54 protein-coding genes and 1 other RNA gene (2 of these 55 cut by a window edge) are annotated in these 56,218 nt (G+C 64.1%); 32 read left to right on the top strand and 23 right to left on the bottom strand.

What is annotated here, in order from left to right; all coding sequences use genetic code 11:
• Window positions 1-475, top strand: the end of a protein-coding gene (locus NFG58_RS01005) for a hypothetical protein (protein ID WP_108131835.1). Its footprint begins 779 nt before the window's first position; 475 of the gene's 1,254 nt are visible here — the last part of the coding sequence; its start codon lies beyond the left edge, outside the window; the stop codon is at window positions 473-475.
• Window positions 476-492: 17 nt separating this feature from the next.
• Entirely contained in the window at window positions 493-1,371 is an 879-nt protein-coding gene (locus NFG58_RS01010) for a hypothetical protein (RefSeq protein WP_348827418.1), read from the top strand.
• 9 nt (window positions 1,372-1,380) lie between these two features.
• On the opposite strand, the gene NFG58_RS01015 is transcribed toward NFG58_RS01010, so the two are convergent.
• The 5 genes from NFG58_RS01015 to NFG58_RS01035 form a co-directional block, all read right to left on the bottom strand.
• On the bottom strand, window positions 1,381-2,157 hold the full coding sequence (locus tag NFG58_RS01015; protein WP_348827419.1) for a M15 family metallopeptidase: 777 nt from the start codon (window positions 2,155-2,157) through the stop codon (window positions 1,381-1,383).
• A 7-nt stretch (window positions 2,158-2,164) separates the two neighbouring features.
• A complete protein-coding gene (locus tag NFG58_RS01020) occupies window positions 2,165-3,442 on the bottom strand; it encodes a TRAP transporter large permease (protein ID WP_108131832.1) in 1,278 nt (425 codons plus the stop codon).
• A complete protein-coding gene (locus NFG58_RS01025) occupies window positions 3,439-3,942 on the bottom strand; it encodes a TRAP transporter small permease (protein WP_045993166.1) in 504 nt (167 codons plus the stop codon). Before NFG58_RS01025 ends, NFG58_RS01020 begins: the two co-directional genes overlap by 4 nt.
• A gap of 236 nt (window positions 3,943-4,178) precedes the next feature.
• The gene (gene dctP / locus NFG58_RS01030) at window positions 4,179-5,213 is read right to left on the bottom strand and encodes a TRAP transporter substrate-binding protein DctP (protein ID WP_222568077.1); all 1,035 of its coding nucleotides are present in this window, start codon (window positions 5,211-5,213) and stop codon (window positions 4,179-4,181) included.
• Window positions 5,214-5,330: 117 nt separating this feature from the next.
• A complete protein-coding gene (locus tag NFG58_RS01035; protein WP_222568078.1) occupies window positions 5,331-6,269 on the bottom strand; it encodes a LysR family transcriptional regulator in 939 nt (312 codons plus the stop codon).
• Window positions 6,270-6,406: 137 nt separating this feature from the next.
• Between NFG58_RS01035 and NFG58_RS01040 the strand changes: the two genes are divergently transcribed.
• The gene (locus NFG58_RS01040) at window positions 6,407-7,195 is read left to right on the top strand and encodes a transporter substrate-binding domain-containing protein (protein WP_045993169.1); all 789 of its coding nucleotides are present in this window, start codon (window positions 6,407-6,409) and stop codon (window positions 7,193-7,195) included.
• Window positions 7,196-7,348: 153 nt separating this feature from the next.
• Here the strand turns inward: NFG58_RS01040 and NFG58_RS01045 are convergent, their stop codons facing one another.
• The 9 genes from NFG58_RS01045 to NFG58_RS01085 all read right to left on the bottom strand — a co-directional run bounded on the left by NFG58_RS01045 (window position 7,349) and on the right by NFG58_RS01085 (window position 17,922).
• Window positions 7,349-8,494 carry a metal ABC transporter permease gene (locus NFG58_RS01045; RefSeq protein ID WP_213227384.1) on the bottom strand — a complete coding sequence of 382 codons (1,146 nt, stop codon included), beginning with the start codon at window positions 8,492-8,494 and terminating at the stop codon, window positions 7,349-7,351.
• Window positions 8,491-9,639 carry a metal ABC transporter permease gene (locus tag NFG58_RS01050; RefSeq protein WP_222568080.1) on the bottom strand — a complete coding sequence of 383 codons (1,149 nt, stop codon included), beginning with the start codon at window positions 9,637-9,639 and terminating at the stop codon, window positions 8,491-8,493. Before NFG58_RS01050 ends, NFG58_RS01045 begins: the two co-directional genes overlap by 4 nt.
• Entirely contained in the window at window positions 9,636-10,472 is an 837-nt protein-coding gene (locus NFG58_RS01055) for a metal ABC transporter ATP-binding protein (RefSeq protein WP_108131829.1), read from the bottom strand. Before NFG58_RS01055 ends, NFG58_RS01050 begins: the two co-directional genes overlap by 4 nt.
• Before the next feature lie 55 nt (window positions 10,473-10,527).
• Complete coding sequence (locus NFG58_RS01060) at window positions 10,528-11,535, bottom strand: zinc ABC transporter substrate-binding protein (RefSeq protein WP_348827420.1); 1,008 nt, start codon at window positions 11,533-11,535, stop codon at window positions 10,528-10,530.
• A gap of 272 nt (window positions 11,536-11,807) precedes the next feature.
• Complete coding sequence (mntR, locus tag NFG58_RS01065) at window positions 11,808-12,254, bottom strand: manganese-binding transcriptional regulator MntR (RefSeq protein ID WP_108131827.1); 447 nt, start codon at window positions 12,252-12,254, stop codon at window positions 11,808-11,810.
• Between the two features lie 156 nt (window positions 12,255-12,410).
• Window positions 12,411-14,930: an EAL domain-containing protein gene (locus NFG58_RS01070; protein WP_348827421.1), complete on the bottom strand. Its 2,520-nt coding sequence runs from the start codon at window positions 14,928-14,930 to the stop codon at window positions 12,411-12,413.
• Between the two features lie 461 nt (window positions 14,931-15,391).
• Window positions 15,392-16,807 carry an ATP-binding protein gene (locus NFG58_RS01075; RefSeq protein ID WP_348828109.1) on the bottom strand — a complete coding sequence of 472 codons (1,416 nt, stop codon included), beginning with the start codon at window positions 16,805-16,807 and terminating at the stop codon, window positions 15,392-15,394.
• Window positions 16,807-17,481 (bottom strand): response regulator transcription factor, encoded by a 675-nt coding sequence (locus NFG58_RS01080; RefSeq protein WP_108131824.1) that lies wholly within the window; start codon window positions 17,479-17,481, stop codon window positions 16,807-16,809. The genes NFG58_RS01075 and NFG58_RS01080 overlap by 1 nt, the downstream gene beginning before the upstream one ends.
• Window positions 17,482-17,733: 252 nt before the next feature.
• The gene (locus NFG58_RS01085; RefSeq protein ID WP_108131823.1) at window positions 17,734-17,922 is read right to left on the bottom strand and encodes a DUF3008 family protein; all 189 of its coding nucleotides are present in this window, start codon (window positions 17,920-17,922) and stop codon (window positions 17,734-17,736) included.
• 613 nt (window positions 17,923-18,535) lie between these two features.
• Between NFG58_RS01085 and thpD the strand changes: the two genes are divergently transcribed.
• From thpD to NFG58_RS01125, 8 genes are all read left to right on the top strand, one after another.
• Window positions 18,536-19,462 (top strand): ectoine hydroxylase, encoded by a 927-nt coding sequence (gene thpD / locus NFG58_RS01090; protein ID WP_108131822.1) that lies wholly within the window; start codon window positions 18,536-18,538, stop codon window positions 19,460-19,462.
• A gap of 569 nt (window positions 19,463-20,031) precedes the next feature.
• A complete protein-coding gene (locus NFG58_RS01095) occupies window positions 20,032-21,330 on the top strand; it encodes an integrase arm-type DNA-binding domain-containing protein (RefSeq protein ID WP_348827422.1) in 1,299 nt (432 codons plus the stop codon).
• Entirely contained in the window at window positions 21,327-21,962 is a 636-nt protein-coding gene (locus tag NFG58_RS01100; protein WP_348827423.1) for a hypothetical protein, read from the top strand. Before NFG58_RS01095 ends, NFG58_RS01100 begins: the two co-directional genes overlap by 4 nt.
• Before the next feature lie 92 nt (window positions 21,963-22,054).
• Window positions 22,055-22,240: an AlpA family phage regulatory protein gene (locus NFG58_RS01105; RefSeq protein WP_348827424.1), complete on the top strand. Its 186-nt coding sequence runs from the start codon at window positions 22,055-22,057 to the stop codon at window positions 22,238-22,240.
• Window positions 22,237-22,395, top strand: a complete 159-nt coding sequence (locus tag NFG58_RS01110) for a hypothetical protein (protein ID WP_348827425.1) — start codon at window positions 22,237-22,239, stop codon at window positions 22,393-22,395. The genes NFG58_RS01105 and NFG58_RS01110 overlap by 4 nt, the downstream gene beginning before the upstream one ends.
• Window positions 22,388-22,717: a hypothetical protein gene (locus tag NFG58_RS01115; protein WP_348827426.1), complete on the top strand. Its 330-nt coding sequence runs from the start codon at window positions 22,388-22,390 to the stop codon at window positions 22,715-22,717. Before NFG58_RS01110 ends, NFG58_RS01115 begins: the two co-directional genes overlap by 8 nt.
• Before the next feature lie 85 nt (window positions 22,718-22,802).
• Complete coding sequence (locus NFG58_RS01120; RefSeq protein WP_348827427.1) at window positions 22,803-23,810, top strand: toprim domain-containing protein; 1,008 nt, start codon at window positions 22,803-22,805, stop codon at window positions 23,808-23,810.
• Window positions 23,811-23,979: 169 nt separating this feature from the next.
• Window positions 23,980-25,752: a DUF927 domain-containing protein gene (locus NFG58_RS01125; RefSeq protein WP_348827428.1), complete on the top strand. Its 1,773-nt coding sequence runs from the start codon at window positions 23,980-23,982 to the stop codon at window positions 25,750-25,752.
• Between the two features lie 603 nt (window positions 25,753-26,355).
• On the opposite strand, the gene NFG58_RS01130 is transcribed toward NFG58_RS01125, so the two are convergent.
• The 4 genes from NFG58_RS01130 to smpB all read right to left on the bottom strand — a co-directional run bounded on the left by NFG58_RS01130 (window position 26,356) and on the right by smpB (window position 28,380).
• Window positions 26,356-26,547, bottom strand: coding sequence for a hypothetical protein (locus NFG58_RS01130; RefSeq protein ID WP_348827429.1), 192 nt, complete (start codon window positions 26,545-26,547; stop codon window positions 26,356-26,358).
• 179 nt (window positions 26,548-26,726) lie between these two features.
• Window positions 26,727-27,191 (bottom strand): hypothetical protein, encoded by a 465-nt coding sequence (locus NFG58_RS01135; RefSeq protein ID WP_348827430.1) that lies wholly within the window; start codon window positions 27,189-27,191, stop codon window positions 26,727-26,729.
• A 263-nt stretch (window positions 27,192-27,454) separates the two neighbouring features.
• Window positions 27,455-27,834, bottom strand: a transfer-messenger RNA (tmRNA) gene (ssrA, locus tag NFG58_RS01140).
• A 54-nt stretch (window positions 27,835-27,888) separates the two neighbouring features.
• Entirely contained in the window at window positions 27,889-28,380 is a 492-nt protein-coding gene (gene smpB, locus NFG58_RS01145) for an SsrA-binding protein SmpB (RefSeq protein ID WP_045992293.1), read from the bottom strand.
• Window positions 28,381-28,601: 221 nt separating this feature from the next.
• On the opposite strand from smpB, the gene NFG58_RS01150 reads away from it, so the two are divergent.
• Both NFG58_RS01150 and NFG58_RS01155 read left to right on the top strand, forming a co-directional pair.
• Window positions 28,602-29,036, top strand: coding sequence for a type II toxin-antitoxin system RatA family toxin (locus NFG58_RS01150; RefSeq protein ID WP_045992292.1), 435 nt, complete (start codon window positions 28,602-28,604; stop codon window positions 29,034-29,036).
• Window positions 29,037-29,124: 88 nt separating this feature from the next.
• The gene (locus tag NFG58_RS01155) at window positions 29,125-29,424 is read left to right on the top strand and encodes an RnfH family protein (protein WP_045992291.1); all 300 of its coding nucleotides are present in this window, start codon (window positions 29,125-29,127) and stop codon (window positions 29,422-29,424) included.
• Between the two features lie 164 nt (window positions 29,425-29,588).
• On the opposite strand, the gene NFG58_RS01160 is transcribed toward NFG58_RS01155, so the two are convergent.
• Complete coding sequence (locus tag NFG58_RS01160; RefSeq protein ID WP_045992301.1) at window positions 29,589-30,044, bottom strand: outer membrane protein assembly factor BamE; 456 nt, start codon at window positions 30,042-30,044, stop codon at window positions 29,589-29,591.
• A 72-nt stretch (window positions 30,045-30,116) separates the two neighbouring features.
• Between NFG58_RS01160 and fur the strand changes: the two genes are divergently transcribed.
• Entirely contained in the window at window positions 30,117-30,563 is a 447-nt protein-coding gene (fur, locus tag NFG58_RS01165; RefSeq protein ID WP_045992290.1) for a ferric iron uptake transcriptional regulator, read from the top strand.
• A 228-nt stretch (window positions 30,564-30,791) separates the two neighbouring features.
• On the opposite strand, the gene recN is transcribed toward fur, so the two are convergent.
• Window positions 30,792-32,465, bottom strand: a complete 1,674-nt coding sequence (recN, locus tag NFG58_RS01170) for a DNA repair protein RecN (protein ID WP_213227359.1) — start codon at window positions 32,463-32,465, stop codon at window positions 30,792-30,794.
• A gap of 396 nt (window positions 32,466-32,861) precedes the next feature.
• On the opposite strand from recN, the gene grpE reads away from it, so the two are divergent.
• The 5 genes from grpE to NFG58_RS01195 all read left to right on the top strand — a co-directional run bounded on the left by grpE (window position 32,862) and on the right by NFG58_RS01195 (window position 38,324).
• Window positions 32,862-33,506: a nucleotide exchange factor GrpE gene (gene grpE / locus NFG58_RS01175; RefSeq protein WP_045992288.1), complete on the top strand. Its 645-nt coding sequence runs from the start codon at window positions 32,862-32,864 to the stop codon at window positions 33,504-33,506.
• 159 nt (window positions 33,507-33,665) lie between these two features.
• Window positions 33,666-35,591: a molecular chaperone DnaK gene (dnaK, locus tag NFG58_RS01180; RefSeq protein WP_045992287.1), complete on the top strand. Its 1,926-nt coding sequence runs from the start codon at window positions 33,666-33,668 to the stop codon at window positions 35,589-35,591.
• Window positions 35,592-35,681: 90 nt separating this feature from the next.
• Window positions 35,682-36,818, top strand: a complete 1,137-nt coding sequence (gene dnaJ, locus NFG58_RS01185; RefSeq protein WP_045992286.1) for a molecular chaperone DnaJ — start codon at window positions 35,682-35,684, stop codon at window positions 36,816-36,818.
• 213 nt (window positions 36,819-37,031) lie between these two features.
• A complete protein-coding gene (locus tag NFG58_RS01190) occupies window positions 37,032-37,946 on the top strand; it encodes a DMT family transporter (protein ID WP_348827431.1) in 915 nt (304 codons plus the stop codon).
• A gap of 105 nt (window positions 37,947-38,051) precedes the next feature.
• A complete protein-coding gene (locus tag NFG58_RS01195) occupies window positions 38,052-38,324 on the top strand; it encodes a DUF2218 domain-containing protein (protein ID WP_045992284.1) in 273 nt (90 codons plus the stop codon).
• 22 nt (window positions 38,325-38,346) lie between these two features.
• On the opposite strand, the gene corA is transcribed toward NFG58_RS01195, so the two are convergent.
• On the bottom strand, window positions 38,347-39,312 hold the full coding sequence (gene corA / locus NFG58_RS01200) for a magnesium/cobalt transporter CorA (RefSeq protein WP_222569905.1): 966 nt from the start codon (window positions 39,310-39,312) through the stop codon (window positions 38,347-38,349).
• Window positions 39,313-39,494: 182 nt separating this feature from the next.
• On the opposite strand from corA, the gene NFG58_RS01205 reads away from it, so the two are divergent.
• The 3 genes from NFG58_RS01205 (at window position 39,495) to NFG58_RS01215 (ending at window position 41,914) form a co-directional block, all read left to right on the top strand.
• Window positions 39,495-40,025, top strand: a complete 531-nt coding sequence (locus tag NFG58_RS01205; protein WP_124805081.1) for a MarR family transcriptional regulator — start codon at window positions 39,495-39,497, stop codon at window positions 40,023-40,025.
• Window positions 40,015-40,950, top strand: coding sequence for a DMT family transporter (locus NFG58_RS01210; protein ID WP_348828110.1), 936 nt, complete (start codon window positions 40,015-40,017; stop codon window positions 40,948-40,950). Before NFG58_RS01205 ends, NFG58_RS01210 begins: the two co-directional genes overlap by 11 nt.
• Before the next feature lie 142 nt (window positions 40,951-41,092).
• Window positions 41,093-41,914 carry a class I SAM-dependent methyltransferase gene (locus NFG58_RS01215; protein ID WP_108450016.1) on the top strand — a complete coding sequence of 274 codons (822 nt, stop codon included), beginning with the start codon at window positions 41,093-41,095 and terminating at the stop codon, window positions 41,912-41,914.
• Here NFG58_RS01215 and NFG58_RS01220 read toward each other — a convergent pair whose 3' ends face one another.
• Complete coding sequence (locus NFG58_RS01220; RefSeq protein ID WP_348827432.1) at window positions 41,915-43,000, bottom strand: esterase-like activity of phytase family protein; 1,086 nt, start codon at window positions 42,998-43,000, stop codon at window positions 41,915-41,917.
• Window positions 43,001-43,152: 152 nt separating this feature from the next.
• On the opposite strand from NFG58_RS01220, the gene dapB reads away from it, so the two are divergent.
• The 4 genes from dapB (at window position 43,153) to greA (ending at window position 49,248) form a co-directional block, all read left to right on the top strand.
• Window positions 43,153-43,971 carry a 4-hydroxy-tetrahydrodipicolinate reductase gene (gene dapB, locus NFG58_RS01225; protein WP_348827433.1) on the top strand — a complete coding sequence of 273 codons (819 nt, stop codon included), beginning with the start codon at window positions 43,153-43,155 and terminating at the stop codon, window positions 43,969-43,971.
• Between the two features lie 376 nt (window positions 43,972-44,347).
• On the top strand, window positions 44,348-45,493 hold the full coding sequence (gene carA / locus NFG58_RS01230; protein ID WP_348827434.1) for a glutamine-hydrolyzing carbamoyl-phosphate synthase small subunit: 1,146 nt from the start codon (window positions 44,348-44,350) through the stop codon (window positions 45,491-45,493).
• A gap of 51 nt (window positions 45,494-45,544) precedes the next feature.
• The gene (gene carB / locus NFG58_RS01235; RefSeq protein ID WP_108131793.1) at window positions 45,545-48,775 is read left to right on the top strand and encodes a carbamoyl-phosphate synthase large subunit; all 3,231 of its coding nucleotides are present in this window, start codon (window positions 45,545-45,547) and stop codon (window positions 48,773-48,775) included.
• A complete protein-coding gene (gene greA / locus NFG58_RS01240; RefSeq protein WP_108131792.1) occupies window positions 48,772-49,248 on the top strand; it encodes a transcription elongation factor GreA in 477 nt (158 codons plus the stop codon). Before carB ends, greA begins: the two co-directional genes overlap by 4 nt.
• A gap of 113 nt (window positions 49,249-49,361) precedes the next feature.
• Here the strand turns inward: greA and yhbY are convergent, their stop codons facing one another.
• Window positions 49,362-49,688: a ribosome assembly RNA-binding protein YhbY gene (gene yhbY, locus NFG58_RS01245; RefSeq protein WP_045992299.1), complete on the bottom strand. Its 327-nt coding sequence runs from the start codon at window positions 49,686-49,688 to the stop codon at window positions 49,362-49,364.
• Window positions 49,689-49,970: 282 nt separating this feature from the next.
• Between yhbY and rlmE the strand changes: the two genes are divergently transcribed.
• The 6 genes from rlmE to secG all read left to right on the top strand — a co-directional run.
• A complete protein-coding gene (rlmE, locus tag NFG58_RS01250) occupies window positions 49,971-50,639 on the top strand; it encodes a 23S rRNA (uridine(2552)-2'-O)-methyltransferase RlmE (protein ID WP_045992275.1) in 669 nt (222 codons plus the stop codon).
• A 303-nt stretch (window positions 50,640-50,942) separates the two neighbouring features.
• Complete coding sequence (gene ftsH, locus NFG58_RS01255; protein WP_348827435.1) at window positions 50,943-52,934, top strand: ATP-dependent zinc metalloprotease FtsH; 1,992 nt, start codon at window positions 50,943-50,945, stop codon at window positions 52,932-52,934.
• A 181-nt stretch (window positions 52,935-53,115) separates the two neighbouring features.
• Window positions 53,116-53,910: a dihydropteroate synthase gene (gene folP, locus NFG58_RS01260; protein ID WP_108131904.1), complete on the top strand. Its 795-nt coding sequence runs from the start codon at window positions 53,116-53,118 to the stop codon at window positions 53,908-53,910.
• A complete protein-coding gene (glmM, locus tag NFG58_RS01265; protein ID WP_348827436.1) occupies window positions 53,903-55,252 on the top strand; it encodes a phosphoglucosamine mutase in 1,350 nt (449 codons plus the stop codon). The genes folP and glmM overlap by 8 nt, the downstream gene beginning before the upstream one ends.
• A gap of 182 nt (window positions 55,253-55,434) precedes the next feature.
• Window positions 55,435-56,181 (top strand): triose-phosphate isomerase, encoded by a 747-nt coding sequence (tpiA, locus tag NFG58_RS01270; RefSeq protein WP_045992271.1) that lies wholly within the window; start codon window positions 55,435-55,437, stop codon window positions 56,179-56,181.
• Window positions 56,182-56,185: 4 nt separating this feature from the next.
• On the top strand, window positions 56,186-56,218 hold the 5' portion of the coding sequence (gene secG, locus NFG58_RS01275) for a preprotein translocase subunit SecG (protein ID WP_045992270.1). Its footprint extends 402 nt past the window's final position; only the first 33 of its 435 coding nucleotides appear in the window; the start codon lies at window positions 56,186-56,188; its stop codon lies off the right edge, out of view.

Here is a 56,218-nt window from a genome sequence, read left to right on the forward strand (position 1 = left end):
CAGCGAGGTGCCGGAGCTGTTCAACCACGCAAGCCCACTGCACGCCGCCGCCGCCCCGGCGCTGGATCACCATCGCGACGCCGAGGTGCTCACGGGGCTGCTGCACCAGTTGCCGGTGGCGGTCCACCGGCCGGAGCAGGCCGAGGTGGCAGGCCCTGCCATGGTCGAGGCGCAGAGCATGGTGGAGGCCCGCCAGCAGGCGCTCAAGCAGGACGTCGAGCGCTTCTACCTGGACGTGGTCGATCAGCAGGCGCCCGCCGCTGGCGCCTCGTCGGGCACCAGCGCTCTGGCGTACCTGAGCGAGAGCGAGCTCGAGTGGGACCCGGAGATCTGGCTGTTTCAGGTCATCGCCGAGTACCAGGGTCTGCCCCGTGAGGAGCAGCGTGCCTTTCGGTTGATTCCCGACGAGAGCCCGGCCGGGCCCTTCAACGACGTCCAGTTGATCCATGACGTCAGCCTGGCGTTGGTGGTCTAGGCGTGGCGGAAGGGGCATTGAAGCCGACCGACTACGCGGTGCTTTCGCGTATCGCCCGGGAGCTAAAGGCTGCCCGGATGGTGGAACGCAAGCGCTCGCTGAAGGCGATCGTGGCGATCGAGGCGTTCTGCGACGCGCAGGACATCAGGCTCGATGACTATCGCCGGGGGGCTACGCTGCGCTTTGACCGGCGCCTGCTGGGGGCCATCGACACGACGCTTCAGGAGCTGGGGCATAGGCCCATCGACGCCACCACTCGTGGGCGCTCCACCCGAGAGCAGGCCGTGCACGGCTTCGACGAGGACAAGGCCAACCGCGCAGCACCCCGCCAGGCCAGGGTGCTGGTCAGCGCCCCGGCCTCGACAACGCCGGCATGGCTGGCCACCACCCCGCGAGAGATTCGCGACCTAGACTGGCGCGACCTCACCCTGGCCGCCTTCGACGCCCTGGTGCAGGTAGAAAACCTGGACAGCTTCTATGAGCTGGATGGCACCCTGGGGGCGCTGGGCGAGGTCGTCGCCCCGCTGGTGGTCTATCGTGGCGACACCCTCTATCGCCAGGGGTTTGATGCCCTGGCGGCGGCCTGGGGCGAGTGTTTCCACGACCAGCGCCCGCATCTGTATCTCGGGGACTTCGACGCCGCCGGCATCGCCATCGCCCTGGCGAGCGGCGCCAGCCACCTGCTGCTGCCGTCGCTCGCGACCCTCAATCACAAGGCCAGCGGGCTGCACCAGCCCGCCGAGCAGATGCCTCACCAGGTGGCGCTCAGGCGCCATCGCGAGCGACTGGCCGCCGCGCATCCCCTGCGCGACTACCTCGCGCTGATCCTCGATCAGCAGCGCGGCCTGCGCCAGCAGTGGTTCGCTGGCCCACTTGAGGCCGTGGCGCTGCGCTGAGTCATTTCCCTAAAGCTGGCGCCGCCAGCGATTCTCGATGGTGTCGAGTTCCGCCGGGCCGTACAGCGCCTTGGGGTGGCCGCCGTAGTGCGCCCATAGCTGGTCGCCGAAGTCGAAGTGCCACCATTCGCTGGGCAGGTTGGTGAAGCCCTGGGCGGCCATGGTGTGGTAGAGCAGGCGACGATTGTCGCGGACCTCGCGTTCGGTCGCGTCGGGGGCCTCCTTGGCTTCGTAGAAGGCCGTGTGGGAGGCCGGTATCGCCTCGTCGAACAGCGTACCCATGGGCAGCGGCAGGCCGTCTTCGTCGCACAGGGTCACGTCGACCGCGCCACCGCTCAAGTGCGGGCTGGGGCCGGTCGGGCTGGTGCTCGGCTCTGCGACGAACTCCCGGGTGCGCTCGAGCAGTTCATCCTCGCCGATGTCGGGGTGATTGCCGCGAATCGCCTCCATCAAGGTCTCGAACAGGTACTGCTGGACCCGCCAGGGACGCCAGCCGTCGAGCACGATCAAACCGACGCCCTGGGGCAGCGAGCGGGCCGCGGCAAGCACCCGGCGGTAGACGCCTTCGCGCACGTAGCACTCGTTGATCGCCCCGGGGATGCCGAGGCGGGCGTAGGCCGGAAATACCTTCACCGGCGCCGGTGCCAGGCTCATCGGCACCAGCGGCTCGTCGAGCCCCTGGATGGCAATCTGGCGTAGCTGCGACCAGGCTGGTTCCGACGCGAGGGGGATCGGTGTGTGGCGCGGATCGCGGCAGGCATCACGAGAAGAGCGATCTTGGGTCATGGTTGCCTCATCCCAGGGTGGTCGGGAGCCACAGGGTCAGTGACGGCACCAGGATCAGTGCCACCAGGACCAGCAGGGCGATGACCACGAAGGGCCAGATGGTGCGAAACAGCGCGGTGATCTCCAGCCGGCTGACGGCGGCGGCGACAAAGACGCAGGCGCCCATGGGCGGCGTGATCAGCGCGATGGTGATATTGAGGGTGATGATGATGCCGAGATGGACCGGATCGATACCCGCCATCATCGCCACCGGGGCAAAGATCGGCGTCAGCAGCATCAGTGCCGAGACCTCCTCCATGAACATCCCGGTGATGAAGGTGATCAGGCTCAGCAGCAACAGGATGACTACCGGGTTGTCGACGTAGGGGGTCAGCAGTTCGACGAACTGATTCGGCACCTGGGCGTAGGACAACAGCCAGCTCACCGTGCTGGAAGCGGCCATGATCACGAAGATCGCCGCTGTCAGGCGGGTGGTGTCCACGCAGGCCCGCCATAGCCCGGCCAGGCTCAGGTTGCCGGCAAGCACGCCGTAGAGCGCCACATAGGCGACGGTCAGCGCGCCCGACTCGGTCGGCGTGACCAGGCCCATGACGATGCCGGCGACAATCAGGAAGGGCGCCATCAGCGCGGGCAGCGCCCCCAGGGCGGCGATGCCCAGCTGGCGTGCCCCGGGCCAACCGTCGCCCCTGGGCAGGCCCTTGCGCCTGGCGTAGACGGCGTTCATGCCCATGAAGGCGGCGCCCAGCAGCAGCCCGGGGATGACGCCTGCCAGAAACAGGTCACCCACCGAGGTATTGGTCAGCGAGGCGTACAGAATCATGAAGATGCTGGGCGGGATGATCGGCCCGATCAGCGAGCTGCCGGCGGTGAGGCCGGCGGCAAAGGCGGTGGAGTAGCCTTCCTTGCGCATGGCCGGTACCAGCAGCGAGCCCAGCGCCGAGGTGTCGGCGACCGCCGAGCCGTTGACGCCGGCGAAGAACACGCTGGAGACCACATTGACGTGGCCCATGCCGCCACGCAGGTGGCCCACCAGCAGACGCGCCAGGGCCATCAGTCGGTCGGTCAGTTTCGAGGCGTTCATCAGGTTGCCGGCGAGGATGAACAGCGGGATGGCCATCAGCGAGAAGGCGTCGATGCCGCCGAAGAACTGCTGGGGCATCATGCGCGGGATCATCGACAGGTCGACGAAGGCAAAACCGACCACCGCGGTGGCCAGCAGCGAGATGAACAGTGGCAGGCCGAGCAGCACGTGGACGATAAACACCGCCAGCATGGCGAGGGTCATGAGTGCGGCTCCTCGGTGTCCAGGGTGGGCAGCGGGTGGGGCCCGTGGCACAGCGCCATCAGCGCCAGCAGGGCGAAGCCGATAGGCACGGACATCACCGGTACCGCGCGGCTGATGCCAAGCCCCTGGCTCTGGAAGATGGCCACCGACTGGGCGTACTGGAAGCTGAACCAGGCACCGCCGATGGCCAGCACCAGGGTCAACAGCCACTGGTACCAGGACAGCAGCCTGCTGGCCAGGCGCGGAATCAGCCGCTCGATCAGGGCGACACGCATATGGCCGCCCTCGATCCAGACGCTGCCAAGCGCCAGCATCACCGCGCCGATGATCAGGTAGCGGGCCAGCTCATCGGTCCAGATCGGCGCGCCGCCGGCCAGGTAGCGCGCGAGCACGCCGTAGAGCATGGCGAGCAAGTCGATCACCAGCAGAGCGCTGGCGACCCATAGCGATAGTCGCCGCAGGGCCATCAGCGGCGGAGAGTGGGCAAGTGACCAGGACATGGGCAAAGGCTTCCACGGCAGGGGTGAAGATCGGCGGAGCGCCCTCGGGCAGCATCCAATCGAGGATTATCCGGAGATCGAGGCTTTCCAGCGACCGGGCTTTAGTTAAAAGTCCCAGTGTAGAGGGGCTCAAGGCAGCCGCGCTCTGGGCAGCGCCTGGTTGACGGGTATGGCCACCAGGCGCTTGCTTGGGCTGTCTGGCTCAGGCCCGTCAGGGCCTGAGCACGGCCTAGCGGTTATTCGCTGCTGAGCTCGACGCCAGCGTCATCCAGGGCCATGTCGATGTAGCGCTGCTCGATGTTCTGGTCCTTGAGCCACTCCAGATAGGCCGGCTGGCCCTGCTGGCGGAAGGCCTCGAGCTGCTCGGCGCTGGGACGGATGACCTCCATGCCCTGCTCCTCGAGGTAGGCGATGCGCTCGTCGACCTTGGCCTGATTGTGCTCACGGGCCAGCTGGTTGGCCTCGGCCACCGCCTCGCGGAAGGCCGCCTGGGTCTCTTCATCCCAGCCGTTGATCATGCTGGCGTTGCCCACCAGGAACTGGTCGGAGTACTGGATGTTGGCCAGCGTCAGGTAGTCCTGCACCTCGTACAGGCTGCCCAGGATGATGTACATCGGCGGGTTCATCTGGCCGTCGGCGACGCCGGTTTTCAGCGCCATGTAGACCTCGGTCCAGGGGATCGGGGTGCCGGAGGCGCCAAAGGCTTCGTACAGGGCCACCTGACTCGGGTCCATGGCGCGGAAGCGCAGGCCCTCGAAGTCGGCCGGCTCGGCGATCGGTGTCTTGTCGTTGGTGAAGGCAAGGAAGCCGCCTTCCTCGACCACCGCCAGCAGCTCAAGCCCGGCGCGGCCCTCGAGATCGTCCTTCACCGCCTGCCAGTAGGCGCCTTCGTCGAAGAAGGTGCGGGCGTCATCGAAATCCTTGAACAGGAAGGGGATGGCGCTGACGAACACCTCGGGGACGATGGGCGACATGCCGGCGAAGGAGGCGATGTTCAGGCTCGGCGAGGCCATGGTCTGCTCCATGCGCTCCTGCTCTTCACCCAGCATGCTGTTGGGGTAGAGCTTGAGCTCGAGCTCACCGCCGGTCTTTTCTTCCACCAGTTCCTTGAGGTTGGTGGCGAAGACGTGGACGGCGTTCTTGTCCGGATCGGGGGCGCCGTTGTAGCTCAGGTTGACGGTGGTGGCGGCCAGCGCCGAAGCGGCCGACAGGCTCAGCGCCGCGGCGGTGGACAGGGCGGCGACCAGGGGAAGGGGACGAAACAGGCTCATGGGACTCTCCGGTGTTGTCGTGTTGTTGTAAAACGGCATCGTTGCAAGTCGATATCGAGACTAGGCGTTGTCGCGTTGACTAATCAAACCCTATGGCGTTGATCTTCAGGCAACGCCTCAGTAGCGGCAAGCTGCCGTGACGCGGGGGGCGTCATCCTGAAAGAAGCGCATGCCTCGTCTGAGATGGGACAGGCACGCCTCGGCGGCCACCGAGAGCGGGCGATCCTGGCGGCTGACGATCTGGGCGCGGGCACCATTGAGCACCGGATGGGCCAGCGGCAACACCCGGATCAGCCCCTGCTCGATATCGTCGGCAACGGTCAGTTCCGGCATGAAGGTGACACCGATCCCGGAGCGCACGAAGTTCTTCAGCACCGCCACCGAATTGGTGTGCAGCCGTGAGGTCAGATGCAGGCGTTCCTGGTGGGCCACCTGGTCGACCATCTGGCGCATGCCGAAGGGGTTGTCCATCAGCGCCAGCGGCCAGTCGCTGATTTCGTAGAGGGTCAGCGGCGTCTGGCGCCGCGTCAGCGGGTGGTCGGCGGGTACGATCAGGTCCAGCGGGTGGCGGCGCTCGACATGGCAATGCAGCGTCGGGTCCACCGGTGGGGCATACAGCAGCGCCAGGTCCACCTCGCGATCGCGGATCAGGGCCATGGCCTCGTTGACGCCGGCCATCACCACCACGATGTCGATGCCCGGGTGGGCGGTCATGAAGGTCTGCAGCGGGGCGTTGATCAGATCGGCGATGAAGCCTTCGCCCACCGCCAGACGGACTTCCCCGCTGTTCAGGCTCTGCAGGGCGTTGAGGCGTGACAGGGTGGCGCTCTCGGCGTCGCACTGGGCACGATGGTGGTCGACCAGCAGGCGTCCGGCTTCGGTCAGCGAGACGCCGTCGGGGTGGCGGGTCAGCAGGGGCGTCGCCAGTTCTTCTTCCTGGCGGCGGATCAGTCGGCTGATGGCCGAGACGTCCACATTGAGGTGGACGGCGGCGCCACGCAGCGACCCACGGCGCTGCACTTCACACAGATAGGCCAGGGCACGGCCGTTGAGCATCGGAATTCCTTGGTCGTGGTGGGGCGGTGTCTGTCATTGTCCTGCAAGTGGCTTGGCGGCGCAGGCGGAGAGTGGCAGACTCATCAGGCCCAAAAGGCATAGATCAATAACCATAACGCAAAAAAGGAATCTCACGGATGCGATCGTTTTCCCGCCCCCTGCTGCTTGGCGCCCTGATCGGGCTTTCCGCCCTTGCTTCCACCACCGTTCAGGCGGATGAGCCACTCAAGCTGGGGGTGGATATCCCGTTCGAGCCCTTCGAGTATCGTCTTCCCGATGGCACCCTTGCCGGTTTCGAGGTGGAACTCGGGGAAGAGGTGTGCCGGCGCATCCAGCGTCAGTGCGAGTGGGTCGAGCAGAGCTGGGATGGCATCATCCCGGGGCTGATGGCGCGCAAGTACGACGCCATCATGTCATCGATGGCGATCACCGAGGAGCGCAGACAGCAGGTGCTGTTCTCCGAACCCTACTATTCCAACCCCAGCGTGTGGGTGACCCTGCGTGACCAGCAGATCGACCCCGACGATCGCGACAGCCTCGAAGGCCTGACGGTGGGCGTGCAGCGCGGCACCATCCGCGACCGCTTCATCACCGACACCTATGGCGACATCATGGAGGTTCGTCGCTACGCCACCGCCGAGGACCTGGCGCTGGACGTCAAGACCGGACGCCTGGACAGCGCCTTCATGTACTACCCGCTGGCGCTGGCCAATCTGCAGGTGGACGAGGCCGACAGCGAGGTGGTGGTCAGCTCCGAGTTGATCCGTGAGCCCAAGTCGTACTTCGGCCATGGTGTGGCGGTGGCCTTCCGTCCCCGCGACAAGGAGCTCGCCGAGCAGTTCAACCAGGCCCTGGCCGAGATCAAGGAAGACGGCACCTACGACGAGCTGATGCACAAGTACGTGGACTACGACATCAAGATCTGAGGATGGTCTGGCCTGGCCGGACCCTCGCCAGGCCCAGTAAGCGATTTTGCTACCGGTAGTTGGAACACGAAAAGGGCGGCCATTGGCCGCCCTTTTTGTTGCGCTAGCTGGGCTTATGTCGCTGCCAGAGGCGTATCCGGGTCCGCGCGGTGCTCAGGCCCCGGTTTCGGCCTTGGCGCCGGGCTCGAGTATCTCCCGGGCCAGGTTGCGTCCGGCCTGGGTCAGGTGCAGACGCTCGCCCTCCTGGACGACCAGATGGCGCTGGCGCGAGCGCTCCACCACCCGCTCGGCACGGGCGGGGTCCCACATCAGGTGATCACGCAGCGCCATGGTGACGTTTTCTACCGCCTTCTCCGGGCCGTCCTCGTGGTGATAGAGGTGCACCATCAGGGTACGGCTCTCGTTCAGCTCGCGCTGGCGGCGACGTTCGAGCCATTGAGCGAAGACGCCGTAGCGCGGGCCGAGGAGGAAGGCCAGGGCGAGGAAGACGCCGGTCATCACCGCCATCATTCCGCCGATGGAGACGTCCCAGGCCACCGCCAGGTAGTAGCCCGAGACGCTGGAGGCGGCGGCGATCAGCGAGGCGTAGACGAAGATCTTCCACAGCCGGTCGGTGAGCAGGTAGGCCGCCGAGGGCGGCACGATGACAAAGGCCACGAACAGCACCGCCCCCACAGCGTCGAAGGCGGCCACCGCGGTGCCGCTGGTCAACAGCAGCAGCACATAGAACAGCGCGGTAGGAGCGAAGCCCAGCGCCTTGGCCAGGGCGCTGTCGAAGGTGGCGAGCTTCAGCTCCTTGTAGAAGGCCGCCACGAAGGCCAGGTTCAGCGCCGTCATGGCCCCCATGGAGACCAGCGCCCGGGGCACCTCGACACCGCCGATAGGCAGGGTGTCGAGCCACACGAAGCCGATCTCGCCGAGCAGCACGGTGTGGGCATCGATGTGCACGTCGCTGGCGTAGAGGTTGATCAGCAGGACCCCGAGGGAAAACAGCACCGGGAACACCAGACCGATGGCGGCGTCCTTCTTGACCTTCTGCGTCGACACCAGCAGCTCGGTAAGAAACACCGTGAAGATGCCGGTGAGCGCCGCACCGATGATCTGCAGCGGGCCGCTGGCCTGGTGGGTCAGCAACCACACCACCACGATGCCGAAGACGATGGAATGTCCGATGGCGTCGGACAGCATGCTGGTGCCGCGCAGTACCAGAAAGGTCCCGACCAGGCTGGAGGCGATGCCGACGAGGGCGCCGACCAGCATGATCATCAGCGGAATATTGTTGAACAGCGATGCCATCATGCGCGGCCTCCCCGGCCAAGGTCATCGAGAATGCGCTCGGCCTCGCGACAGCCTTCCGGCGTCAGTACCCAGCGCTTGTGGTCACCGGGTTCGTGGGACGGCGGCGTCTGCTGGGTGATCAGGCCACGGGCGGTCAAGCGCTCCAGCGCGCGCCGGCTGTCGGTGCCCAGGTAGGCGTCCACCATGCGTTTCTCGGAGCGATACTGGCGATCGGCGTGGTGGCTGGCGAGCTGGTAGAGGGTGGTGAGCACCCGCTGGTGACGTAGCTGGCGCCGATCACGCTGAAGCTTGAGGATTTCCCACACAAAGCCCCGGCGAGGCGCAAACAGCAGCGATACCAGCACCACGCTGGACAGGCTCAGGATGATCAGCGGCCCGGTGGCGAGCCCCGGGCCGAGGGCACTGATCAAGGCGCCGGTGACGCCACCGACGATACCGAACAGCGCCGACAGCATGACCATGGTCTCCAGCTTGTTGGCCCACTGACGCGCCGCCACCGCCGGGGCGATGACCATGGCAGCCATCAGCACCACGCCGACCATCTGCAGGCCGACCACCACGGCCAGGGCGATCATCACCGTCATCAAGGCCTCGAGCAGTGTGACCGGCAGGCCCTGGGTGGCAGCGAATTCGGCGTCGAAGGACACCAGCTTGAATTCCTTCCACAGCCCGCCGACCAGCACCAGCGCCACGCCGCTGACGCCGGCCATGATCCACAGGTCGCTGCGCAGGGTGGCGGCGGCCTGGCCGAACAGGAAGGCGTCGAGCCCCCCCTGGGATGCGTTGCCGGTGCCCTGGATATAGGTCAACAGCACCACCCCTATGGCGAAGAACACGCTGAGCGAGATGCCAAGGGCGGCGTCGGTCTTGAGCCGGCTCATGCGGGTCAGCAGCAGCATCACCAGCGCCGCCAAGGAGCCTGTGAACAGCGCGCCGGCAAGGATGCTGCCCATCTCGCGGCCCCCGGCGATGATGAAGCCCAGGCAGACACCGGGTAGCGCCGCGTGGGACAGGGTATCGCCGAGCAGGCTCTGCTTGCGCAGCACCGCGAAACAGCCGAGCACGCCGCTGACCAGACCCAGCATCGCCGCGCCCATCACCACGTTCTGCAGGGTGTAGTCGCCGAGCAGGGCGTTCAGGCTCATCTCGGCACCTCTTCACGACTTTCCTGCGTGCGCGTCTCGGGTCGCTGGCCGGCGAGCTCGCGCTCGGCGGGAATGACGCCGGTGACATCGTCGAGCAGGGCGATCTGGCCGCCGTAGGCGCGGCGCAGGTTGTCGGCGGTATAGACGTCGTTGACCGGCCCCTGGGCGATCACTCGCACGTTGAGCATCAGCATCCAGTCGAAGTAGCTGCGCACCGTCTGCAGGTCGTGGTGGACCACGATCACCGTCTTGCCCTGGTCCCGCAGCCTGCGCAGGATGTCGACGATGGCGCGTTCGGTGGTGGCGTCGACGCCTGCCATGGGCTCATCGAGGAAGTAGACGTCGGCCTTCTGGACCAGCGCCCGGGCCAGGAACACCCGCTGCTGCTGGCCGCCGGACAACTGGCTGATCTGGCGATCGGCAAAGCCGTCCATGCCGACCATCTCCAGCGCCTGCATGGCCTCGTGTCGCTCGCGGCGGCCGGGCCGCCTGAGCCAGCCCAGCCGGCCGTAGAGGCCCATGCCGACCACGTCCTGTGCGGTGGTGGGAAAGTCCCAGTCCACCGTGGAGCGCTGGGGCACGTAGCCGACCCGCCGCCGCGCCTGGCGGTAGGGGCGCCCATGCAGGGTGACGTGGCCGGCGACGCTGGGCACCAGGCCGAGGATGCTCTTGATCAAGGTGCTCTTGCCGGCGCCGTTGGGGCCGACGATGGCGGCCATGACACCGGGCGGTACGTCGAAATCGATGTCCCACAGCACCGGCTTGCCATGGTAGCTGACCGTCAGGTCCTCCACGTGGAGGGCCAGGTCGGGTTCGTGGAGCTGCTCGCTCATGGTGTGGCTCCTGTCGACCTCGCGGTGGCGTTCAAGCGCTGCGGGGTGGTGGTGTTCACTGGTCGGCGTCCTGGCTGGCGGAGGCGATCTGCGCCGCGAGGGCCTCAGGCAAGGGAGCGGGCTGACCGCCCAGGGCGCTGACGATATGCTCGGTGTTGCTCTTGAGCATGCCGATGTAGGTGCCCTCCAGGGTGCCCTTGGCGCCCATGGCGTCGGAATAGAGCTGCCCGCCGATCTCGACCCGGTGGTCCTGATCGGCGGCGGCGTCGATCACCGCCTGGACGGTGCGCGGATTGATGGTGCTCTCGACGAACATGGCGGGAACGCCACGCTCGACCACCAGCTCGGCCATGCGGCGAATATCGGCCACGCCGGTCTCGGTGGCGGTGGATAGCCCCTGGATGCCGGCCACCTCGATGCCGTAGGCGCGTCCGTAGTAGCCGAAGGCGTCGTGGGCGGTCACCAGGATGCGCTGCTCGGCCGGGACGCTGTCGATGCTGGCCTGAATCCAGTCATCGAGTTCGGCCAGTGACGCCTGGTAGGCCTCGGCGCGCTGCTGCATGGCCTCGGCACAGTGCGGACGTTGCTCTCCCAGCAGTTCCGCGATGACCGGAACGTTCCGGGCCCAGAGTCCTGCATCCATCCACAGGTGGGGGTCGACGCCATAGGCGTCCTGGGTGTGGATAAGTTGGTCGTCGCCGACGGCCTGCTCACTTACCGCAGCGGTGGGCTTGATCCGGGAGAATCGATCGAACACCTTGCCGAGCTGGCCCTCCAGTGAAAAGCCGCTGTAGAGGATCAGCTCGGCCTGATCGAGATCGTGCACGTCGCGGGCGCTGGCCTGGTACAGGTGGGGATCGATCCCCGGCCCCATCATGGTGTTGACCGCGACACAGTCGCCGCCCACCTGCTCGACCAGGTCACCGAGCATGCCGACGGTGACGACCACATCCAGCGGTGCCTGCGTCTTCACGGCGTCGGATTGGGCGTGAACCTGGGTGGTGGTCAGAGCGGCCAGCGAGGCCAGGGTCAGCAGGGCCGAAGCCGGGGCTGAACGACGCATGAACAGGGCTCCTCGGGGCAAGGACGACGCGCAAGCAGCACCGAAGTGCCATTTGGCTATCATTTATAGACGTGGCTAAGTTTTGGCGCCTAAGGCCCCTCGCGTCAAGCGTGAAGCGCTAATCGAGGTGATCGAGTCAGGCTATTCGCGCGTTGGAGCGCACCAACAGGCCCTGTTGCCTGGAGGTGGCCGGGGCTGGCTGAGGGCTGGCAGAGGGCTGGCATAGTGTTGGCAGAGCGGCGCACGAAGCCTGATGGGCTCCGGCGATGGCGTCAGCCTTTCAGAAAGCGTTCGAAGGCGGCTAGGGTCTCGGCGCTGACATGGTGCTCGATGCCTTCGGCGTCGACCCGCGCGGTTTCGGGATTGATGCCCAGCTTGATCAGGAAGGCTTCGACGATCTGGTGTCGTTCGCGGCTGGCATCGGCCAGGGCCTTGCCCTTGTCGGTCAGGAAGATGCCGCGATAGGGGCGCTTGATGATCAGGCCCTCGTCATCGAGACGCTTGAGCATCTTGGCGACGGTGGGCTGGGCGACGCCCAGGCGGCGGGCGATATCGGTCTGGCGCGCTTCACCGCCGTCGGTGATCAGATCCGAGATCAGCTCGACGTAGTCTTCGATCAGTTCGGTGCGGCGGGCGTCCCGTGCCTTGCGAAACCCCTCGACGTGGCTTTCCGGGGAAATCAGCGATGCGCGTTCGTCGTGGTTGAGGGGGTCGTTCATGGGGGATGGAGTCGCCTCGGGTCAGGGTGTCCATCTTGCCAATTGGTGGCAGTAATGCAAGTTCAGCAAAGGTGATACCTCACGCAGAGGCGTTCCGCGGGAAGGGGGGTAGCGGAGTTGCGACCTTCCTGCATACGCCCATGTCAGGGCAAAACCTCAGCCCTGAAGCAGTGGTATCGCCGATCCATCCACCGGCAGTCGGCGGCGCGACGACAGGGCCAGGAATTGATGGAGGGGAAGGGGCTTCGAGTACAGATAACCCTGGAATGAACGACAGCCCAGCTCCAGCAGCCGCTTTTGCTGCTCCACGGTTTCGACGCCCTCGGCGATGACGCCGAGTTGCAGGGTCTGGGCGAGGGCGATGATGGTCTGGGCGATGGGAGCCGCAGTGGGGTCATCGGTCAGATCGCGGACGAAGGCCACATCGATCTTCAGGCTGTCCAGCGGGAGGCGCTTGAGGTAGGCCAGAGAAGAATATCCGGTACCGAAGTCATCGATGGCGAAGCGCACCCCGAGGGTGCGCAGGTGGGTCAGGGTATCGATGACCGGATAGGCCTCACCCAACATCAAGGACTCGGTGAGCTCCAGGGTCAGCTGGCTTGCAGGCGCCCCGGTATCCGTCAGGGCCCTCTCCACGCCGGTGACGAAGTCGGCGCGCTGGAATTCCCGGGCGCTGACGTTGACCGACAGGGTCCAGGCGCTTCTGTGGGGGTCGTGTTGCCAGTCGGCCAGCAGCTCACAGGTCTTGCGCAGCACCCAGTTGCCCAGTTCGATGATCTGGCCGGTGTCCTCGGCCAGGCTGATGAAGGCATTCGGCGAGACCAGCCCCAGCTCCGGATGCTCCCAGCGCAGCAGTACCTCTGCGCCGGTAATCGTGCCCTGGTGATCGACCTGAGGCTGCAGGTACTGGCGCAATTGCTCGCCGACCACCGCGTCCTTGAGCTGTCGCTCGAGCCTGAGTCGAGCATTCAGGCGCTCGACCATGCTGGCTTCAAAGGCGCAAGGACGCTGGGCGGCCTCGCTCTTGCTCTCGAGCAGGGCCAGGCCAGCGCGCTTCAGCAGTTCGCTGACGCCGAGGTCACCGCCACGAAACAAGAGGTAGCCGCCGCTGACGCGGCAGCTGTGGCGCTCGCCGGCCAGCGAATAGTCGCCGTTCAAGGATTCCAGTACGCTGCGCGCCTTTTCCCTGGCCTGCCCCATGGCATTCTCCGGGGAGACCGAGAGACCGTCGTAGAGCAGCGCAAATTCATTGCTGCTCAGCCGCGCCAGATCGTTGGCTTGCCTGGCCCAGGGCCTTAGACGGGCCGCCAGCGCCTTGAGCAGGCGATCTCCGGTGGCCTGACCGAGGGCATCATTGATGCCCTTGAAGTTGTCGATATCCACCAGCAGCAACATGATGTGCCGGCCACTGATGTCGCTGGCCAGTTGCAGGGCGTGGATGCGTTCCTGCAGCGAACTGCGATTGGGCAAGGTGGTCAGACCGTCGTGATAGGCCTGGTAACGGATATGCTGCTGGGCGTCATGGTGGGCGGAGGTATCGCTGAGGGTGGCGACAAAATGCCCGCTACCGTCTTCATCGGCGCGTACACGATTGATGCTCAGGCGCGCAGGGAAGCGGCGATCTTGGCGGTGTCGGACCTCGACATCGCCGATCCAGGCGCCATTTTCTCGCAGCGAGCGCAGTACTTGGCTGCGATGCTGATCGAGCCGCAGCAGGGTGTTGAGCTTGAGCATCGAGTGGCCCTGGAGGTCGGTATGGGGCACACCGGTCAGGGTCTCGAAGGCGTGGTTGCACATGATCATGCGGGCACGCTGATCCAGCAGTACGACGCCATCGTGCATCGATTCGATGACATCCACCAACTGGCGGCGTGAGACCTGCATGCGCATGGCGCTGTCCTGTAGCCGCCTGTCGACAAGCACCGTGACCAGGGTGGTCAGCGCAAAAAGAAATGCCAGCACGGCGACGGCGGTGGCCAGTAGCGAGCCGTGATGGGCCATTGGTGTTGTCGCCTGCCAGCCTGGGTCCGGCAGAAAGTACACCGCCATCATGGCCGAATAGTGCATGCTGCAGATGGCCAGGGCGGCAAACACCGCGGCCAGAAGGCTGCCCAGGCGAATGCCCTGCACGCGGGGCAAATGTCTGGACGCATGGAAGCTGTAGATGCTGGCGATACCAAAGGGCAGCGAGATCACCAGTGACAGCAGCAAGGGAATGGGAGCGAAGCGCATGCTGGCAGGCGCCTCCATGGCTGCCATGCCGGTGTAGTGCATGGTGGCGATACCTAGCCCCAGCAGGCATCCCGCGATGATCTTGCGCGTGGTGGACAGTCCCCTGCGAGCCATCGCCGCCACGGCGATCAGGCCGGCGACCACCGCCGGCAGCAATGAAGCCAGGGTCAGCCACAGACCATGATGGGCGGGAAAGGGCTGACGATAGGCGAGCATGCCGGTGAAGTGCATGCTCCAGATGCCGAGCCCCATCATGGTGCCACCGGCCAGCCACCAGGCCCTGCGTCGATGTTGCCATCGCGCAGAGTGAACGCGTTCGCCGACGGCCATGGCCGAATACACCGATACCAGTGCTACCAGACACGACAGGACGACGAGCCAGGGCGTGTGTGCTCCCTGTATGGCCTGGGCGACCTGCGGGTAGGTAATAAAGATGGGCGGCATGGGTCGGGGTGGGTCCCTTGTAGTAAGGCCTTAAGACAACCTCTTCATTGATTAGCATGACCTGGCGCGTAGAGCAAAGGCTCCTGCCGGGCTGAGTGGTCGCCACGCCAGCATGATGGATCCGCGTTTGAGTATAGAATTGTCGGTCAATGCTTGCGTGATACAGGGCGCTATATTGTTGTCCTGGCGGTGAAAAAAGTGTAAATGCCGGCGTCTGGCTCAGAGAAGAAAATCATAGTAGGCAGGCGTTGTCAGGCGCTGAGACAGCGCTGATAAAGTGCCGTTGTCTTTAGTCGAGTCGACCTTGGTTGCCGATTCGGGCAAAGCTTTACGTGGCCCCCTGTTACATCAGGCAAGCATTCTGGTATTTCCGTGCCTCTTCACGATGAGCTTTGGAGCAAATGGGCGGACAGCTGTGACGTTTTCCTCCGGGTGGGCCGGTGACGGCCAGTGAAAGCGCTTCACCTCGCGGCGCTGGCGTGCTGACGCCAGCGGAGCGTGGCGTTCAACCCTCCAGACTCACGGTTGTTCAGGCTGACTTCGACCTCTTGCTGATGAGCCAGTGCAAGCACGATGGAAAGGCCCAGACCGCTACCGGTGATGGTGGCGTCGCTGGCGCGATGGAAGCGCTCGGCGACACGCTCCATGTGCGTATCGGGAATGCCTGGGCCGCTATCGAGGATGCTTAGGCGAACACCCTGGGGCTCTGCCTGGAGGATGGCTTCGATGGTGCCACCGTCGGGTGTGTAGCGCAGCGCGTTGTCCAGCAGATTGCGGATCATGATGCCGAGCTCCGTGGCATTGCCCATGACCGTGGTCGGGTCGACGTCTTCCAGGCGGAGTTGCTGGCCACGGGCGTCGGCCAGCGGCCAGAGCTCGGCCGCGAGGTCCAGCAGCAGGGAGCGCAGGTCTACGCTTTCCGGTGCAGCGGCGGTGTGGCGATCGACCCGTGCGAGTACCAGAAGCTGCTCTACCACGCGCTGGAGTCGTTCGACACCCTGACGAGCCTTGGGCAGGGCGTCGCCTTCGCCCGCCAGGGCGTTGTCCAGGTGGATCTTGAGGGCCGCCAGCGGAGTGCGCAGCTCGTGGGCGGCATCGGCGGTAAAACGTCTTTCCTTTTCCAGGGTCGCCTTGAGTCGCCCGATAAAGTCATTGAGCGACCCTCTGAGGCCAGCCAGTTCCGTCGGTACGTCCAGTTCTATGCGGCTGAGGTCGGCGGAGTCGCGATGCTCCACCTGCTGCGATAGTCGCTCGATGGGGCGCAGGCCGCGACGGATACGGCGCAGCACCAGCAACAGGCACAGCGGCATAAGTAGTAGCATGGGCCAGAGGTGATTGAGCGTAATGCGCTCGATGATGTCGAGAAAGAAGTCCCGCTCGATACCGATCTGTAGCCACAGACCACGACTCGGGTCATGCAGGGCAAAGACCCGCCAGCGAGACTCTCCCAGCGATCGCCACTCGAAACCCTGCTCACCAGGTGGCGGCATCTGGGGCTGGCGATCGACGTCTTGCCATCCAGGGCCAATCACCACCGGCTGGCCGGTCTCGGTCCACAGTCCGAAGCCCATCTTGCGCTCTTCGTGGTGATAGGTCTGGCCGGGTGCGACTGGCAGGTCATCGGACGTGCCGCTGTCGGTGTACAGGTGGGCGCTGGCCTTGCGCTGGTCCATCCATCGGGCCAGGCGTTGATAGTCGTCTGCCTCGGGTGCCTCGGGGAGCATGCTCATCAGCCCCCTGCCGGTGAAGGCGAGCTGGGCATCGAGGATCTCCTCCAGCTCGTTTTGCGAGATCAGCCAGGCGGCCACCACCGACAATAGCGCCACCATGGCCAAGGATAGGGCCAGGGTGCGGAAAAGATAGCGATGGATCGACATCACGGGGTGATGGCCAGGAAGTCGGTATTGAGGCGATAGCCGATGCCGCGCACCGTGGTGATCATCTCCTTGTGCAGCTTCTTGCGAAGATGATGAACGTGAACTTCCAGCGCGTTGGACTCGAGTTCTTCGCCCCAGCCGTAGAGCAGGCTCTCCAGGCGGGGACGCGACAGTACCTGGCCGGGATGACGGGCGAGCTCGATCAGCAGGGCGAACTCGCGACGACTCAGGGCGATACCGCGTCCCTCCCAGTCGACACAATGGCGAGCCTCATCGATGCACAGCGTGCCGACGTCGATGGTGGAACTGGCGCGACCGGCCGCTCGTCGAATCACCACGCGCAGGCGCGCCAGCAGTTCCTGGAGGTCGAAGGGCTTCAGTACATAGTCGTCTGCCCCGGCGTCCAAGCCCTGGATACGTTCTTCCACGGCGTCACGGGCGGTCAGGATCAGGACCGGCAGGGCAGTTTGCTGGCGCAGGCGTCTCAGGATCTCCAGTCCATCGCAGTCGGGCAGTCCAAGGTCGAGGATCACCACCGAGAACGCCTCCAGGGCCAGAGCCTCGAGAGCCGGCTTGCCGCAGGTGAACCAGTCGACTGCATAGCCCTCTCGTTCAAGTGCGACCTTGATACCGTCCCCCAACAGAGGGTCATCCTCCACCAGTAGTGCCCGCATGGCGTCTTCTCCGTCGATCTACCCAACTGTCTCTCAGGCAGTATGGGGCGCAAAACCTTAATCTACGCTTAAGCATCGACGGGAGCCTTGATCCGACGCTGTTCTCTGGCTAGGCGCTGTCCGAAAAGTCGACGAGCGAAGGTTAGACAAGGCAAAAATCGGTGAGAAAGCGCAGTTTACGGGGTGTAAATGAGCATTGTGATCCGATTTTTAACGCCGTATTACCGAGCGCAGGCACTTTTCAGACAAGCCCTAGGACTGCGAATCGTGCCTGGGCTTGCCGGTACGCTCGGTCGACGCCATCTTTTCCAGTTCGTCTTCGCTCATCGAGTCGTACATCGACCGGGCGGCACCGTCGAGTTCGCTCACCTTCTGTTCTCCGCGCTTGGCAGCGAGGGCCGCTCCTGCCGCCATCTGCTGGGCTTTCGATTTCGCTGGCATGGTTACCTCCTTGAAGGGAAAGAAGATTGTCGTACCGGCGTAAATAGTTTGCTGCCTGGCAGGCTCTACAGATCCAACGACGAAAAGCCAGACTCCGCCAGGTTCGACCCGGATCAGTCCCAGCATAATCACTTGCCATGAACGTCTTCAACGCCAGTTGCCTGAATACCGAAACGTATCCAGAGGCGAGTGGGCGAAATCACATGGAAGGAAGAGCGACGTTCGCCAGGGAGTGTGTCGGCCTGTGTTCTTTCGTGGAGGTATCCTTTCGCTGGAGGTTTTTGCGCTTTTGCCTGGGCATAGCGGTGCTACCTTGGCCGCCGCCGAATCTGACCGTCGAGATTCGAAGTAATGTGAAGAAGTGAAGTCACACGGCGTTACAACTCTTTTCAATAATAAGTACGAAACAGCGTCCTGCTCTGGCAGCGTCTGATGGCGACGTAAAGGATTACCTTGATGACTTTCGAATTGACGTTGTTCAGACGCTATTGCAACAGCTTTGACATATAGCGCCCATCGAGTCTTGTCCGCGACGGTTCATTGGTGACTCGGCCAGGCATAGAGTCTTCGTCTTTCGTTCAGCGATTCTGCCATGACAAGGGAGCAAGCCACCATGCGAGATACACAGGATCTTTTTCCGACACGCCTGGAGCGCAAGCTGGGCATGTTCGAGCGCATCGACCCGGTCGTTCATTGCGATGAACAGCAGCGAGCGAATGGCCCCCTCAGCGAAGAAGAGCTTGATGAGTTTGATAGAAAAGGCTTTCTCTCTTTCGAGAACTTCTTCGACAAGGAAGAGATGGATGCCTTTATCCAGGAATTGCGGGAGTACGAAGAGGACGAAGACCTCAAATTGTCCGAAGGGACGGTGCTGGAGCCCGGAAAACAGGAGATCCGGTCAATCTTCGGCATACATCAGGTCTCGGATCGTTTCAGCCGTCTGACACGGGACCCGAGGCTATTAGCCATGGTGCAGCAGATACTCGGTAGCGACGTCTACATTCATCAGTCTCGTATCAACTACAAGCCCGGCTTCAAGGGAAAGGGGTTTGACTGGCACTCGGACTTCGAGACCTGGCATAGCGAAGACGGCATGCCTCGGATGCGGTCACTGAGCTGCTCGATCATCCTGACGGATAACGGTGAATTCAATGGCCCCTTGATGCTGATACCAGGGTCCCACAAGCAGTTCGTTCCTTGTGTCGGGCGCACCCCGGAGGACAACTACAAGGAGTCATTGAAGAGCCAGGACATCGGTGTTCCTGATGCCGCCAGCCTGAAGAAACTGATGCTGGAGAACGATATAGAGGCGCCGAAAGGCGATTCTGGCTCATTGGTGATGTTCGAGTGCAATACGCTGCACGGCTCCAATATCAATATGTCCTGCTGGCCGAGGAGCAATCTGTTCTTCGTCTATAACAGTGTCGAGAATACCCTCCACGATCCCTACTGCGGCAACAAGCCTCGCCCCGAGTTCCTGGCCACGCGCAAGGACTACAGCCCGCTCAAACCTGTCGAAGGAAAGCGTCAGGAAGAGTGAGAGCCGACGCCACCTACCTCTCCGCCATGACCGGCACTGTCACTCGCTTACCTGGCCATCGTCGCTGGGACTCGAGAACTTCCAGCAGCAAACGCCACCTTGATACACAAGGTGGCGTTTTCGTCGGTGTTGGTGGAGGCGGCTGGGATCGAACCCCGGGGTCTGTAGAGAGCGCCGACCTCGCCCTTGGCTCTGCTTTTCAGGGGGGGGCTCCCTGAAACGAAAAATGCCACCTTTGGGAAGGTGGCATCTTTCTGGTGTTGGTCGAGGCGGTGGAATCGAACCCCGGGGTCTGTGGAGAGCGCCGACCTCGCCCTTGGCTCTGCTTTTCAGGGGGTGCGCCCTGAAACGAAAAAGACCACCCTTTAACAGGTGGTCTTCTTCTGGTGTTGGTGGAGGCGGCGTCCACCTTCCTCCCGTATCAAGCTATACCGTGCTGACGCTATAACTTGCTGATTCCCCGAGTCTGTGCGCCTTGCCCCGTCTTTTTCTGTATCACCCTATGTCATTCGATGCTATTTTTTATGGCTAATAGGTTGGCTAATGAGATGTTCTGCAAGGGGGGCACGATGCCGAGGGTTGCCAAGGAACTGACCGCCGCTGAAGTCAGGCGCATTGACCGTCCAGGATTCCATGCTGTGGGGGGCGTGCCTGGCCTGCTACTGCAAGTTACCGCTGGCGGAGGGCGTTCGTGGGTGCTGCGTGTGCTGGTGGGGAACCGCCGCCGTGGCTTTGGTTTGGGCAGCTTCCCATATGTCTCCTTGGCAGATGCCCGCAACAAGGCACGTGCGCTGCGCGACAAGCTGGCGGAAGGTATCGATCCCGTAGCCGAGCGAAAGGCCTCTAGGGCTGCCCATATAGCTGCACAGGCCAAGCGCCTGACCTTCCGTGAAGCTGCCGAGCAATTCCACCAAGACAAGGCAGCGGAATTCCGAAGCGTGAAGCACAAGAACGATTGGCTTTCGTCCTTGGAGCGTTACGCATTCCCCCTCCTTGGTGACGTGGCCGTTGCTGACGTGGAACTGGCCCACGTGCTGAAGGCGTTGGAACCGATATGGGAAACCCGCACCGAAACCGCGACCCGTGTGCGCCAGCGCCTTGAAAGCGTGCTGGCGTGGGCGACCGTGCGCGGATACCGCCAGGGCGACAACCCGGCCCGCTGGCGGGGGAACCTTGATGCCGTGCTGGCCAAGCCTGCCAAGGTGAAGGGCAAGCGCCACTTCCCGGCCCTACCCTGGCAGCGTGTCCCGGAATTCATGGCAGACCTTCGCACCCGTGAAGGCATGGGCGCCAGGGCGCTGGAGTTCGCCATTCTGACCGCCGCGCGTTCCGGGGAAGTCAGGGGCGCCACCTGGGATGAAATCGACCTGACCGCCAAGGTGTGGACGATTTCTGCCAGCCGCATGAAGGCAGGGAAGCCACACCGTATCCCGCTGCCCGCTGATGCTGTGGCCCTGCTGGAATCCCTGCCCCGCATGGAAGGCCAGCCGCTGGTGTTTCCGGCCCCGCGTGGCGGGAAAATCAGCGACGTGACCATATTGGCCACTGTGAAGCGGATGCATGCCAGCAAGCTGAAGGCGGAAGGTAAAGAGGGGGCGGGCTATACCGATCCCACTGATGGCCGCGTGGTGGTGCCACATGGTTTCCGTTCTGCCTTCAAGGACTGGGCGCGTAGCCGCTCGACTTTTCCCGATGAAGTCAGCGAACTGGCGCTGGCCCACGTGAACAGTGATGCCACCCGCGCCGCCTATGCACGCGATGAACTGATGCCCCAGCGAACCAGGCTGATGACGGTGTGGGTGGACTACTGCGCAGAACCGGCCAAGGCTGGCAGCGTCACTCCAATTCGCCAGGAGGCTGACGCATGAGCCACGCTCAAGGGTGGGAGAAGTTGAGGCGCCGGCTATTAGAGACGGACTTGGAGGTGTTCAGTCCACCGCTGCTTGGTGAGCAAGAGGATTCGCAGGTTTTTCAGGAAGCCAAGAGTATCGCAGGGGAACCCGCCGCGCGCCTGCTCAGTGCGCTCGTCCGCTTGTTCCTTGAGAGCCGAAAACGTGAGCCCTATTACCTGAACCTGGCCGCATCCTACTGTTACTCGAATCATATTCCACCGATCCCTACCCTTTGGCGCTTGCAGTGCGAGGCATCAGTACGCCGGGAGAGAGGAGAATCAATGTCAAGCCGGCGTGTTCAGATTAAGAAGGAGATAGCAAAGCGCGGCATCTTCAGCCTGATGGGGAATTTGATATACGCAGGACAGACGCTAGAAAGGGCTGCCTATCAGGCAGCCGAAGCCTATCAGTACCTCTATCCTGAACTGCCTGCCTGCAAAGCCTCGAGCTTGCAACAAGGTTATTTAAAGGATGTTCGAAGGCCGGGTATAGAGAAGCAGTTTTTTCGGGAGTGGGACAAAGCTGGTTTCAAGAACTCCCCGGTCTGGCAGCAAGTGATGGAGCTGATCCCAGAGGCTGCCGATGACCTGAAGGGTGAGCGGCGCTAGGGGGAAAAACTACTTTCCGATTTTTCCCGTCCCTTCCTGAAGCTGCTCCGTCACGATTCGCCTTGTACCCAAAAGCCACAAGGTGAATCGCTATGACCGCACCAACCTTCCTGACAGTTCGCCAGGTAGCCGAACGCCACGCCGTGTCCGTTCCGACCGTCTGGCGTTGGGCACGTGAGCGTGCCGACTTCCCGAAGCCTCAGCGCCTTGGCCCCGCCGCCACCCGCTGGCGCCTTGCCGACCTGGAAGCTTGGGAAAAGCGGGGGGCTGCCTCATGAACCTTTCCGCCCTCACTATTGCGTTCGCTGCCGTGGCCCGCTGGATCATTGTGGCACGCACGCGTCGTCACGCCATTCACTTCGACACCCTCTGTCAGCATCTGGCCTGCTGGCTGTTCACCCTGTCTGCTAAGGGAGGTGCTGCCCGTGACTAAGCATACTTCACGATTCAAAAACCCGCTTTGTCCCCGCGCCTTTCGCTTGATGCTGGCGTTGTTGAATGCCCCGCGCTCGCGTGAAGAATGCGACCGCCTGGCACCAGCCAGCAACTCACCACACTACATCGGCATCCTCAAAAAACGACTGAATCTGGAGCTACCCTGCGAACGCGTGCCATTCATAACCAGAGATGGCACCAAAAGCTGGTATGGCCGCTACCACGCCACACCGGCTGACAAGGCCAAGATGCGCGAGTATCTGGCCAACGTGAAAGCCGCGAACGATGCGCAAGAAAAAGCCCCGAAAGGCCGGGGCTGAAGCATTCTGATGGATGGGCAGTGCATGGCCATTGTAGAGCGCCTAAGCGCCATCGGCCAGCCTGCCCTGTTGGTAAGGATTCGACATGCAGGCACCTACGATGGACGCACTAAACGCCGACTTCAACGATACCCGCCGCTTCCTGGCTGCTCTTGAATCAGGCGCCAGCTTCAACATCCAGGCCTTCGATGGTTCTCCCCGCAAGCATCGCACCATCGAGGCCGCCCTGGCCGATGCCCTGGTCCGACATGGGGTGACGCTGGTGCCCAGAGCGTCAGGCCGGTTCGAGCGGTTCGCCACACCGGACAAACCGGACAGGCGAAACGGCTGGTATCGCATCCACTCACCCCAGGCGGCTAGCTACGGCATTTTCCACCTGGACCTGGCCGAGACCGTGACCCTAGACGGTCCCAGCGATCCCGAGGCGGCGGCAACTGCCCGGCTAGATGCCATGCGGGAGCGTGACCGCTGCGACCGTGAACGCCGAGCGCAAGAGGCCACGACAGCAGCTCAAGCCAAACGATGGTGGGCGCAAGCCGGCCCCGCCGATCCTGGCCACCCTTACCTAGCTCGCAAGCAGCTACCGCCCCACGGGCTACGGCAGCGCGGCAACATGCTGCTGATGGCGCTGTTCTTCGATGGCGAGCTGGTCAACTTGGAGCGCATCTATCCCGATGGCGGCAAGCGACCCTTGTCCGGCGGTCGCGTCAAGGGCGTGGCCAGCCTGATAGGCCGCCTAGCTGGCGCTGGGCGCGTACTGGTGGCCGAGGGCTGGTCAACGGCTACCGCCTTGCATGAGGCCATGGGTGCCCCGGTCGTGGTCGCCCGCAATGCCGATAACCTCACCCCCGTTGCCCGGCGGTTGCGTCAGCGGCTGCCGGCAGAGGTGGCCATCACCATCTGCGGCGACGATGACTGCCACCTTGAGCGTCGCGGCGAGCCCAACAAGGGCCGGGTAGCCGCCCGCCATGCCGCTTTGGCCATCGACGCCAAGCTGCTGATGCCAAGGTTCTGCGACGACTGCGAGACGTGTACCGACTTTGCCGACGTGCGCCAGTGCCGGCAGCAGGGAGGTGGTCATCATGACAACTGATTGCACCGCTTCCGACACCCCGGGGATGTTCAGCGAATTGGTGGCCACCGCGTCTGACCCCACCCCTACCCCTATGGACGTGTCCCACCTGTCCCATGTGTCCCGGCCCAGTAGTGACGCGGCTTCCAGCCGGGACACCTCCGGGACACCTGACGTGTCCACGTGTCCCATGGGCCATGAAGTGGACCCCGAGGAGGAGGGCGACGGTAAGCCGGAGAAAGCCAAGGAGCCGCGGCGTCCGAGCTTTTCCGTCTACCTGACGGCAACCCAGTTCGGGCCGCCAGGCCTGTACCACCACGGGCAGCGCCAGCCTAAGGGCGACAGTGATCCCGAGCCGTTCGACGTGTGGGTATGCAGCCCCATCGAGTGCCTGGCCGCGACGCATGACGAGCGCGGCGACAATCACGGGCTGCTGCTGCGCTTCAAACCACCCTATGGGCCGTGGCGTGAATGGGCGATGCCCTTGGAGCTGCTGAGCGGCAGTGGCGAGGAAATGCGACGAGAGCTGATGAGGATGGGCGTTCGGATTAGCCCTGACGGTTTCAAGCTGCTGCACCGCTGGGCGTCCCAATGCCTGCCGGATGAGCGCGTGATAGCGGCCACCCGTGTCGGTTGGCACCAACTGGAGGAGGGGCGAGCATTCGTCATGCCGCGCCGGACCCTCGCTCAAGGTACGCAGGCTAACCGCATCACCTTCCAGAGTGAGCACGCAGGTCAGAACGACTACGCCACCGCCGGTACCCTGGCGAGCTGGCGCCAGCATGTCGGCAGCCTATGCAGCGGCAACCCGCTACTGGTGCTGGCCGTGTCCACTGCCCTGGCCGGGCCGCTGCTGTACCTGACCCACCGGCAAACCGCTGGCATCCATCTGGTGGGCGATAGCAGCAACGGCAAGACTACGGCGCTGGAGGTCGCGGCGAGCGTGTGGGGCGGTCCCGACTTCAAGCGCACCTGGAGGGCCACCGGCAACGGGCTGGAGGGCGTCGCGGCGGCCCTGAGCGACACAGTGCTGATTCTGGACGAGATAGGCGAGGCCGATGCTCAACAGATAGGCGGCACGGTCTACGCCTTGGGGAATGGCACCGGCAAGGCTCGCGCCAGCCGCAACGGCGCCGCCCGACGCCCGCACCGCTGGCGTATCGCGGTCCTGAGCAGCGGCGAGCGCACTCTCGCCGCCCACATGAGCGAGGCCGGCAAGCGCCCCAAGGCCGGGCAGGCGGTCCGGCTGCTGGACATACCGGCCAAGCGCCGGCATGGCGCCTTCGACCATCTGCACCACCTGACCGATGGCCGGGCCTTCGCGGACCACCTGAAAAGTGAGGTGGCACGCCACCATGGCCACCTTGGTCCCGCGTTCATCGAGCGGCTGGTACGGGAGGAACGCGACCTGGGCGGCGAGGTGGACCGCTTCGCCCGGCTACCCGGCTTCGCCACGTCCCACCCGTTGCAAGGCCGGGCCGCCAAGGCGCTGGCGCTGATAGGGCTGGCGGGCGAGCTAGCGGTCGAGTATGGACTCATGGACTGGCAGCAGGGAGAGGCGATGAGCGCCGCTATTGAGGCATTCCAGGCATGGGCCGCCGGCCAAGGGGGCATCCGCAGCGAGCATGAGCAAATCCTGACCAACGTGGACGGCTTCATCGAGCGGCACGGCGATGCCCGATTCAGCGGTGTGGAGGCCGACCCGACCCATTCCCCAACGGTCCACAATCGCGCCGGATGGTGGCGCGATGATGCCCAGGGCCGGACCTATCTGTTCAATGGCGAGGGTCTGACCGAAGCGCTGGGTGGCTTCGACCTGAAGCGTGGCACTGAAGCCTTGGAGGCCGCCGGCTGGATTGTCGAGCGGGAGGATAATGCCCGATCCGTGCGCATTAGGATCAACGGCAGCCGCCGCCGGCTGTATGCGATCCGCCCCGCCGAGAGCGAGGAGATACCGGCATGAGCCTGGACGATGTTTACCGCGCCTTCGCTGGTGGGACACGTGGGCAGGCGACATGTCCCGCACCTGTCCCAGCGCCAACCCGCATGGTTGAGCCGTTGGGACAGGTGGGACACATGGGACACCAAAAAACGGAGGGACAGCAGGACAAGGCCGAGCTACCGAATGAGGTCGAGACGCTGCTGACCGCTCTATCGGATGCGGGCTGTGACCTTGGCCCCGAGCTGGCGCACCGGCTACGGGAGCGGCTGTCGCCCTTGAGCCGGCAGGTACGGGCGGAGCTGGTCGCGATGATAGACGACGCCTTCGAGGCGGCACCGAACCTAGCCTCCGCCCGGCAACACACCCATCGGATGTTAAGCACAGCTGAGGCCTGGGAGCGCGTAAGCAGGCACCGCAAACCTCTACCCCCCAATGTCACGAGGCTGATGCCAATGTCGACGACAATGCCATGCGCCGAGCTGCACTCATCAACGCCGGGTCAGAGATAGTAAGTAGTTGGCGAGTAATAACGAGTAGTCAGGCTCAAGCTCCTCCATTTAGCAATAGCTAGTACTTGGCGAAGAGTTGACACCATTGATGCAGATGAACAGCGCGTTCTGAGTCCTAGACAAGATACTGGAGCAAAAGGATTAAGCCGATGATGACCAGCGGGGCCAGGCTCAGGCACAGCCCGAACCAGGCCCCGCGCCGCTCCTGAGTTTCATTCATGCCGGTGGCGAGCATCCAGGGGGCCAGGTCGGTGGTCTTGCGCTTTTGAAACCTGGCTTCACGGTGTGGTTTGCGTGTGGGAGGCATGGGGCTCTCCTGTCTGCGGTTTGCCACTTAACATACGACGGAATACTGATGGCTGCCTGATTCTTCCTGAAGTCGGCCTTGGCCGCCCCCAGCTACAATGAGGTTGGCGGAGCAACTGCTGCTCGGGCAGGCATTGGCCGTGGTGATACTCTCGGGCTCGCGCTGCTCGGTTGCGCGGTCTAGCCGTCCGGCGCCAACATCAGATGCTCCCGCTCCGCAATCTTCTGCGCCTCGTTGGGCGGCATCCCGCCCGCCTCTAGTAGGTCGTTCTCCCTCCACATCCGGTTCTGCTGCACCACGGCGAACTCCTTGCCGATCCCCAAACGTTGAAGCTCCCGCCACATCTCCTCGTGATACATCTGCCAGGCCGTCACGATCCGCTCGTGCAGTATCCAGTTGTGCATGTCCGCGATTTCCTCGCTGGCCAGAATTCGCTCGGCTTCCGCCTTGATCCTCGCCGCGTCCTCGGGCGTCAGATTGTCGCTCATGTCGGGTTCCTCGCTGGTGATGGTGTCAACATCGGCCGCATCGACGGTGGCCAGGTCGTCCAGGCCCTCGAAGCCGGCCGCCCTCGGATCATAGTAGACCGCCGAATACCCCGCTTTCAGGTAGGGCTTGACCACCTCGCCCAGGTCGCCAGTCATGGCCTTGGCGTAGCCGGCGACGGTGATCCCTCGGGTGAAGGGTCTTTGAGGGGCAGGGACCTGCTGCAAGCCCGGAACCGAACCCGCGTTCCTAGCTGGGAATCGAAAAGCACCGGCCAGGGCGTAGCCGTTTCGTGGGGGCGTGAAGGGCTGCCACCTGCTTACAGGGCAGAACAGGCGCCAGCTACCACTTCAGGGGATGGCTAATAGGTTGGCCAATAAACGAAAAAAGCACCCGTAGGTGCTTGATTCGCTTGCTTGATTGGTGGAGGCGGCGGGAATCGAACCCGCGTCCGCCGACACTCGCCCATTGGCTCTACATGCTTAGTTCCGTCATTTGATTTAACGCCTCGGGCTCCGACGGGCAGGATCCCGAAACGCGATTCCTCCAAAGTTTAGCGATTGACGAGAGGACAGCGCCAACCGCGATCTCACCTATCTTGGCTCGTAGCCCATTGGCAACGGATGAGCACGTCGCCGCCGGGTAGGACTAGAAGCTAGCAGTTTTTACGCTGCCAGCGCGCCCTGAGCGTAGTTTTCGTCGTTTGCGACTATTTAATCGTGATGTTGGATTTACGAGATACATCACGCTCTCGGCATGCACCTCAGGGGTTGTCATCGGCGTCGAAACCATGTCGCCCCCGTAACGCCCCGCCAGTGTACCAAAGATCCGGCGGTCTGTACTACATCTGACGGCTCAGGCGCGGTTTTGTTCCCGCATGACGCGGCCCTTCTGACGCTGCCAGTCGCGATCCTTCTCGGTGGCGCGCTTGTCGTGGAGCTTCTTGCCCGTCACCAGCGCCAGCTCACACTTCACCCGGCTGCCTTTCCAGTACAGCTTCAGCGGCACACAGGTGTGCCCCTTGTCCTGGGTGCGCGAGAAGATCTTGGCGATCTCCTTGCGGTGAAGCAGCAGCTTGCGCGTGCGCGTGGGGTCCGCCACCTCGTGGGTGCTGGTGGTGTTGAGCGGCATGATATGGCTGCCGAGCAACCAGGCCTCGCCGTTCTTCACCAGAATGTAGGTGTCGGTGAGCTGGGCCTTGCCGGCACGCAGGCTCTTGACCTCCCATCCCGCCAGCACCAGCCCGGCCTCGAAGGACTCGTCGATATGGTATTCGAAGCGCGCCTTCTTGTTCTGGGCGATGGTGTTGTTGCCGGGACCCTTGTCCTTTCCCTTCTTGCTGGCCATGGAACCTCTTGATGTCTGAATCGGTCGTGGAAGCGGTTTCGTAACCGATGCGGCCCGATATGTAGCCTTCCGGGTCGACGCCAGGCGGTTGCCACGGCGGCGCTGCCCGTCGGTCCCCCTTTCGGCTGTCTCCAGTTCTGCCGGGGAAGCGTGCTACCATTTGAGGCCGAAATAACCGCTCATGATACGCCCTGGGCTTCTGGAAGTCAGCGGAGAGGTCAATGCCAACCGTCAATCGGTCCGCCATGGTGCGGCACACCCCCAAGCAGATGTTCGATCTGGTCAACGATTTCGAGCGCTATCCGGAGTTTCTGCCGGGCTGTCGTCGCGCGCGGCTGCTGGAGAAGGACGAATCGCACCTGATCGGCGAAATGACCCTGGGGCGGGCCGGCATCGAGCAGACCATCGTCACCCGAAATGACCTGCACGAGCCTGACCGTATCGAGCTGTCGCTGGTAAAGGGGCCGTTCAAGCGACTGGACGGGCGCTGGAAATTCATCACCATGGGCGAGAACGTGTGCAAGGTCAGCCTGGAGATGGACTTCGAGTTCTCCAGCCGGCTGCTCGGCATGGCCTTTGGCAAGGTCTTCCAGCAGATCGCGGGCCAGCAGGTGGATGCCTTCACGCGGCGTGCCGATGAGCTCTATGGCCGCTGACAGCGCAAGACCCTCGGCTCCTCGAGTCGAGCCGGCACCTGCCGATCACTCGGCGGGGCCAGATATAAAGGAAGACGCAAGCGACGAGGTGCTTCGCGTGGAAGTGGCCTTTGCCTTGCCGCATAAGCAACGTCTTGTCGCGCTGCGCGTCGCCAAGGGCACGACCGCCAGCGAAGCGCTGGCGTTGGCCGACCTGCCGTCGCTGTTTCCCGAACTGCCTGTGGAAACCTTCAGCGAGGCCAGTCTCGGTATCTTCGGCAAGGCGTTGAAAGAACCCTCACGGCAGATACTGCGTGACGGTGATCGCGTAGAGGTCTATCGACCGTTGAAGATCGATCCCAAGGCGGCGAGGGCAGAGAGGGCGGCTCGTAGCCGCTCTTCCTCCTAGCGACCCTGGGCGGCCGGGGCAGGTGCGTCGCCGTCTGAGCGAAGGCGCTGCGCATGGAAGCACCTAGGTGTAGAACCAACCAGGCGTAGAACCAACCAGGCGTAGAACCAACCAGGGTGGCCGTTGTGGCCACCCTGATGCGTGTTCTCGCTGGCGCCAACGGCTTACTCGCGCTCGGGATCCACCGTGCGGTTGTAGATCGGCTCGATATTGGCTTCGCCCTCGGGGTTATCGTCGCCGCCGCCGCTGGTGGGGCCTACGCCGTAGCTATGCTTGCCTGCAACGTCCGGGTTCATGCTGAAGTCGCCTTCCCGGTCGATATTGACCAGGTTATTGCCGGCGAAGGTCAGGGTGACGCGTCTTTGCATCACGTCGCCGTAAGCTTCGTCGAGACGGTAGACGTAGTCCCACTGGTCGGCGCTGAACGGGGCCTCCAGCAGCGGCGAGCCCATGAGGTTGATGACCTCCTGTCGGGACATGCCGGGGCGCAGCTGTTCGACCATGCTGTTGGTCACCAGGTTGCCCTGTGCCAGGTCGCGCTTGTACACGCTGAAGTAGGTGCAGCCGCTGGTCAGCGCCAGGGCCAGTGAAAGGGTGACAATTCCGGTCAACTTTTGCATTTGCGCCTGTTCTTCACTATCGTGGGGTCGGTCGATCATACCCGACCCTACCTGATACTGCGAAGAGCAACCATGGCCGACAAGAACCATGAATTGCGCAAGGCTGGACTGAAAGTCACTCTGCCGCGCGTAAAGATCCTGCAGATCCTCGAATCTGCCACCGATCAGCACCACCTCAGCGCCGAGGACGTGTACAAGACGCTTCTCGAAGCCGGTGAAGATGTGGGCCTGGCGACGGTGTATCGCGTGCTGACTCAGTTCGAGTCGGCGGGCCTGGTGATCCGACACAATTTCGACGGTGGCCATGCGGTCTTCGAGCTCTCCCAGGAAGAGCATCACGACCATATGGTGTGCCTGGAAAGCGGTGAGATCATCGAGTTCTTCGACGAGACCATCGAGCGTCGGCAGCAGGAGATCGCCGAGGAGCACGGCTTCGAACTCGTCGATCACGCGCTGGTCCTCTACGTCAGACCCAAGGGTTCCAAGGCGACGCGTCAGGAAGGCATCGCCAAGAAGTAACGGATCCCTCTGCGCGTAGCGCTGAGCAAGAGCCTCTGCCCCCGGGCGGAGGCTTTCTCGTGTCTGGAAGATGTGATCAGCGCTGTGCGGTCAGTGGGTACACAAAAGCGCCACGTCCCCGTCAATTGGGGGCGTGGCGCTTGCGTTGTCGGCTCGCTGTAAAATGCTGCTTTTTCTTGGGTACTGCTCTTCAGTATCGCTTTTCGCTACTGTCTGGGTTCGCCAGACCTAGTGGTGCGCCCGCTGGCTTGCGTCGAGCATCTCGCGGGCATGCGCCAGGGTCTGGTCCGAGAGTTTGACGCCGCCGAGCATGCGCGCCAGCTCGCCGACCCGCCCGGCTTCGTCGAGGTGTGCCATGCGGGTGCGGGTGGAATCCTTGCGCGCCTTCTTCTCGATGTGCAGATGGTGGTGGGCCTGGGCGGCGACCTGGGGCAAGTGGGTCACCGTCAGTACCTGGCCGCCCTGGCCCAGTCGCTTGAGCAGCTGGCCGACGATCTCGGCGGTGGCACCGGATACCCCGACATCGACCTCGTCAAACACCAGGCTGGGGATGGTGGAGTGCTGGGCGGCGATCACCTGAATGGCCAGGCTGATACGCGACAGCTCGCCACCGGAGGCTACCTTGGCCAGCGGGCGTGGCGGCTGGCCGGGGTTGGCGGCGATCAGAAAGCGCACCCGGTCCATGCCCTCTGGGGCGGCGGCATCGCGCCGACTGACGTCGACCTCGAAGCGGGCCTTGCCCATGGCCAGAAACGCCAGTTGCTGCTGGACTTCCTTGCCGAAGCGCTTGGCGGCCTTTTGGCGAGCGGCGCTGACGGTCTCTGCCAGGGCACGCCATTCTGCCTTGAGGGCGTCGGCCTTCTCGGTCAGCGCCTCGAGGTCCTCGTCACCGCCCTCCAGCCCCTGAAGTTCTGCCGTCAGGCGCTGGTGCAGGGCGACGATCTCGTCGGGCAGTACATGGTGCTTGCGAGCGATGCGGTGAGCCTCGCCCAGGCGCTGCTCTACCCAGGCCAGGCGCTCCGGGTCCAGCTCCACGTCGGCGACCACCTGATGCAGTTCGCGACCGGCTTCCTCGAGCTGAATGCTGGCGTCACCGAGCAAGGCGATGGCGTTGGCCAGGGCTCCCTTGTCGCTGCCGGGCAGGGCGGCCAGGCGCTGGCTGGCCTGGTGGAGCAGGGGCAGGGCGCCGCCTTCCTCGCCATCGCAGCAGTCGAGGGCGAACTGGGTCTCCGCCAGGCGCGATTCGGCGTGGGCCAGCAGCTCCTGTTCACGTTCGAGCTGCTCGAGCTCGTCTTCGCCCAGGCCGAGTTGGTCGAGTTCTTCCACCTGATAGCGCAACAGCTGGCGACGGGCGCGGATTTCATCGCCGTCGTCGGCCAGCCGTTTCAGTTGTCGCCGGGTGGACTGCCACTCCCGATAGAGCTCGGCCAGTCGGCTCACCGATTCACGGTGGCCGGCCAGGTCGTCGAGCAGGCGCAGGTGGGTGTCCTCGGCCAGCAGGGCCTGGTGGGCGTGCTGGCCGTGGATCTCGATCAGGGTCTCGCCCAGCGACTTGAGGTCGGCGATGGTGGCCGGCTGGCCGTTGATCCAGGCCTTGGAGCGACCGCTTTTAGTGACCACGCGACGCAGCAGGCAGTCGTCATCGGGCAGTTCTCGGTTGGCAAGCCAGGCCCGGGCGTTGGGCAGATTGGCAATGTCGAAGCGCGCGCTCAGGTCGGCTCTGGACTGGCCGTGGCGCACGCTGCCGGCGTCAGCGCGTTCGCCCAGGCACAGGCCCAGGGCGCCAAGCAGGATCGACTTGCCGGCGCCGGTCTCGCCGGTGATGGCAGTCATGCCGCCCTCGAGCTCGAGTTCGAGGTGGTCGACGATGGCGAAGTCCTGGATCGAGAGTTCGGTCAGCATGCGTGCCTCCTGGTGGCGTCACCGAGCGGTGCGACGGTCAGTGCAAGGGTGGCGGTCGTACAGGGCGATGGGTGCGGCAATCGCTCGCGCAATAGCTAGAGCATCGATATGGCGCAACGGATGGGCTTGTCATTACTGTTTATCCATCCATGTAGTGTCTGTTTATACAGTAGTCCAGGCGCGCCCTCAATGCATCCTTGCGCAGCAGCTTCAGTGGTTGCGGGTCAGCGCTGCGGCAAATCCTGGGCCTGCCGGGGAAAGTCTGATCAGGATCTGCGTCTTTCCCCTTGAGATTGTTGTGGCCAACCCCATATACCTCTGCAACCTCTGGTCCCCGGACCAGCCACTGTACAGGCGGTGCTACCGCAATTGTTGGACTTCTTCAGGAGGCTGCACATGGCCAAAGATCCCCAGACCCCGTTGGATGACGAACTCGCTCGCCAGGAGCAGGAAGGCGAGCCGGAGCAGGCGGTCGATGCTGCCGAGGCCGTCGAGGGCGAACTCGAGGACATCGTCGATCAGGCTGAGGATGAGGCACAGGCCGAGGCCGTGGAAGGCGGTGACAACCCCGAGGCCGAGGTGCTGGCGGCCCGCGTCGAGGAGCTCGAGCAGAGCGTGACCGAGGCCAAGGACCAGGCCCTGCGTGCCGCCGCCGAGGCGCAGAACGTGCGCAGGCGGGCGGAAGCCGAGGCCGAGAAGGCGCGCAAGTTTGCGCTGGAGAAGTTCATCAAGGACCTGCTTCCGGTGGTCGACAGCCTGGAAAAGGCGCTTGAGGCCATGGGTGAGGACGCCTCCGAGGTGCATCGCGAGGGTGTCTCCATGACCCTGAAGATGCAGCTCGACGTACTGGCCAAGTTCGGCGTCGAGATCGTCGAGCCCCAGGGCGAGCCGTTCGACCCGCAGTACCACGAGGCCATGGCCATGGTGCCGAACCCCGAGGTCGACCCCAACACCGTCATCGACGTGATGCAGAAGGGCTACGTGCTCAACGGACGCCTGGTGCGCCCGGCGATGGTGGTAGTGAGCCAGGCGGCCGGCTGAAACATCCGGCCCACGGGGCCTGACCGATACGGGTTGTCGACAGGAGTTGAACATGGGGCCTTGAAATCGGCGGAGACGCCCCCCAGATAGTCGGCAACCCCGCGGCGAACGCCGCAAGCCAAACTTCAGTTACGCAAGACACGAATTCGAGGATTTCCTATGGGACGCATCATCGGCATTGACCTTGGTACCACCAACTCCTGTCTGGCCGTGCTCGACGGCGACAGCGCCAAGGTAATCGAGAACGCAGAAGGCGCACGTACCACCCCGTCCATCATCGCCTACACCGATGATGGCGAGACCCTGGTGGGTCAGGCGGCCAAGCGTCAGGCGGTGACCAACCCGGAAAACACCCTGTACGCGATCAAGCGCCTGATCGGCCGTCGCTTCAAGGACGACGTCGTCCAGAAGGACATCAAGATGGTGCCCTACACCATCACCGAAGCCGACAACGGCGACGCCTGGGTCGAGGTCAAGGGCAAGAAGCTGGCACCGCCCCAGGTCAGCGCGGAAGTGCTGAAGAAGATGAAGAAGACCGCCGAGGACTACCTGGGCGAAGAAGTGACCGAGGCGGTCATCACCGTGCCGGCCTACTTCAACGACAGCCAGCGTCAGGCCACCAAGGACGCGGGTCGCATCGCCGGTCTCGAGGTCAAGCGCATCATCAACGAGCCGACCGCGGCTGCCCTTGCCTATGGCATGGACAAGTCACGCGGTGACAAGACTATCGCGGTCTATGACCTGGGTGGCGGTACCTTCGATATCTCCATCATCGAAGTGGCCGACGTCGACGGCGAGACGCAGTTCGAGGTGCTGGCCACCAACGGCGACACCTTCCTGGGTGGTGAGGACTTCGACCTCAAGCTGATCAACTACCTGGTCGACCAGTTCAAGGCCGACAGCGGTATCGACCTGTCCGGCGACAACCTGGCCATGCAGCGCCTGAAGGAAGCCGCCGAGAAGGCCAAGATCGAGCTGTCCAGCGCCCAGCAGACCGACGTCAACCTGCCTTACATCACCGCCGACAACACCGGTCCCAAGCACCTCAACGTCAAGGTGACCCGGGCCAAGCTGGAGTCGCTGGTGGAAGAGCTGGTGAGCCGTTCGCTGGCGCCGTGCAAGACCGCACTGTCCGACGCCGGCCTGTCCGCCTCCGAGATCGACGACGTCATCCTGGTCGGTGGCCAGACCCGTATGCCGATGGTTCAGGCCAAGGTCGCCGAGTTCTTCGGCAAGGACGCCCGCAAGGACGTCAACCCGGACGAAGCCGTGGCCGTGGGTGCTGCGATCCAGGGCGGCGTGCTCGGCGGTGACGTCAAGGACGTGCTGCTGCTGGACGTGACTCCGCTGACACTGGGTATCGAGACCCTGGGTGGCGTGATGACGCCGCTGATCGAGAAGAACACCACCATCCCGACCAAGAAGACCCAGGTGTTCTCCACCGCGGACGACAACCAGACCGCCGTGACCATTCACGTGCTGCAGGGTGAGCGCAAGCAGTCCAGCGGCAACAAGTCGCTCGGTCGCTTCGACCTGTCGGACATTCCGCCGGCGCCGCGCGGTGTGCCGCAGATCGAGGTCGCCTTCGACCTGGACGCCAACGGTATCCTCAACGTGTCCGCCAAGGACAAGGCCACCGGCAAGGAACAGTCCATCGTCATCAAGGCCTCCAGCGGCCTGTCCGACGACGAGATCGAGCAGATGGTCCGCGACGCCGAGGCCCACGCCGACGAGGACAAGAAGTTCGAGGAACTGGTGGCGCTGCGCAACCAGGCTGACGGCATGATCCACGCTTCTCGCAAGACCCTTGAGGAAGCCGGCGACAAGGCCTCCGAAGACGAGAAGCAGGCCATCGAGAGCGCCATCAAGGAGCTCGAGGAAGCGCTGCAGGGCGACGACAAGGATGCCATCCAGGCCAAGCTCGACGCCCTGACCGAGGCCTCCGGCAACCTGGCGCAGAAGATGTACGCCGAGCAGGCGGACGCTGGCCAGCAGGCGGGTGACGCCGACGCTGGCGCCAAGAAGGAAGATGACGTGGTCGACGCCGAGTATGAAGAAGTCAACGACGACCAGAAAAAGCAGTAACCACGACATCTGAACCTCGGATGACGCCAACGCGGGAGCCGGACTCCCGCGTTGGTGTTGCTGAGCGTCGCGACGGAGGCGGACAGACCCATGTCCAAGAGAGACTACTACGAGGTACTAGGTGTCGAGCGCGGTGCCGATCAGAAGGACATCAAGAAGGCCTATCGGCGCCTGGCACAGAAGTACCACCCGGACCGTAACCCGGACGATGACACCTCGGCGGAAAAATTCCGTGAAGTGTCCGAGGCCTACGAGGTCCTGACCGACAGCGAGAAGCGTGCGGCCTACGACCAGTTTGGCCATGCCGGCGTCGACGGCCAGGGCGGTGGTGGCTTTGGCGGCGCCGGGGCTGGCGGCTTCAGTGACATCTTCGGTGATGTCTTCGGTGACATCTTCGGCGGTGGCGGCGGACGTCGTAACCCCAATGCGCCCCAGCGGGGCAGCGACCTGCGCTACAACCTCGAGCTTGACCTCGAGAGCGCGGTGGCCGGCACCAGTGTCGACATCCGTGTGCCGCGTCACATCGAATGTGAGCGCTGCGACGGCGAAGGTGCCGAGCCGGGTTCCACCAAGGAAACCTGCCCGACCTGTCACGGACACGGTCAGGTTCGCATGCAGCAGGGCTTCTTTGCCGTGCAGCAGACCTGCCCGACCTGTCACGGTAGCGGCCAGCACATCAAGGTGCCGTGCCACGCCTGTCATGGCGAAGGTCGCGTGCGCGAGACCCGCACCCTGTCGGTGAAGATTCCGGCCGGCGTCGATTCTGGCGATCGAATTCGTCTCAATGGCGAGGGCGAAGCCGGTATCAACGGCGGTCCGCCCGGGGACCTGTACGTGCAGGTCGCGATCAAGCCGCACCATATCTTCGAGCGCGAAGGGCGTCACCTGCAGTGTGAGGTACCGATCAACTTCGTCGACGCAGCCCTCGGCGGTGAGCTCGAAGTGCCGACGCTGGATGGTCGGGTGAAGCTGAAGATTCCGGCGGAAACCCAGACCGGCAAGCTGTTCCGACTGCGCGGCAAGGGTGTCAAGCCGGTACGCGGCGGCCCCGCCGGCGATCTGTTGTGCCGGGTGGTGGTGGAAACCCCGGTCAAGCTCAGCGAGGAACAGAAGGATCTGCTGCGCAAGTTCCAGGACAGCCTGGGTGGCAGCAACGCCCAGCACTCGCCGAAGAAGTCGAGCTTCTTCGACGGGGTGAAGAAGTTCTTCGAAGATATGAAGCTGTAAGTCGCGTAGCCTCGGGCCAGGCGTGATCCTGCGCCGACCAGGGCTTAGTGACGATGATCGACCCCCGACGCCTGGCGCCGGGGGTCGGTTTTTTGTGTCGGCTGCACATGGGCCGTCAGCGGGGCGTCACGCTCGGGCGCTTCTGATGGGCAGCTTGATTGGGTGGGGCAGAGCTTGTGGACGGCGCGGCTCTTCTGAACAGGGACGATGATCATGAGTGATAGGGATAGGCCCCTGGCGGGCATCGTGCTGCGCATCGCCTCCGGGGTGCTGTTCGCCGCCATGCTGGTGTGCGTGAAGTGGGTGAGCGACGAGGTGCCGCTGGGCCAGGTGGTGTTCTATCGCTCGGCCTTTGCGCTGTTGCCGATCGTGCTGTTTCTGGCCTGGCGTCGGGAGTTTCCGGCAGGGCTGGCGACCCGGCGCCCCTTGGGCCATCTGCTGCGCTCGAGCCTCGGCGCCGCCTCGATGTTTGCCACCTTTGCGGCCCTGGCGCGCCTGCCCGTAGCCGAGGCCACCTTGCTGGCCCAATTGGCGCCGGTACTGATGGCGATCGGCGGCGTGGTGCTGCTGGGCGAGCGCTTTACCCCACCGCGAGCGCTGGCACTGTTGCTCGCCGTGGGCGGGGTGGCGGTGCTGGTGGTGCCGGATATCGGTAACGCCGACAAGGCCGGCCAATTGTCGGGCTACGCGCTCGGTGTGCTGGGGGCGTCGTTGACCGCCGCAGCGCTGGTCACGGTGCGGCGCATCTCGCGCACAGAGGGGGCCGGTGCCATCGCCTTCTACTTCGTGCTGGCCTGCACCCTGGCGGGGCTGGCGACCCTGCCGCTGGGCTGGGTAGCACTGCCGACCCAGACGCTGACGCTGCTGATCCTGGCCGGGTTGCTGGGGGGCGCGGCGCACATCTGCATGACCTTGGCGCTGCGCTTCGCCGAGGTGTCGAGGCTTGCCCCCTTCGAGTACATCGCCCTGGTGTGGCCGGTGCTGGCCGATCTCTGGCTGTTTGGCCAGCCGTTGTCGAGCGGCTTTCTGCTGGCGCTGCCGCTGTTGCTCGGCGGTGCCGCCCTGGCCGCCATGGAAGGCCGTCGCCTGGGGTGGCCGCGCCGGCGCTCGCCGCCCGAGAACGGCTAGACATGCGTGGGTACGATGAACAGCAACACGCCGTTGCCTGACGCCGAGATGACATGGGGGATATGATTCTGCGATATATTCGTATTCTCAGAAACGGTGGAAAGCATGGTGGAATCCCGAGCCTTCGTCGAGACCGCATCAGGGCAACGCTTGATCAATCGCCTGTGCAAGCACTGGGCCCACAAGCTCGAGGTGGATGCCGAGAGCGGTCACGTGGTGTTCCCCGGCGGCGAGTGCTGGATGAAGGCGTCCGACTCGCAGCTCAGCGTCGATCTCCAGGCCGAGGACGCCGAGCGGCTGGAGCGCCTCAAGGACGTGGTGGCCAGCCACCTGGAGCGGATGGCGGGCAAGGAGCCGCTCAGCGTCGTCTGGCAGTGAGTTTGGCTGGACGCGATTGGCGCTATAGCCAGCCGGTGCGACGGAAGCGTCGGTAGAGCGCGCCGCAGCACAGCACCATCATCCCCAGCGCCAGCGGATAGCCCAGTCGCCAGTCCAGCTCCGGCATATGGGTGAAGTTCATCCCCCAGATGCCGGCGAGGATGGTCGCTACCGCGAAGATCGCCGCCCAGGAGGCTAGGCGCTTGTGCACCTCGCTCTCGTCGATCGCCACCATCGACAGGTTGACCTGGATGGCGGTAATGATGGTTTCGCGAATGGTATCGATGGCCGCCTCGATTCGATGCAGGTGGTCGTAGACATCGCGGAAGTAGTCCTGGGTCTCGTAGCACAGCGTCGGGACGCGTCCACCGAACAGGTGGGAGCTGGCTTCGGCCAGTGGGGTCACCGCGTGCTTGACGCACATGGTGCGGCGCTTGAGCTGATACAGCCGCTCAAGGCTGGCGCGGGCGCTGCCACGGACGAAGATCTGGTCCTCGATACTTTCCAGTTCGGCCTCGAGTTCTTCGAGCACCGGGAAGTAGCGGTCCACTACGACATCCATCAGCGCATAGAGCACGAAGGCCGGCCCCTGCTTGAGCAGTTCGGGCTCGCGCTCGCAGCGGGCGCGCACGTCGGTGAATCCACGCCCGGAGTGCTGACGTACCGACAGTACATAGCCGGGACCGGCAAAGATGGCCAGCTGGCCATGCTGCACCTCGCCCTGATTGACGCTGATCACTTGGGTGACGACGAACAGAGCGTCGCCGTATTCCTCCACCTTGGGGCGCTGTTCGCCGACCAGGGCATCCTCCACGGCCAGTTCATGCAGCGCGAAGATGTCCTGAAAGGTGGAGAGCTCCTCGGCGTCCGGGTCGTGCAGCGCCACCCAGACAAAGCAGTTCGAGCGCGAGCGGTAGTCATCGATCTCGCCTCTGTCGATGTTGCAAAGACGCCGTCCTTCTTCATACGCCACGCAGTTGACGATCATCGTTGTCCCCTTGCGGTTGTTATCGTGGTTCTGAGGAAAAGGTAGACGCTACGTCGCGGTTGCCGACTGCATGTTGCGCCCAGGCGACCATCGCTGTTCGGCGTTGTGGGCATGAGGGGCTTGGCATTTTGCGTCGGAATAACTATCTTCAAGTGAAGATACTTTTCTTGGAGATAAGTGATATGCAGGTTCCGTCCACCGGGCCTAACGATGCCATCGATCGACTGATGGCGGAGTGGTGCAGGGTTCTCCCGGATCGCGACCCTGGCGACATGGGCATCTTTACCCGGCTGTATCGCGTGCTGAAGCATGTCGACCGTCGGGTTCAGGCGGTATTCCGGCAGCACGGCTTGAAGGAAGGCGAGTTTGACCTGCTGGCGACCCTCTACCGGCGCGACGTGCACGAGGGGCTGACACCGAACGCCCTGTGCGAGGCGGTGGTGCTGAGTTCAGGGGCCATGACCCACCGCCTCGATCGGCTCGCCAGTCGTGGCCTGGTGGAGCGTGTTGCCAACCCTGAAGATCGTCGCAGTGTCCTGATTCGTCTCAGTGAGTCGGGAAAAGCCATGATGCCGGCGCTGCTGGACGCCTACCTGGCTGAACTCGCTTCGATGCGCGCCACCCTGGCAGATGATGAAGCGGCAGGCCTGGCAGCTGGTCTTCGCCAGTTGCTGTTGGCGCTGGAAGGGGAGGTCAGCCGTGATGACGACTGAATGCCGGGTGTCCAGCGATAGCAGTGTGTGGTGGGCCCACGCCGGGATGCTGGTGTGGGCGACGCTGGTGGGGCTGTCCTTTCCGGCGGTGGGGATGTTGAGTGAAGGGCTTCCGCCACTGTCGCTGACCGCACTGCGCTTCGTGATTGCCGCTCTGGCGGTGTTGCCGCTGGTGTGGGGTGCGCCTGGTCTCCGGCCGAGTCTGGCCGGGCTCGGGCTCTATGGGTTGATGGGTCTCTGTCTGGCGAGCTTCTTCGGCACCATGTTCTGGGCGGCGCACCTGACCACGGCGCTGTCCATGGCCACGCTGTTCGTCAGCGTGCCGCTGCTGGCCTACGGCCTGGGCCGGCTGGTGGGGGTCGAGCATCGAGCCCTGGCGCTGCTGGCCCTGCTGGTACTTGGCGCCGTCGGCGCGGTGGGGCTGGCCTGGGCCGAGGCCGGTGGCTCCTTTGCCCGCATGCAATTCGGCGTGGGCGAAACCGCCTTCTTCGCTGGCTGCATCGCCTCGGCGATGTATCCGGTGTTGTCCAAGTTGGGGTTGGCGAAGGGCTGGCTATCCGAGCACGCGGGGGTGCGTACCCTGTGGAGCCTGGTGATGGGGGCACTGCTGATCGGGTTTTCGGGTCTGGTCTTCGGGGATCCGGCCGCGCTGGGCCGTATGACGCTGTTCGATCTGGCGGTGGTGGCCTATCTCGGGCTCTTCTCCAGCGGAATGACCTTCTGGCTGCAGCAGCGGGCGACCGCCATCCTGACCCCGGCGGCGGTTACCGCCTACGGCTATCTGGTGCCCTTTGTGTCGATGCTGTTGCTGTTTGCCCAGGCGCCTGAACGCCTTGCACTCGAATGGCTGCCGGGCAGTCTGCTGGTCGTGCTGGCCATCGCGCTCCTGCTGCGGCGGGACGTCAAGCTGCGCAGCCAGGCGTGAGCAGGCGAGTTTTACTCAGACATCTTTGCATCATTGGGCAAAGAGGTGGGCGGTGTACGGATTTAGCCTAGTGCGGTGTGGTGGTGGTTATATGAAGCTGTAAAGGTGGGGCAAAGGCGCATCAATGCCAAGGAGCCCCCCCATGCCGTCAGCCAGCCCCCTTCTCGGCGCACAAGCCGTTTCCCCTTGTCAGCAGCCTGGCGACCGCGGCCTTGCCAACGACGTCTTCTCCGAGGCGCTGAGCGAGCGCTACGACCAGCTGGCCCGCGACGAGCGATACGGCACCTTCACCGGTTCCGTTCTTCACTATCTCAATCTGGAGGAAGATCTGGTCGGCAAGCGTCTTCTTGATGTGGGCTGTGGCAACGGAGCGCTGGCGGCCGAGCTCAAAAGCAAGGGTGCGCAAGAGGTGCTGGGTATCGACATCAGCCCCTCCCAGGTCGCGCTGGCCAGCCGGCGCCACCAGGCACCGGGCCTCGGCTTTCGGGTCGAGGACGCCTATCGCAAGCTTGTTCTGCCGGAGGCGCCCTTCGATACCCTGGTCAGTGTCTTCGCCTTTCACTTCATCCAGCACCAGGCCATGCTCACCCGTGCCTGCCGAAACCTGTTCGAGGCGCTCAAGCCCGGCGGTCTGCTGGTGTGGCTCGATATCACTCACGACTATGTGCTTGACCCGGCGCGCATGGATCGCCTCGAGGCGTTGACCAGCTATCGCTACGACCCGGGTGTGGCGCCGGGTGAGCGGCCCCGGCCCTGGAGCCTGGTGCCTGGTCAGGTGCGCGCCGGTGACGACGTCTTGCCGGTGGACCACGTGGCGATCCCTGGTCGCACCGTGGTCACAACGCTGCAGTCGGTCGGCTTCTCTCAGGTCAGGCGCGAGCCGCTGCGCTTCACCGATGCTGAGTCGGCCTGGCTGTGGGGCCCCGACGGCTTCAATCACCACCTGTTGGTGGCCCGCCGCTGATCAGCGGGCAGTGACATCACCGGCTGTTGGCACGGGTAGATCCAGTGTCGAGAGAGCGCGCGCCTTATCGGGCAGTCGAAAGCAGCCGAGCAGGTTGCGCTGCAGGGCGCTGAAGTTGTCGTCGCTGACCATCAGAAATTCGCCACCGGGCAATTGCGCTAGCCCCTCCATATTGTCGACGCGCCAGCCTTCTCCGGCGGACAGGCTGGCCAGGCGTGTCACCCGTACCTGCGGCGGTGGCAGCAGCTCCACCAGGCTTAAGCTGATGGTCAGCGGACGTGGCGGGGAAAAGGCGCGTTCCAGCGCCAGCAGCCGCGGTGGCGAATTGGTGACGGTGTCGCCCAGTGCCAGCAGGTCGGTCAGGGCGCTGGCGACCGGTGAGGCCAGTGGGTAATGCCACCGGCGCGTGTCGGTAGCGTTCTCCGCCAGGCTGAACAGAAGGGTGTGCCTGACGCCGTTTTGCGCGCTCATGCCATCGGGCGGTGACTCCAGACCCGCCACCAGTCCGATGCCCGGCACCCGGGTGAGTGCTTCCAGGCTTTCGTTATCACCGGCGTTGTGGCTGGCCGTGGAGCGCAGTGGTTCGCCTTTCGGCATCCCGTCGAGAGCGAAACGCTGCACGCGATGATCCTGCTCGAAGCCGATCAGCAGTTCGGTGTTGCCGGTGACGCCATCATCGGCCCTCTCCAGCACCAGCGACTCGGCGTCTGCTGCCTTGCCCTCAAGCGGCGTACCGTCCTGCGCCTTCAATCGATGGCTGGTGATCGGGCGCAGGTCTACCAGGCGGCCGTGTTCAAGTACTGGTCGTGCCTGGTGCACCCGCCCACGATCGGATACCAGGTGCAGCAGGTTGTCGTCTGTGTCCCAGGCCATGGCCGAGAGTCCCCCAAGGGGAACGCCGGATTCGTTTTCGGTAGGGCGCCACTGGCTCGGTAGTGCCAGGGTGCCGCACATGCTCAGCCCCGGCTGGGCGGGGGCCTCGCCCTGCAAGCTGGTCGGCTTGACCTGGGCGGTGCAGCCGCCAAGCCACAGGGTCGCTGCCAGCGTGCTGATAAGGGGCAATCGGAGCATTTTTCTGAACGGCATGGGGCGGTCCTGTCGGGCGGGAATGTCAGCGTGATGGCCAGGGCGAGGCAAGAGGGAGCGACGTTGGTATACTGCGCCGAATCCCTTTACATTTTGGCGTATCTACGTTGATCCGCCTGTCTGTTCGAACTCTCGTTTCTCCAGGAGATTGCATGAGCCGTACCGCCCCCCGTATCGCCATCGTCGGCGTCGCCGGCCGCATGGGCCGCACCCTGGTCAACGCCGTGATGCAGGACGACGACGCCGTCCTCGCCGGCGGCATCGTCGAGCCGGGTAGTTCGCTGGCTGGTGCCGATCTGGGCGAGCTGGCCGGCGTCGGCCGCCAGGGCGTGGCGGCGGTGGACTCCCTCGAGGCCATCGTCGATGACTTCGACGTGCTGATCGATTTCACCGCACCCAAGGTGACCCTGGCCAACCTGGCCTTCTGTGCCGAGCATGGCAAGGCCATCGTCATCGGCACCACCGGCCTGTCCGATGACGAGCAGGCCGAGCTCGACGATTATGCCGAGCGAGTGCCCACGGTGTTTGCGCCCAACATGAGCGTCGGCGTCAATCTGACCCTGAAGCTTCTGGAGACTGCAGCGAAGGCGCTGGGCGACGAGGGCTATGATATCGAGGTCATCGAGTCCCACCATCGTCACAAGGTCGATGCGCCGTCCGGTACCGCCCTGCGCATGGGCGAGGTGGTCGCCGGGGCGCTGGATCGCAACCTCAAGGAGCACGGGGTGTTCGAGCGGGTAGGCCAGTGCGGTACTCGCGATCCCAAGGAAATCGGCTTCGCCACGGTGCGTGCCGGCGATATCGTCGGGGAGCACACCGTGATGTTCGCTACCGAAGGCGAGCGCATCGAGATCACCCACAAGGCGTCCAGCCGCATGACCTTCGCCCGGGGCGCGGTGCGCGCAGCACGCTGGGTCGCCGAGCGTGAGGCGGGACGCTACGGCATGTCCGACGTGCTGGGCCTGGACTGAGTTTTGTGAGCCTCTGGCGACGTCGCGGGTGGTGTTGCCCATGGCAAAGTGCTTGTTCCGGGGTAGTCAGCCCGGCCCAGATGCTGTAACATTCCAAAAATTTTGGCCGGGCCGGGCATGAAAGTGTCGCGTCGAGAGCGTTTAGTACGTCTCTCGCAGCATAGGTGCCGGCTCTGCATTCCGAGCGAATGACAACAAGCGGGATGAAACCGGTCAAACACCGGGTTTCGTCCCGCTTTTTTACGGCCCGGCTCCTTGTGTGCTTGACGCACGATGGGCCGGGTCGGTGCCGAATGGCCTGGCGACAGGTCGCCGACGCCGGCGAGCGTATGGCGGCGGTCGTAGATACCTTGACGAGCTTTGGGAGGACGTAGCGTTGAACAAACCCGCAATCTTGGCCCTGGAAGATGGCAGCGTATTCCACGGCACGGCCATTGGCGCTGATGGGCAGACCAGTGGTGAGGTGGTGTTCAATACGGCCATGACCGGCTATCAGGAAATTTTGACCGACCCCTCCTATTCCCGACAGATCGTCACCCTCACCTATCCCCATATCGGCAATACCGGCATCAATCCCGAGGACGTCGAGTCCGCCAGCATCGCCGCCGCGGGCCTCGTCATCCGCGATCTGCCGCTCGTCGCCAGCAACTTCCGATCTACCCAGAGCCTCTCGGACTATCTCGCCAGCCAGAACGTGGTGGGCATCGCCGACATCGATACCCGCCGGCTGACTCGAATCCTGCGCGACAAGGGTGCCCAGAACGGTGCCATCGTGGCCGGCGACGAGGCCCTGGGTGACGACGCCGAAGCGCGCGCCCTGGAAGCCGCCCGCGCCTTCCCCGGGCTCAAGGGCATGGACCTGGCCAAGGTGGTGTCCTGCAGCGAGCGCTACGTCTGGAACGAGGGCGAGTGGACGCTGGGCAAGGGCTACGCCGATACCGAAGGGGCCGAGCGGCCCTTCCATGTGGTGGCCTACGACTACGGCGTCAAGTTCAACATCCTGCGCATGCTGGCGAGTCGCGGCTGCAAGCTGACCGTGGTGCCGGCCCAGACCCCGGCGTCCGAGGTGCTGGCGCTCGACCCCGACGGCGTCTTTCTGTCCAACGGACCCGGCGACCCCGAGCCGTGTGACTACGCCATCGACGCCATCCGCGAGATCCTCGAGACCGAAGTGCCGGTGTTCGGCATCTGCCTGGGCCACCAGTTGCTGGCGCTGGCCAGCGGTGCCACTACGGTCAAGATGAATCACGGCCACCACGGCGCCAACCATCCGGTGCAGGATATGGACAGCGGCCACGTGATGATCACCAGCCAGAACCACGGCTTTGCCGCCGACGAGACCACGCTGCCGGATAACCTGCGCGCCACCCACCGCTCGCTGTTCGACGGCACCCTGCAGGGGATCGAGCGTACCGACCGTCCGGCGTTCAGCTTCCAGGGCCACCCCGAAGCGAGCCCCGGCCCCCGCGATGTGGCGCCGCTGTTCGACCGCTTCATCGACATGATGCGCAGCCGTCGCTAAGGCGCCGACACAGACTCCGGTTCATCGTCCAATTTTCTTGCGGGAAGCACCATGCCCAAGCGTACAGACCTGAAAAGCATCCTTATCATCGGCGCTGGCCCCATCGTCATCGGCCAGGCCTGCGAGTTCGACTATTCCGGCGCCCAGGCCTGCAAGGCGCTGCGCGAAGAGGGTTTTCGCGTCATCCTGGTCAACTCCAACCCGGCCACCATCATGACCGATCCGGCCATGGCGGATGCCACCTACATCGAGCCGATCACCTGGCAGGCGGTGGAGAAGATCATCGAGGCCGAGCGTCCCGACGCCGTGCTGCCGACCATGGGCGGCCAGACCGCGCTGAACTGCGCGCTGGATCTCGATCGCCACGGCGTACTGGAAAAGTACGGCGTGGAGATGATCGGTGCCAACGCCGACACCATCGACAAGGCCGAGGACCGCGATCGCTTCGACAAGGCGATGAAGAATATCGGTCTCGAGTGCCCCAAGGCCAAGGTCGCCCACAGCATGGATGAGGCCTGGGAGATCCAGGGCGAGCTGGGCTTCCCGGTGATCATCCGGCCGTCCTTCACCATGGGTGGCTCCGGTGGCGGCGTGGCCTACAACAAGGAAGAGTTCAAGGAGATCTGTGGGCGCGGCTTCGAGCTTTCGCCGACCCACGAGCTGCTGATCGACGAATCGTTGCTGGGCTGGAAGGAATACGAGATGGAGGTCGTTCGTGACAAGAACGACAACTGCATCATCGTCTGTGCCATCGAGAACTTCGACCCCATGGGCGTGCACACCGGTGACTCCATCACCGTGGCGCCGGCCCAGACGCTGACCGACAAGGAATACCAGATCATGCGCGACGCATCCCTTGCGGTGCTGCGTGAGATCGGTGTCGAGACCGGTGGCTCCAACGTCCAGTTCGGCGTGGACCCCGAGACCGGCCGCATGGTGGTCATCGAGATGAACCCGCGGGTGTCGCGTTCCTCCGCCCTGGCCTCCAAGGCCACCGGCTTCCCGATCGCCAAGATCGCCGCCAAGCTGGCGGTGGGCTACACCCTGGACGAGCTGCAGAACGACATCACCGGCGGTCGCACCCCGGCGTCCTTCGAGCCGTCCATCGACTACGTCGTCACCAAGATTCCGCGCTTCACCTTCGAGAAGTTCCCCCAGGCCAACGACCGTCTGACCACCCAGATGAAGTCGGTGGGCGAGGTCATGGCCATCGGCCGCACCTTCCAGGAGTCGCTGCAGAAGGCGCTGCGTGGCATGGAGACCGGCAACGACGGTCTCGATCCCATCGTCACCGAGTTCAGCGACGAGAACATGGCGCTGATCAAGGGCGAGCTGCAGGCCGCCGGCGCCGAGCGTATCTTCTTCATCGCCGATGCCATGCGCTCCGGCATGTCGGTGGCAGAAGTGTTCGAGCTGACCAACATCGACCCCTGGTTCCTGGTGCAGCTCGAGGATCTGGTCAAGATCGAGCAGGATCTGTCCAGCCGTCCGCTGTCGTCGCTGGACGCGCGCGAACTCTATCGTCTCAAGCGCAAGGGCTTTGGCGATGCTCGCCTGGCCAAGGTGCTGGGCGTGTCCGAGGACGATGTGCGCAGGGCGCGCCATGACGCCGGTATCCGTCCGGTCTACAAGCGCGTCGATACCTGCGCCGCCGAGTTCGCCTCCGACACCGCCTACATGTACTCCACCTACGAGGAGGAGTGCGAGGCCGAGGTCAGCGATCGTAAGAAGATCATGGTGCTGGGCGGTGGCCCCAACCGTATCGGTCAGGGCATCGAGTTCGACTACTGCTGCGTCCACGCCGCCTTCGCCATGCGCGACGACGGCTACGAGACCATCATGGTCAACTGCAACCCGGAGACCGTGTCCACCGACTACGACACCTCCGATCGTCTGTACTTCGAGCCGGTGACCCTGGAGGACGTGCTCGAGATCGCCGACAAGGAGAAGCCGGTCGGGGTGATCGTGCAGTTCGGCGGTCAGACGCCGCTGAAGCTTGCACGTGCGCTCGAGGCCGCCGGTGTGCCGATCATCGGTACCACCCCGGACGCCATCGACCGCGCCGAGGATCGCGAGCGCTTCCAGCAGATGATCGACAAGCTGGGCCTCAAACAGCCGCCCAACGCCACCGCCAGAAGCTTTGACGAGGCCTTCAGCAAGGCCGAGGCGATCGGCTACCCGCTGGTGGTGCGCCCGAGCTACGTGCTCGGTGGGCGCGCCATGGAAATCGTCTATGACGCCAGCGAGCTGGAGAACTACATGACCCACGCGGTCAAGGTCTCCAACGACTCGCCGGTGCTGCTCGATCACTTCCTGAGCGCCGCCATCGAGATCGACATCGACGCGGTGTCCGACGGTGAGCAGGTGGTGATCGGCGGTATCATGCAGCACGTCGAACAGGCTGGTGTGCACTCAGGCGACTCCGCCTGTGCGCTGCCGCCGTACTCGCTGCCGGCGGAAGTGCAGGACGAGATGCGCGAGCAGGTCAAGCGCATGGCCGTGGAGCTTGGCGTGAAGGGCCTGATGAACGTCCAGCTGGCCTGGCAGGACGGCGAGATCTACGTCATCGAGGTCAACCCGCGCGCCTCGCGCACCGTGCCCTTCGTGTCCAAGTGCATCGGTACCTCGCTGGCCCAGGTGGCGGCCCGTTGCATGGCCGGCGTCAGCCTCAAGGAGCAGGGCTTCGAGCGCGAGATCGTGCCGCACTTCTACAGCGTCAAGGAGGCGGTGTTCCCGTTCAACAAGTTCCCTGGCGTCGACCCGATCCTGTCGCCGGAGATGAAGTCCACCGGCGAGGTAATGGGGTCCGGCGACACCTTCGCCGAGGCCTTCTACAAGGCCCAGCTCGGTGCAGGTGAGGCGATTCCGGCTCTGACCGGCGATCGCAAGGCGTTCCTGTCGGTTCGCGAGCCGGACAAGGCGGGTGTTATCGAAGTGGCGCGTTCTCTGGTAACATTGGGCTTCACACTCTGTGCGACCCGAGGAACGGCGGCAGCCCTTGAACAGGCTGGTCTGCCCGTCGAGGTCGTCAACAAGGTTTACGAAGGCCGGCCACACATCGTCGATTCCATCAAGAACGACGAGATCGCCTATATCGTCAATACCACCGAGGGCCGCCAGGCCATCAATGACTCCTCGGTGATCCGCCGCACCGCACTCGCCCGCAAGGTTCCCTATGCCACGACGCTGGCAGGGGCCAGTGCCGTTTGTTTGGCGCTCGAGTACGGCAATGCCGTGACCGTGCGGCGGCTACAGGAACTGCATGCAGGAGCGAATACATGAACAAGGTCCCGATGACCGTCGCCGGTGAGCAACGCCTGCGTGAAGAGCTCGAACAGCTCAAGAGCGAGGCTCGCCCGACAGTGATCGCTGCCATCGCCGAAGCGCGTGAGCACGGCGACCTCAAGGAGAACGCCGAGTACCACGCCGCGCGCGAGCAGCAGGGCTTCATCGAGGGGCGTATCCAGGAGATCGAGGGCAAGCTGTCCAACGCCCAGGTCATCGACGTCACCAAACTGCCCAAGACCGGCAAGGTGATCTTCGGCGTGACCGTCGAGCTTCTGAATCTGGATACCGACGAAGAGGTGACCTACCGCATCGTCGGTGAGGACGAGGCCGACATCAAGCAGCGTCGCATCTCGGTCACCTCGCCCATCGCCCGTGCCTTGATCGGCAAGGAAGAGGGTGAGGTCGTGCTGGTCCGCACCCCCGGTGGTGAGGTCGAGTACGAGATCACCGGCGTCGAGCACATCTAGACCCGGATCCTTCGATCCAGACGACACCGCCCCGCCAGGAATCCTGGCGGGGCGGTGTCTTTTCTGGCGACAGGATCGTCGGCGCCCGGTGGTGGCGCAGCGACGCCGGTGCGTCAGTGGCGGCCGTGGTGGTTCTCGAAGCGGGTGATGTTGGACAGCTTCGGATTGGCCTTGGGGTTCTTGCGGTACAGCAGGGCCACCTTGCCGATCTTCTGGATCAGCTCGGAGCGGCTCTGGGCGACGAGTTCGTCGAGCACTGCGGTGCGGTCGTCGCGGTCGGGGATCGCGAGCTTCACCTTGACCAGTTCGTGGTCGTTCAGGGCTCGTTCGAGCTCGGCCAGCATGCCTTCGGAAATACCGTTCTCCGAGGCCGTCACCACCGGGTCGAGGTGGTGGCCGATGCTGCGCATTGCTTTCTTTTGTGCCTGTGACAAGCTCATGGTATCTTGCTTCATTCCGTTTTGGCCGTAGGGCGCGTGACAGCACATGGTACGGGGATTCCCCGTGCGGTGAAAGCGCTTGTGCATGACAATCTCCAGGCAGCCGTTCGCTGGCGGTGGCAAAGCCGCTCGATGCGTCGTGCAGCCCACCCCTCGGTTCCTGCGGCGAGCCTCCCCGCCACGCGGTTCGGCTCCGGCGGCCATGCCGGGTGTCCGCAGTAAATGCACTTCGAGCAACGCCCTTCCGGCAATTGTTCAGGAAATCTTCTTTCAGGTGGCTCAGTGGCAGCATCCCGTCCCCCCTCCGGTAAAAAATCCTCATCCGGCAAGAGCAGCGCGAGCAAGACCAGCGCCAGCTGGTTGAAGGAACACTTCGATGATCGCTACGTTCAGCAGAGCTGGCAGGACGGCTACCGTTCCCGGGCCAGCTATAAGCTGGTGGAGCTGGACGACAAGGACAAGCTGTTCAAGCCGGGCATGACCGTCATCGATCTGGGTGCGGCGCCGGGCGGCTGGAGCCAGATCGCCGCAGAGCGTGTCGGTGACGCCGGCGTGGTCATCGCCTCGGACATCCTCGAGATGGACGCCCTGGCCGGGGTCGACTTCGTACAGGGTGACTTTACCGAGGAAAGCGTGCTGGAAGAGGTGCTGGCAAGGCTCGGTGATCGCCCGGTGGACCTTGTGATGTCGGACATGGCCCCCAATATGAGTGGTATGGCGGCCATCGATCAGCCCCAGGCAATGTACCTGGTGGAGCTGGCGCTCGACCTGGCTCGCCAGACGCTGCGTCCCGGGGGTACCTTCCTGGCCAAGGTGTTCCAGGGCGAAGGCTTCGACGAATATCTCAAGGAGCTGCGCGGCGCCTTTCAAAAGGTGGTGACGCGCAAGCCGGGGGCATCGCGGGCACGCTCCCGCGAGGTCTACCTGCTGGCCCAGGGATTCAAGGGCTGAGCATCGGCGCCGGTCGACGTCTGATAGACCGCGCCTACCGGAGCGATACCGGCAAAAGTGGCCTGGCTGTGCCAGTCTTGAGGCATGGTACAGGCAGGAAAGGACACATGATGGCGTGCGATGGCCTGCCAGGCAGTCATCGCATCGACATTTTTTCGGCATTTTCCGAGGGTGAGTCCCGGCGGAAGGGGCGCTTGCGCCGCTTCGTTGGATCCGATCAGGCTGGCTGAACCAGGCCGGGTCATGTAGTGTCGAACCCTTAGGCACCTAGGCCGACAGATTCTTGCAATTGAGGGTGGTCCCTTGAACGACATGGCGAAGAACCTGATTCTGTGGTTGGTCATCGCGGCGGTGCTGCTGACGGTGTTCAACAACTTCAGCGTCGAGAACGCACCCAACCAGATGAACTACTCCCAGTTCGTCGAACAGGTGCAAAACGAGCAGGTACGCAGTGTAACCATCGACGGTTACACGATCAGCGGTGAGCGCAACGATGGCTCCAGCTTCCAGACCATCCGCCCCTCGGCGGAGGACCCGAAGCTGATGGACGATCTGTTGTCCAACAATGTCACCGTGGTGGGCAAGAAGCCGGAACAGCAGAGTCTGTGGACGCGACTATTGATCGCGAGCTTCCCGATTCTGCTGATCCTGGCCATCTTCATGTTCTTCATGCGCCAGATGCAGGGCGGTGGTGCCGGCAAGGGCGGCCCCATGAGCTTCGGCAAGTCCAAGGCCAAACTGCTGTCCCAGGATCAGATCAAGACCACCTTTGCCGACGTGGCGGGGTGTGACGAGGCCAAGGAGGAAGTCGAGGAACTGGTCGACTTCCTGCGTGATCCGACCAAGTTCCAGCGGCTGGGTGGCACCATCCCCCGCGGTGTCTTGATGGTCGGGCCTCCCGGTACCGGCAAGACCCTGCTGGCGAAGTCCATCGCCGGCGAGGCCAAGGTGCCGTTCTTCTCGATCTCAGGCTCTGACTTCGTCGAGATGTTCGTCGGTGTGGGTGCTTCCCGTGTGCGCGACATGTTCGAGCAGGCCAAGAAGCAGGCACCCTGCATCATCTTCATCGACGAGATCGACGCCGTGGGTCGTTCGCGCGGCGCCGGCATGGGCGGCGGCAACGACGAGCGCGAGCAGACGTTGAACCAGCTGCTGGTCGAGATGGACGGCTTCGAGGCCAATGAAGGCATCATCGTCATCGCTGCCACTAACCGTCCCGACGTGCTCGACCCTGCGCTGCTGCGCCCGGGCCGCTTCGACCGTCAGGTGGTGGTGCCGCTTCCCGATATCCGTGGTCGCGAGCATATCCTCAACGTGCACCTGCGCAAGGTGCCGCTGGCCGATGACGTCAAGCCGACCTTTATCGCCCGTGGTACCCCTGGCTTCTCTGGTGCCGACCTGGCCAACCTGGTCAACGAGGCTGCGCTGTTCGCCGCTCGTCGTAACAAGCGTCTGGTGGGCATGGAAGAGCTTGAGCTGGCCAAGGACAAGATCATGATGGGGGCCGAGCGCCGCTCCATGGTCATGACCGAGAAGGAAAAGCTCAACACCGCCTACCACGAGTCGGGCCACGCCATCATCGGTCTGGTGATGCCGGAGCATGACCCGGTCTACAAGGTGACCATCATTCCGCGTGGCCGCGCCCTGGGTGTGACCATGTTCCTGCCGGAGCAGGATCGTTACAGCCTGTCGCGCCAGCAGATCATCAGTCAGATCTGTTCGCTGTTCGGCGGTCGCATCGCCGAGGAGATGACGCTGGGGCCGAACGGTGTCACCACCGGCGCCTCCAACGACATCAAGCGTGCCACCGAACTTGCCCACAACATGGTGGCGAAGTGGGGCCTGTCCGAGGAGATGGGGCCGATCATGTACGACGAGGACGAGTCTCACCAGTTCCTCGGCGGCCCTGGTCAGAGTGGTGGCAAGCTGAAGTCGGGCGAAACCACCTCGCGTCTGGACAAGGAAGTGCGCAAGATCATCGACGGCTGCTACGAGCAGGCGCGTCAGATCCTCGAGGACAATCGCGACAAGCTCGACGCCATGGCCGAAGCGCTGATGCAGTACGAGACCATCGATGCGGATCAGCTCAAGGACATCATGGAAGGGCGTGACCCGCGTCCGCCCAAGGACTGGGATGAGCCCGGTTCCGGCGGCGGCTCTCCGGTCACCGGTGATCCCGAGCCGTCGAAGGAGCCGGAGTCCGGCGCCGACACCAGCGACGGGGACGAGGAAGAGGATGACAAAGGCTCCGGCCGTCGCCCCTCCGACCCCCTTGGCGGCCCCGCCGGTAGCTGACGGCCCGCCCGCTCACAGAGGCGCCCCGCGGGGCGCCTCTGGCGTTGCATGACCCGCCTCTCGCATTAGTATTCTTTGGTGAATACCAGATTTTCCCAGGACATCCTCTTCGATGGACGCTCGTTACCCCGCTGTACTGCCCTGTGGTCGACACCGCCTCGATCTGACCTTTCCCCGCATCATGGGGATCCTCAACGTCACTCCCGATTCCTTTTCTGACGGTGGCCATCACGTGGTCATCGACGACGCCCTGCGCCATGCCGAACAGATGCTTGCCGAGGGTGCCGCCATCATCGACGTGGGCGGCGAGTCCACGCGGCCCGGTGCGACGCCGGTCACCGCGCAGCAGGAGCTCGACCGGGTGATCCCGGTGGTCGAGGCGCTGGTACGGGAGCTGGATGCCCTGGTGTCGGTGGATACCTCGACGCCGGAGGTCATGCGCGAAAGCGCCCAGGCCGGGGCTGGCATGATCAATGATGTGCGCAACCTGCGTCGTGAGGGCGCCGTCGCGGCGGCGACCGGCACCGGGCTGCCGGTGGTGCTGATGCATATGCTCGGCGAGCCGGGCGACATGCAGGACGCGCCCCGTTATGACAGGCCGGTGGAGGAAGAGGTCGCAGACTTCCTCGAAAGGCGCATCGCCGAGTGCGAGGCCGCCGGTCTCAAGCGAGAGCGACTGTTGCTTGACCCAGGTTTTGGCTTCGCCAAGACCGTGGAGCATAATCTTCGCCTGTTGCATCGCCTGGAGCGCCTGGAAGCCCTGGGGCTTCCGCTGCTGGTGGGGATGTCGCGCAAGAGCATGATCGGCAAGGTGCTCGACCGTGCGGTCGAGGAGCGCCTGTCGGGCGGTCTGGCCTTGTCGGCACTGGCGGTGGAGCGAGGCGCACGGATACTACGCGTTCACGATGTGGGGCCCCATGTGGACGCGGTGAACATGACCTGGGCCGTTCTCGAGGAAGGAGAACACCATGGCTAGACGCTATTTTGGCACGGATGGCATTCGCGGTACTGTCGGTCAGGCGCCGATCACGCCGGACTTCATGCTCAAGCTGGGCTGGGCTACCGGCCGCGTGCTCGAGCCACGCCGTCAGCGGGCGCGGGTACTGATCGGCAAGGACACCCGGATCTCCGGCTACATGTTCGAGTCGGCCCTCGAGGCGGGACTTTCGGCGGCGGGCGTTGACGTGATGCTGCTCGGTCCGATGCCGACACCGGGTATCGCCTACCTGACGCGGACCTTTCGCGCGGATGCGGGGATCGTCATCTCCGCTTCCCACAACGCCTACCAGGACAACGGCATCAAGTTCTTCTCGGCCGAGGGCGCCAAGCTGGGCGATGAGATCGAGGAGCGCATCGAGCGCGCACTGGATGAGACCCTGACCACGGTGTCACCGGGGGAGTTGGGCAAGGCCAGCCGGGTCGACGACGCCGCCGGGCGCTATATCGAGTTCTGCAAGTCGACGATCCCCGACCGGGTCAACCTGCACGGCCTGCGTATCGTGCTGGACTGCGCCCATGGCGCGACGTATCACATCGCGCCGGCGGTGTTCAAGGAGCTCGGGGCCAAGGTCAGCCTGGTCGGGGCCGAGCCCGACGGCCTCAATATCAACCAGGAGGTGGGCTCGACCCATCCCGCGGCGCTGCGCGCGGCGGTGATCCAGCAAGGCGCCGATCTGGGTATCGCCTTCGATGGCGACGGCGATCGAGTACTGATGGTGGACGCCGACGGTCACGAGATCGACGGTGACGACATGCTCTACCTGATCGCCAAGGACCGTCACGAGCGTGGCGAGTTGGGTGGTGGTGTGGTCGGTACCCTGATGAGCAACTTCGGGCTGGCTGCAGCGCTGGAGTCCATGGGCGTGCCCTTCGAGCGTGCCAAGGTCGGCGATCGCTACGTGATGGAGCGCCTGGCCGCCAACGACTGGCAGCTGGGTGGCGAGTCCTCGGGGCATATCGTCTGTCGCCACGTGCAGACCACCGGCGACGGTATCGTCTCGGCGCTGCAGGTGCTGTCCTACATGGTGCGTGAGGAAAAGCCGCTGTCACGTCTGCTGCACGGCTTCGAGAAGGCGCCCCAGTCGCTGGTCAACGTGCGCTTGTCGGCGGGCGTCGACGCCAAGGCGGTGATGGCCGACCCGAATCTCGAACAGGCCACCCGTGCGGTCGAGGCCGAGCTTGGCGATGAGGGCCGCGTGCTGCTGCGCCCCTCGGGTACCGAGCCGCTGATTCGCGTCATGGTCGAGGGGCGCCCTCATCTGGATGTCGAAGGGCTGGCCAGGCGTCTGGCCGATGACGTGCGTGAGCTGGTCGGCTGAACCCTGATCTCACCGCCCGGTTTCGCGGTGCCATGACGCGAGGCCTGGTGGACCCTGATGCCGGCGAGAGCGCCTTGTCGGCTTGCTCCAGCGCGGGACCGAAGGCTTCGATCCCGCGGCAAATCTTGTCTTGACAGGGCCGCTCCTATACCATTTCGGCCCACCTTGAAAGAGGATGTTCCATGCGTGCACCGCTGATCGCCGGCAACTGGAAGATGAATGGCTCGCTGAGCCTGATCGATACCTTCGCCGAGGCGCTGTCCGGCGCCGAATTGCCGCAGGCGGTGACGCTGGCCCTGGCGGTTCCCTTTCCCTATGTCGGGGTGGCCAGGGAGCGGTTGCCGCAGAGCGTCAGGCTGGCCGGCCAGACCCTGAGCGACCAGCCGAGCGGAGCCTTCACCGGCGAGGTGAGCGGCGCCATGCTTGCAGACGTCGGCGCCGACATGGTGCTGGTCGGACACTCCGAGCGGCGCACCCTGTTCGGTGAAGACGACGCGGCGGTGCTGGCACGGGTGCAGGCCGCGCTGGGTCAGGGGCTGACGCCGGTGCTGTGCCTGGGGGAAACCCTGGAAGAGCGCGACGCCGAGCGTACCGAGGCGGTGGTGCTCGGTCAGCTCGAGGCGGTGATGGAAGCCCTCGACGGTGACGAGCGCGCGCGCCTGGTATTGGCCTACGAGCCGGTCTGGGCGATCGGCACCGGTCGTACCGCAACGCCTGAGCAGGCGCAGCAGGTGCATGCGGCGATTCGTGCACGACTCGAACGTTACGATGGCGCCCTGGCGGCGTCCATGCAGGTTCTCTACGGCGGCAGCATGAAGCCCGACAACGCGGCGGAATTGCTGGCCCAACCGGACATCGACGGCGGCCTGATCGGCGGAGCATCGCTGAAGGTCGACGATTTTCTAGCCATTTGTCAGTCAGCAGGTTGAATCCATGCAAGTTGCCATTCTCATGATCCATGTGGCG

Source organism: Halomonas sp. RT37 (assembly GCF_040070525.1).
GTDB classification, from domain to species: Bacteria; Pseudomonadota; Gammaproteobacteria; order Pseudomonadales; family Halomonadaceae; genus Halomonas; species Halomonas litopenaei.

Coding starts and splice junctions, on each gene's coding strand:
- NFG58_RS01015 (WP_348827419.1), bottom strand. CDS start 2,157: ATGACCCAAGATCGCTCTTCTCGTGATGCCTGCCGCGATCCGCGCCAC.
- NFG58_RS01020 (WP_108131832.1), bottom strand. CDS start 3,442: ATGACCCTCGCCATGCTGGCGGTGTTTATCGTCCACGTGCTGCTCGGC.
- NFG58_RS01025 (WP_045993166.1), bottom strand. CDS start 3,942: ATGTCCTGGTCACTTGCCCACTCTCCGCCGCTGATGGCCCTGCGGCGA.
- dctP (WP_222568077.1), bottom strand. CDS start 5,213: ATGAGCCTGTTTCGTCCCCTTCCCCTGGTCGCCGCCCTGTCCACCGCC.
- NFG58_RS01035 (WP_222568078.1), bottom strand. CDS start 6,269: ATGCTCAACGGCCGTGCCCTGGCCTATCTGTGTGAAGTGCAGCGCCGT.
- NFG58_RS01040 (WP_045993169.1), top strand. CDS start 6,407: ATGCGATCGTTTTCCCGCCCCCTGCTGCTTGGCGCCCTGATCGGGCTT.
- NFG58_RS01045 (WP_213227384.1), bottom strand. CDS start 8,494: ATGATGGCATCGCTGTTCAACAATATTCCGCTGATGATCATGCTGGTC.
- NFG58_RS01050 (WP_222568080.1), bottom strand. CDS start 9,639: ATGAGCCTGAACGCCCTGCTCGGCGACTACACCCTGCAGAACGTGGTG.
- NFG58_RS01055 (WP_108131829.1), bottom strand. CDS start 10,472: ATGAGCGAGCAGCTCCACGAACCCGACCTGGCCCTCCACGTGGAGGAC.
- NFG58_RS01060 (WP_348827420.1), bottom strand. CDS start 11,535: ATGCGTCGTTCAGCCCCGGCTTCGGCCCTGCTGACCCTGGCCTCGCTG.
- mntR (WP_108131827.1), bottom strand. CDS start 12,254: ATGAACGACCCCCTCAACCACGACGAACGCGCATCGCTGATTTCCCCG.
- NFG58_RS01070 (WP_348827421.1), bottom strand. CDS start 14,930: ATGCCGCCCATCTTTATTACCTACCCGCAGGTCGCCCAGGCCATACAG.
- NFG58_RS01075 (WP_348828109.1), bottom strand. CDS start 16,807: ATGTCGATCCATCGCTATCTTTTCCGCACCCTGGCCCTATCCTTGGCC.
- NFG58_RS01080 (WP_108131824.1), bottom strand. CDS start 17,481: ATGCGGGCACTACTGGTGGAGGATGACCCTCTGTTGGGGGACGGTATC.
- NFG58_RS01085 (WP_108131823.1), bottom strand. CDS start 17,922: ATGCCAGCGAAATCGAAAGCCCAGCAGATGGCGGCAGGAGCGGCCCTC.
- thpD (WP_108131822.1), top strand. CDS start 18,536: ATGCGAGATACACAGGATCTTTTTCCGACACGCCTGGAGCGCAAGCTG.
- NFG58_RS01095 (WP_348827422.1), top strand. CDS start 20,032: ATGCCGAGGGTTGCCAAGGAACTGACCGCCGCTGAAGTCAGGCGCATT.
- NFG58_RS01100 (WP_348827423.1), top strand. CDS start 21,327: ATGAGCCACGCTCAAGGGTGGGAGAAGTTGAGGCGCCGGCTATTAGAG.
- NFG58_RS01105 (WP_348827424.1), top strand. CDS start 22,055: ATGACCGCACCAACCTTCCTGACAGTTCGCCAGGTAGCCGAACGCCAC.
- NFG58_RS01110 (WP_348827425.1), top strand. CDS start 22,237: ATGAACCTTTCCGCCCTCACTATTGCGTTCGCTGCCGTGGCCCGCTGG.
- NFG58_RS01120 (WP_348827427.1), top strand. CDS start 22,803: ATGCAGGCACCTACGATGGACGCACTAAACGCCGACTTCAACGATACC.
- NFG58_RS01125 (WP_348827428.1), top strand. CDS start 23,980: ATGGGCCATGAAGTGGACCCCGAGGAGGAGGGCGACGGTAAGCCGGAG.
- NFG58_RS01130 (WP_348827429.1), bottom strand. CDS start 26,547: ATGCCTCCCACACGCAAACCACACCGTGAAGCCAGGTTTCAAAAGCGC.
- NFG58_RS01135 (WP_348827430.1), bottom strand. CDS start 27,191: ATGACTGGCGACCTGGGCGAGGTGGTCAAGCCCTACCTGAAAGCGGGG.
- smpB (WP_045992293.1), bottom strand. CDS start 28,380: ATGGCCAGCAAGAAGGGAAAGGACAAGGGTCCCGGCAACAACACCATC.
- NFG58_RS01150 (WP_045992292.1), top strand. CDS start 28,602: ATGCCAACCGTCAATCGGTCCGCCATGGTGCGGCACACCCCCAAGCAG.
- NFG58_RS01160 (WP_045992301.1), bottom strand. CDS start 30,044: ATGCAAAAGTTGACCGGAATTGTCACCCTTTCACTGGCCCTGGCGCTG.
- fur (WP_045992290.1), top strand. CDS start 30,117: ATGGCCGACAAGAACCATGAATTGCGCAAGGCTGGACTGAAAGTCACT.
- recN (WP_213227359.1), bottom strand. CDS start 32,465: ATGCTGACCGAACTCTCGATCCAGGACTTCGCCATCGTCGACCACCTC.
- grpE (WP_045992288.1), top strand. CDS start 32,862: ATGGCCAAAGATCCCCAGACCCCGTTGGATGACGAACTCGCTCGCCAG.
- dnaK (WP_045992287.1), top strand. CDS start 33,666: ATGGGACGCATCATCGGCATTGACCTTGGTACCACCAACTCCTGTCTG.
- dnaJ (WP_045992286.1), top strand. CDS start 35,682: ATGTCCAAGAGAGACTACTACGAGGTACTAGGTGTCGAGCGCGGTGCC.
- NFG58_RS01190 (WP_348827431.1), top strand. CDS start 37,032: ATGAGTGATAGGGATAGGCCCCTGGCGGGCATCGTGCTGCGCATCGCC.
- NFG58_RS01195 (WP_045992284.1), top strand. CDS start 38,052: ATGGTGGAATCCCGAGCCTTCGTCGAGACCGCATCAGGGCAACGCTTG.
- corA (WP_222569905.1), bottom strand. CDS start 39,312: ATGATCGTCAACTGCGTGGCGTATGAAGAAGGACGGCGTCTTTGCAAC.
- NFG58_RS01205 (WP_124805081.1), top strand. CDS start 39,495: ATGCAGGTTCCGTCCACCGGGCCTAACGATGCCATCGATCGACTGATG.
- NFG58_RS01210 (WP_348828110.1), top strand. CDS start 40,015: ATGACGACTGAATGCCGGGTGTCCAGCGATAGCAGTGTGTGGTGGGCC.
- NFG58_RS01215 (WP_108450016.1), top strand. CDS start 41,093: ATGCCGTCAGCCAGCCCCCTTCTCGGCGCACAAGCCGTTTCCCCTTGT.
- NFG58_RS01220 (WP_348827432.1), bottom strand. CDS start 43,000: ATGCCGTTCAGAAAAATGCTCCGATTGCCCCTTATCAGCACGCTGGCA.
- dapB (WP_348827433.1), top strand. CDS start 43,153: ATGAGCCGTACCGCCCCCCGTATCGCCATCGTCGGCGTCGCCGGCCGC.
- carB (WP_108131793.1), top strand. CDS start 45,545: ATGCCCAAGCGTACAGACCTGAAAAGCATCCTTATCATCGGCGCTGGC.
- greA (WP_108131792.1), top strand. CDS start 48,772: ATGAACAAGGTCCCGATGACCGTCGCCGGTGAGCAACGCCTGCGTGAA.
- yhbY (WP_045992299.1), bottom strand. CDS start 49,688: ATGAGCTTGTCACAGGCACAAAAGAAAGCAATGCGCAGCATCGGCCAC.
- folP (WP_108131904.1), top strand. CDS start 53,116: ATGGGGATCCTCAACGTCACTCCCGATTCCTTTTCTGACGGTGGCCAT.
- glmM (WP_348827436.1), top strand. CDS start 53,903: ATGGCTAGACGCTATTTTGGCACGGATGGCATTCGCGGTACTGTCGGT.
- tpiA (WP_045992271.1), top strand. CDS start 55,435: ATGCGTGCACCGCTGATCGCCGGCAACTGGAAGATGAATGGCTCGCTG.